This window comes from Streptomyces sp. NPDC031445, assembly GCF_055581365.1.
This window is the reverse complement of sequence record NZ_JBVIJO010000003.1, coordinates 395,929-453,599: the sequence shown is the minus strand read 5'-3', so window position 1 is coordinate 453,599 and position 57,671 is coordinate 395,929. Positions and strand designations below refer to the sequence as shown.

Annotated in this window: 42 protein-coding genes, 1 tRNA gene and 4 pseudogenes (2 of these 47 only partly in view); 19 read left to right on the top strand and 28 right to left on the bottom strand. The window is 72.1% G+C overall.

What is annotated here, in order from left to right; genetic code table 11:
- Positions 1-571: the 5' portion of a DUF2786 domain-containing protein gene (locus ACZ5DC_RS12295; protein ID WP_468651944.1), read on the bottom strand. It extends 539 nt beyond the left edge of the window; 571 of the gene's 1,110 nt are visible here — the first part of the coding sequence; its start codon is at positions 569-571; the stop codon falls past the left edge of the window.
- A 160-nt stretch (positions 572-731) separates the two neighbouring features.
- On the opposite strand from ACZ5DC_RS12295, the gene ACZ5DC_RS12290 reads away from it, so the two are divergent.
- The gene (locus tag ACZ5DC_RS12290) at positions 732-1,508 is read left to right on the top strand and encodes a Clp protease N-terminal domain-containing protein (protein ID WP_468651942.1); all 777 of its coding nucleotides are present in this window, start codon (positions 732-734) and stop codon (positions 1,506-1,508) included.
- 55 nt (positions 1,509-1,563) lie between these two features.
- Positions 1,564-3,252, top strand: coding sequence for a bifunctional 3'-5' exonuclease/DNA polymerase (locus ACZ5DC_RS12285; protein WP_468651940.1), 1,689 nt, complete (start codon positions 1,564-1,566; stop codon positions 3,250-3,252).
- A gap of 41 nt (positions 3,253-3,293) precedes the next feature.
- Here ACZ5DC_RS12285 and ACZ5DC_RS12280 read toward each other — a convergent pair whose 3' ends face one another.
- Both ACZ5DC_RS12280 and ACZ5DC_RS12275 read right to left on the bottom strand, forming a co-directional pair.
- Positions 3,294-6,965, bottom strand: coding sequence for an AfsR/SARP family transcriptional regulator (locus ACZ5DC_RS12280; RefSeq protein ID WP_468651938.1), 3,672 nt, complete (start codon positions 6,963-6,965; stop codon positions 3,294-3,296).
- Positions 6,966-7,479: 514 nt separating this feature from the next.
- Positions 7,480-8,373, bottom strand: coding sequence for a glycosyltransferase family 2 protein (locus tag ACZ5DC_RS12275; protein WP_468651936.1), 894 nt, complete (start codon positions 8,371-8,373; stop codon positions 7,480-7,482).
- A gap of 812 nt (positions 8,374-9,185) precedes the next feature.
- On the opposite strand from ACZ5DC_RS12275, the gene ACZ5DC_RS12270 reads away from it, so the two are divergent.
- Complete coding sequence (locus ACZ5DC_RS12270) at positions 9,186-10,919, top strand: AIPR family protein (protein WP_468651934.1); 1,734 nt, start codon at positions 9,186-9,188, stop codon at positions 10,917-10,919.
- Positions 10,920-10,955: 36 nt separating this feature from the next.
- Here ACZ5DC_RS12270 and ACZ5DC_RS12265 read toward each other — a convergent pair whose 3' ends face one another.
- Both ACZ5DC_RS12265 and ACZ5DC_RS12260 read right to left on the bottom strand, forming a co-directional pair.
- Positions 10,956-11,621 (bottom strand): YdcF family protein, encoded by a 666-nt coding sequence (locus tag ACZ5DC_RS12265; protein ID WP_468651932.1) that lies wholly within the window; start codon positions 11,619-11,621, stop codon positions 10,956-10,958.
- A complete protein-coding gene (locus ACZ5DC_RS12260) occupies positions 11,618-12,421 on the bottom strand; it encodes a GntR family transcriptional regulator (RefSeq protein ID WP_468651930.1) in 804 nt (267 codons plus the stop codon). The genes ACZ5DC_RS12265 and ACZ5DC_RS12260 overlap by 4 nt, the downstream gene beginning before the upstream one ends.
- A gap of 505 nt (positions 12,422-12,926) precedes the next feature.
- Between ACZ5DC_RS12260 and ACZ5DC_RS12255 the strand changes: the two genes are divergently transcribed.
- The 7 genes and pseudogenes from ACZ5DC_RS12255 to ACZ5DC_RS12225 all read left to right on the top strand — a co-directional run.
- Positions 12,927-13,085, top strand: coding sequence for a hypothetical protein (locus ACZ5DC_RS12255; protein WP_468651928.1), 159 nt, complete (start codon positions 12,927-12,929; stop codon positions 13,083-13,085).
- A gap of 98 nt (positions 13,086-13,183) precedes the next feature.
- Entirely contained in the window at positions 13,184-13,453 is a 270-nt protein-coding gene (locus tag ACZ5DC_RS12250; protein WP_468651926.1) for a DUF6284 family protein, read from the top strand.
- Positions 13,450-13,899: a Pycsar system effector family protein gene (locus tag ACZ5DC_RS12245; RefSeq protein WP_468651924.1), complete on the top strand. Its 450-nt coding sequence runs from the start codon at positions 13,450-13,452 to the stop codon at positions 13,897-13,899. The genes ACZ5DC_RS12250 and ACZ5DC_RS12245 overlap by 4 nt, the downstream gene beginning before the upstream one ends.
- A pseudogene (locus tag ACZ5DC_RS12240) lies at positions 13,896-14,570 on the top strand (hypothetical protein); the annotation flags it as partial. The gene ACZ5DC_RS12245 and the pseudogene ACZ5DC_RS12240, both read left to right, overlap by 4 nt.
- 422 nt (positions 14,571-14,992) lie before the next feature.
- Positions 14,993-15,339: pseudogene (locus ACZ5DC_RS12235) on the top strand (RRQRL motif-containing zinc-binding protein).
- A 1-nt stretch (position 15,340) separates the two neighbouring features.
- A pseudogene (locus ACZ5DC_RS12230) lies at positions 15,341-15,657 on the top strand (hypothetical protein).
- A 16-nt stretch (positions 15,658-15,673) separates the two neighbouring features.
- A pseudogene (locus ACZ5DC_RS12225) lies at positions 15,674-16,537 on the top strand (tyrosine-type recombinase/integrase); the annotation flags it as partial.
- 44 nt (positions 16,538-16,581) lie between these two features.
- Here the strand turns inward: ACZ5DC_RS12225 and ACZ5DC_RS12220 are convergent.
- The 11 genes from ACZ5DC_RS12220 to bldG all read right to left on the bottom strand — a co-directional run bounded on the left by ACZ5DC_RS12220 (position 16,582) and on the right by bldG (position 33,711).
- Positions 16,582-16,658: transfer RNA gene (locus tag ACZ5DC_RS12220), tRNA-Thr, on the bottom strand.
- A 108-nt stretch (positions 16,659-16,766) separates the two neighbouring features.
- Positions 16,767-18,380: an alpha/beta hydrolase gene (locus ACZ5DC_RS12215; protein WP_468651922.1), complete on the bottom strand. Its 1,614-nt coding sequence runs from the start codon at positions 18,378-18,380 to the stop codon at positions 16,767-16,769.
- Positions 18,381-18,655: 275 nt separating this feature from the next.
- Positions 18,656-19,861, bottom strand: a complete 1,206-nt coding sequence (locus ACZ5DC_RS12210) for a DNA polymerase III subunit delta' (RefSeq protein ID WP_468651920.1) — start codon at positions 19,859-19,861, stop codon at positions 18,656-18,658.
- 261 nt (positions 19,862-20,122) lie between these two features.
- The gene (gene tmk, locus ACZ5DC_RS12205) at positions 20,123-23,470 is read right to left on the bottom strand and encodes a dTMP kinase (RefSeq protein ID WP_468651918.1); all 3,348 of its coding nucleotides are present in this window, start codon (positions 23,468-23,470) and stop codon (positions 20,123-20,125) included.
- Positions 23,471-23,636: 166 nt separating this feature from the next.
- A complete protein-coding gene (topA, locus tag ACZ5DC_RS12200) occupies positions 23,637-26,468 on the bottom strand; it encodes a type I DNA topoisomerase (protein ID WP_468651916.1) in 2,832 nt (943 codons plus the stop codon).
- A 257-nt stretch (positions 26,469-26,725) separates the two neighbouring features.
- Complete coding sequence (locus tag ACZ5DC_RS12195; RefSeq protein WP_468651914.1) at positions 26,726-26,923, bottom strand: hypothetical protein; 198 nt, start codon at positions 26,921-26,923, stop codon at positions 26,726-26,728.
- Between the two features lie 400 nt (positions 26,924-27,323).
- The gene (locus ACZ5DC_RS12190) at positions 27,324-28,844 is read right to left on the bottom strand and encodes a DUF7059 domain-containing protein (RefSeq protein WP_468651912.1); all 1,521 of its coding nucleotides are present in this window, start codon (positions 28,842-28,844) and stop codon (positions 27,324-27,326) included.
- 252 nt (positions 28,845-29,096) lie between these two features.
- A complete protein-coding gene (locus ACZ5DC_RS12185) occupies positions 29,097-29,726 on the bottom strand; it encodes a small secreted protein (protein WP_468651910.1) in 630 nt (209 codons plus the stop codon).
- Between the two features lie 216 nt (positions 29,727-29,942).
- Positions 29,943-32,345, bottom strand: a complete 2,403-nt coding sequence (locus tag ACZ5DC_RS12180; protein WP_468651908.1) for a sodium-translocating pyrophosphatase — start codon at positions 32,343-32,345, stop codon at positions 29,943-29,945.
- 401 nt (positions 32,346-32,746) lie between these two features.
- Entirely contained in the window at positions 32,747-33,181 is a 435-nt protein-coding gene (locus ACZ5DC_RS12175) for an ATP-binding protein (protein ID WP_468651906.1), read from the bottom strand.
- 188 nt (positions 33,182-33,369) lie between these two features.
- Positions 33,370-33,711, bottom strand: a complete 342-nt coding sequence (bldG, locus tag ACZ5DC_RS12170) for an anti-sigma factor antagonist BldG (protein WP_014674042.1) — start codon at positions 33,709-33,711, stop codon at positions 33,370-33,372.
- A gap of 80 nt (positions 33,712-33,791) precedes the next feature.
- Here bldG and ACZ5DC_RS12165 point away from each other — a divergent pair, with 80 nt between their 5' ends.
- Positions 33,792-36,278, top strand: coding sequence for a DEAD/DEAH box helicase (locus ACZ5DC_RS12165; protein WP_468651903.1), 2,487 nt, complete (start codon positions 33,792-33,794; stop codon positions 36,276-36,278).
- Here the strand turns inward: ACZ5DC_RS12165 and ACZ5DC_RS12160 are convergent.
- The 7 genes from ACZ5DC_RS12160 to ssd all read right to left on the bottom strand — a co-directional run bounded on the left by ACZ5DC_RS12160 (position 36,211) and on the right by ssd (position 41,654).
- Positions 36,211-36,792 carry an Rv3654c family TadE-like protein gene (locus ACZ5DC_RS12160; RefSeq protein ID WP_468651901.1) on the bottom strand — a complete coding sequence of 194 codons (582 nt, stop codon included), beginning with the start codon at positions 36,790-36,792 and terminating at the stop codon, positions 36,211-36,213. The genes ACZ5DC_RS12165 and ACZ5DC_RS12160 overlap by 68 nt on opposite strands.
- Positions 36,789-37,127 (bottom strand): TadE family type IV pilus minor pilin, encoded by a 339-nt coding sequence (locus ACZ5DC_RS12155; protein WP_468651899.1) that lies wholly within the window; start codon positions 37,125-37,127, stop codon positions 36,789-36,791. The genes ACZ5DC_RS12160 and ACZ5DC_RS12155 overlap by 4 nt, the downstream gene beginning before the upstream one ends.
- Positions 37,128-37,149: 22 nt before the next feature.
- Positions 37,150-37,350: a DUF4244 domain-containing protein gene (locus ACZ5DC_RS12150; RefSeq protein ID WP_078611786.1), complete on the bottom strand. Its 201-nt coding sequence runs from the start codon at positions 37,348-37,350 to the stop codon at positions 37,150-37,152.
- 107 nt (positions 37,351-37,457) lie between these two features.
- Positions 37,458-38,240, bottom strand: a complete 783-nt coding sequence (locus ACZ5DC_RS12145; RefSeq protein WP_468651896.1) for a type II secretion system F family protein — start codon at positions 38,238-38,240, stop codon at positions 37,458-37,460.
- Between the two features lie 101 nt (positions 38,241-38,341).
- Positions 38,342-39,202, bottom strand: coding sequence for a type II secretion system F family protein (locus ACZ5DC_RS12140; protein WP_468652075.1), 861 nt, complete (start codon positions 39,200-39,202; stop codon positions 38,342-38,344).
- Between the two features lie 158 nt (positions 39,203-39,360).
- Entirely contained in the window at positions 39,361-40,551 is a 1,191-nt protein-coding gene (locus ACZ5DC_RS12135) for a TadA family conjugal transfer-associated ATPase (protein WP_468651894.1), read from the bottom strand.
- The gene (gene ssd, locus ACZ5DC_RS12130) at positions 40,548-41,654 is read right to left on the bottom strand and encodes a septum site-determining protein Ssd (RefSeq protein WP_468651892.1); all 1,107 of its coding nucleotides are present in this window, start codon (positions 41,652-41,654) and stop codon (positions 40,548-40,550) included. The genes ACZ5DC_RS12135 and ssd overlap by 4 nt, the downstream gene beginning before the upstream one ends.
- A gap of 592 nt (positions 41,655-42,246) precedes the next feature.
- On the opposite strand from ssd, the gene ACZ5DC_RS12125 reads away from it, so the two are divergent.
- Positions 42,247-43,077: an HAD family hydrolase gene (locus tag ACZ5DC_RS12125; protein WP_468651890.1), complete on the top strand. Its 831-nt coding sequence runs from the start codon at positions 42,247-42,249 to the stop codon at positions 43,075-43,077.
- A 327-nt stretch (positions 43,078-43,404) separates the two neighbouring features.
- Here ACZ5DC_RS12125 and ACZ5DC_RS12120 read toward each other — a convergent pair whose 3' ends face one another.
- Complete coding sequence (locus ACZ5DC_RS12120) at positions 43,405-44,229, bottom strand: Fic family protein (RefSeq protein WP_468651888.1); 825 nt, start codon at positions 44,227-44,229, stop codon at positions 43,405-43,407.
- Positions 44,230-44,330: 101 nt separating this feature from the next.
- On the opposite strand from ACZ5DC_RS12120, the gene ACZ5DC_RS12115 reads away from it, so the two are divergent.
- A complete protein-coding gene (locus ACZ5DC_RS12115; RefSeq protein ID WP_468651886.1) occupies positions 44,331-45,311 on the top strand; it encodes an ATP-binding protein in 981 nt (326 codons plus the stop codon).
- A 3-nt stretch (positions 45,312-45,314) separates the two neighbouring features.
- Here the strand turns inward: ACZ5DC_RS12115 and ACZ5DC_RS12110 are convergent, their stop codons facing one another.
- A complete protein-coding gene (locus tag ACZ5DC_RS12110; protein WP_468651884.1) occupies positions 45,315-46,580 on the bottom strand; it encodes a polysaccharide deacetylase family protein in 1,266 nt (421 codons plus the stop codon).
- Between the two features lie 338 nt (positions 46,581-46,918).
- On the opposite strand from ACZ5DC_RS12110, the gene ACZ5DC_RS12105 reads away from it, so the two are divergent.
- From ACZ5DC_RS12105 to ACZ5DC_RS12080, 6 genes are all read left to right on the top strand, one after another.
- Complete coding sequence (locus ACZ5DC_RS12105; RefSeq protein WP_468651882.1) at positions 46,919-49,264, top strand: bifunctional SulP family inorganic anion transporter/carbonic anhydrase; 2,346 nt, start codon at positions 46,919-46,921, stop codon at positions 49,262-49,264.
- 91 nt (positions 49,265-49,355) lie between these two features.
- Positions 49,356-51,311, top strand: a complete 1,956-nt coding sequence (gene acs / locus ACZ5DC_RS12100) for an acetate--CoA ligase (RefSeq protein WP_468651880.1) — start codon at positions 49,356-49,358, stop codon at positions 51,309-51,311.
- A gap of 228 nt (positions 51,312-51,539) precedes the next feature.
- Complete coding sequence (gene nhaA / locus ACZ5DC_RS12095) at positions 51,540-52,976, top strand: Na+/H+ antiporter NhaA (protein WP_468651878.1); 1,437 nt, start codon at positions 51,540-51,542, stop codon at positions 52,974-52,976.
- A 66-nt stretch (positions 52,977-53,042) separates the two neighbouring features.
- Positions 53,043-53,531, top strand: a complete 489-nt coding sequence (locus tag ACZ5DC_RS12090) for a phage holin family protein (RefSeq protein ID WP_171154160.1) — start codon at positions 53,043-53,045, stop codon at positions 53,529-53,531.
- A complete protein-coding gene (locus ACZ5DC_RS12085; protein ID WP_468651876.1) occupies positions 53,528-54,451 on the top strand; it encodes an alpha/beta fold hydrolase in 924 nt (307 codons plus the stop codon). Before ACZ5DC_RS12090 ends, ACZ5DC_RS12085 begins: the two co-directional genes overlap by 4 nt.
- A gap of 162 nt (positions 54,452-54,613) precedes the next feature.
- Positions 54,614-54,793, top strand: a complete 180-nt coding sequence (locus tag ACZ5DC_RS12080) for a hypothetical protein (RefSeq protein ID WP_078629584.1) — start codon at positions 54,614-54,616, stop codon at positions 54,791-54,793.
- Between the two features lie 15 nt (positions 54,794-54,808).
- Here ACZ5DC_RS12080 and ACZ5DC_RS12075 read toward each other — a convergent pair whose 3' ends face one another.
- The 3 genes in view from ACZ5DC_RS12075 to nth are tightly spaced (at most 54 nt apart) and all read right to left on the bottom strand, a layout consistent with a single transcriptional unit that may run on beyond the window.
- Positions 54,809-56,008, bottom strand: a complete 1,200-nt coding sequence (locus ACZ5DC_RS12075) for a MarP family serine protease (protein ID WP_468651874.1) — start codon at positions 56,006-56,008, stop codon at positions 54,809-54,811.
- 13 nt (positions 56,009-56,021) lie between these two features.
- Entirely contained in the window at positions 56,022-56,717 is a 696-nt protein-coding gene (locus ACZ5DC_RS12070; RefSeq protein ID WP_468651872.1) for an NUDIX hydrolase, read from the bottom strand.
- 54 nt (positions 56,718-56,771) lie between these two features.
- A protein-coding gene (gene nth, locus ACZ5DC_RS12065; RefSeq protein ID WP_468651870.1) for an endonuclease III crosses the window boundary here: on the bottom strand, positions 56,772-57,671 show its 3' portion. Its footprint extends 180 nt past the window's final position; 900 of the gene's 1,080 nt are visible here — the last part of the coding sequence; the start codon falls outside the window, past its right edge — the gene reads right to left on this strand; it ends in the stop codon at positions 56,772-56,774.

Sequence of the window (57,671 nt, the reverse complement as noted above, 5' to 3'; positions counted from 1 at the left end):
GCGCCTCGTCGACGCTGTACCGGGCCATCAGCTCCTGCGCCTTGGCGCTGAGCGCCTCGGCCTCCTCCGGATAGCCGGTGGCCTCGGCCTTGGCGAGCAGCGCGCGGATGCGGGTGAGCATGCGGGAGGCGCCCGGACCGGGGGTGCGCCGGGGCTCCTCGTCCAGGGGCTCCAGGGCGGGCAGGCGCAGCAGCAGGCGGTACAGCTCCAGGACCGCCGTGGCGTGCGAGAAGCGGTCGGCAGCGCGCTCGGGGTCGGCGGGCAGCGCCGCGAGCTGGTCGGCCCAGCGGCGCCCGCGCGGGCGGTCCCGCCCGGCCTGCGCCCGGATCAGTGCGGCGGCCGGCCGGACGTGCGCGTCTCCCAGCTCGCGCCGCACCAGCCGTACGACGTCGGCGGGCTGCCAGCCGCGCTGCCAGGCCCCGGCCACGAAGTCCTCGCCGCGCCGCGCCAGTTCGGCGTCGGCGCCCGGGTCGGCGGCGAGCAGGGAGGCGCCCGTGTCGAGGCCGGTGTCGGTGTCGTCGTAGAGGGCGGCCCGGAAGGCCCGTTCGACGGTGCTGGCGGTGCTGGTCACGCTGTCGATCGTGCCATGCCCCGCCGACAGCACACGATCGTTGTCCACAGCCTGTGGATAACGAGTCCGGTGGATGGAGAGCAAGGAGGACCGGGAGGGGTGGCAGAGGAGTGTCAACCATCGGTTGACACCCACGAGAGCGCAACCTACGGTTGACACTATGGCGACCAACCCGAACATCACGGCATCCGTACGCCTCGACGACCTCATCGAGGCGATCAAGAAGGTTCACAGCGAACCCCTCGACCAGCTCCAGGACGCGGTGATCGCCGCCGATCACCTCGGTGACGTGGCCGACCACCTGATCGGGCACTTCGTCGACCAGGCCCGCCGCTCGGGCGCCTCCTGGACCGACATCGGGCGCAGCATGGGCGTGACCCGGCAGGCGGCGCAGAAGCGGTTCGTGCCCAAGGAGTCCGCCGACCTCGACCCCAGCCAGGGCTTCAGCCGCTACACCCCACGCGCGCGGAACGTGGTCATGGCCGCCCACAACGAGGCGGTGGCCGCCCGCAACGCCGAGGGCCGCCCCGAGCACCTGCTCCTCGGGCTCCTGGCCGAGCCGGAGGGCCTGGCCGCGAAGGCGATCACCGCGCAGGGCGTCCCGCTGGACGCCGTACGCCAGGCCGCGACCGCCGCGCTCCCGCCCGCCGCGGACGACGCGCCCGACCTCGTCCCCTACGGCCCCGAGGCCAAGAAGGCCCTGGAACTCACCTTCCGCGAGGCCCTGCGGCTCGGCCACAACTACATCGGCACCGAGCACCTCCTGCTCGCCCTGCTGGAGCACGAGAACGGCCGGGGGGTCCTCAGCGACCTCGGCATCACCAAGGCGGCCACCGAGGAGTACGTCGACAAGGTGCTTTCGCTGCTGCTGGAGCAGAAGGAGGCAGCCGCGGCAGCGGAGCCGGCGACCGGGTCCCCGGCACCCGGCCAGGACTGAAGCCGGCCGGAGCAGGCCGGGGCCGTTGTCAGACCCCCCTGCCACACTCGCAGACATGACCGACCGGTGGGCGCTCGCACCGGCCGAGGACGGAGGCGTGGACGTCGCCCCCCTCGGCCCGGACGGGCTGCCCGCCGGACCGGTGCGGCGGGAGAGCGATCTCGCCGCGGCGGTGCGGAGCCGCCCGGAGGTGACGCGCTGGGTGTGGCGGTCCACCCCCGAGGTCTACCCGCGACTGCTCGCCACGGGGGTGCGAGTGGAGCGGTGCTACGACATCGAGGACGCCGAGACCCTCCTGCTCGGCCACGAGGGGCGGTACGGCGAGCCGCGCTCGGCCGCCGCCGCCCTGGCCCGCCTCCGCGGCGGCCCCGTCCCGCCCGATCCACCGCAGCGGGCGGCCGATCCGAGCGCCCAGTCCCCGCTCTTCGAATCCGTCGGCAGCCACCTGCCCCTGCCGGACCTGCTCGAGGTCTACGCCGACCAGATGCGACGGCACGAGCAGACCGCCCACCCCGGCCGCATGCGGCTGCTGACCGCCGCCGAGTCGGCCGGGACGCTGGTCGCCGCCGAGATGAACCACGCGGGCCTGCCCTGGAGTGCCGAGGTCCACCGCGCGCTGCTGCGCGACCTGCTCGGCGAGCGGTACGCGGGCGGCGGCGAGCCGCGCCGCCTCGCCGAGCTGGCCGACGAGGTCTCCGCCGCCTTCGGCCGCCGGGTGCGGCCCGATCTGCCCGCCGACGTGATCAAGGCCTTCGCGCAGGCCGGGATCAAGGTGAAGTCCACCCGCCGCTGGGAGATCCAGTCCGTCGACCACCCGGCCGTCGAACCCCTGCTGGAGTACAAGAAGCTGTACCGCATCTGGGTGGCCCACGGCTGGTCCTGGCTCCAGGACTGGGTGCGCGACGGCCGTTTCCGCCCCGAGTTCCTGGCCGGCGGCACGGTCACCGGGCGCTGGGTGACCAACGGCGGGGGCGCGCTGCAGATCCCCAAGGTGATCCGCCGGGCCGTCGTCGCCGACCCCGGCTGGCGGCTGGTGGTGGCCGACGCCGACCAGATGGAGCCGCGCGTGCTCGCCGCGATCTCCCGTGACCCCGGCCTGATGGAGGTGGCCGGCCGCGAGAGCGACCTCTACCAGTCCGTCTCCGACCGCGCCTTCTCCGGCGACCGGGACCAGGCCAAGCTCGCCGTGCTCGGCGCGATCTACGGCCAGACCTCCGGGGACGGCCTGAAGAACCTCGCCGCGCTCCGCCGCCGCTTCCCCAAGGCCGTCGCCCACGTCGACGAGGCGGCCCGCGCGGGCGAGGAGGGCCGGCTGGTGCGCACCTGGCTGGGCCGCACCTGTCCCCCGGCCGTCCGGGCGGGCGAGGACACGGCGGAGGAGGCGGGCATCCCCGTGGGCGAGGAGGAACCGGAGGGCCAGACCGGCTGGGGCCCCGGTTACGCGTCGACCGACTCCCGCGCGCGGGGCCGCTTCGCACGGAACTTCGTCGTCCAGGGCAGCGCCGCCGACTGGGCCCTGCTGCTGCTCGCCGCGCTGCGCCGGGCCTGCGCCGGGCTGAAGGCCGAGCTGGTCTTCTTCCAGCACGACGAGGTGATCGTGCACTGCCCCGCCGAGGAGGCCGACGCCGTCGTCCAGGCCGTCCGCGAGTCCGCCGCCCTCGCCGGCCGGCTGACCTTCGGCGACACACCGGTGCGGTTCCCGTTCACGACGGCGGTGGTGGAGTGCTACGCCGACGCCAAGTAAGGGGCCGCGTGACGCCTGCCGGGCCAGGGTGTCGCGGCGGCTCATCCCGCGGCCGGGCCGCCGCTCAGCAGCTCCCGCAGCTCCGCCAGGACCGCCTGCTCATCGGTGCCGTCCAGTGCCTCGTGGGCCGCGCACCAGGCGTCGTACGCCTCTGCCGGTCGCCCCTGCTCGCGCAGCAGGAAGCCGTGCTGGTGCAGGGCCAGCCCGCCCATGTACCGGTCGGCGCGGGCGTCGGCCCGGCGCAGCAGCTCGGCGCACTCGTCCGCCGCCCGCTGGGCCTGCCCCAGCCGCCGCAGCGCGCGGACCAGGCCGAGCCGGGTCTGGGACTCGCCGTGCCAGTCGCCGTGACCGCCGAGGATGCGCAGGCTCTCCTCGAAGTGCCGGGCGGCGGCAGCCGGTTCGCCGAGCGTCAGATGGGCGTAGCCGATGTTGCAGTGCGCCGAGTGCTGCACGATGACGGCGCCGATCTCGTCCCCGATGGCCAGCGAACGCCGGTGCTGTTCGATGGCGGCGCGCGGGTCGGTGTGTTCGTAGAGGTTGCCCAGGTGGCTGCGGGTGACGGCCTCGCCGTAGGGGTCGTTCAGCAGCCGCGAGTAGGCGAGGCTCCGCCGCAGCGCCTCCCCCGACTCCCGGAACCGCCCCAGTCCCTCCAGCAGCAGCCCGCGGTTGTTCAGGCAGCGCCGGATCCGGGAGGCCGTGCCCAGCCGCTCCCAGATCGCCAGGGCCTGGTCGGTCAGGGCGAGGGCGTCGTTCTGCCGGCCGGTCAGGAAGTGCAGGCCCGCGAGGTCGCCCAGCGCGTACGCCTCGGCCTCCGGGTCCCGCAGCCGCCGCGCGGCGCCCAGTGCGGCCCGCCCCAGCACCTCCATCTCGGCGACCCGGCCGCTGCGCTGCACATAGGGGAAGAGGAGCCGTACGAGCGAGGAGAGATGGGCGGCCGTGCGCGGATCGTCGGTGTCCGCGTTGCGTGCCACCAGGGTGACGACGTTCTCCAGCTCCAGCTCGCCCCAGGCGAAGGCCTCCTCGGCCGACTCGAAGGCCGCCAGGGTCGCCACGTCCGCCGCGTGCCCTGTCGGCTGCGCGGAGGTCGGCCGCCGCCGGTCGTCCTGATCGAGCCCCGGCTCCACGACCGCCGACAGCACCCGCTCGGCCATGGCGGCGTACCAGCGCAGGGCGACCAGATCGGGGGCGACGGGGGTGGGGTCGGGGACTGTGGGGGTCGGTGGGTGGCCGAGTGCGCGATCGGGGGTGGCGTAGGCGGAGTCCTGGCCCGGTGAGGGGTCAGGGGCGGCGAGGTCGGCCACCCCGGTGGCGCCATCGGCGTCGGCGGACCCGGCGGTGCCGTCGGCGTCGGGGGTGGCGTTGCCGGCGGGGCCGGGGTTCTCCGGCAAGGACTCGTCCGCGGCGGGGCGGGGCGCGGCGTCGGCCAGTTCGCGGGCGAAGTCGCGGACCAGGTCGTGGGGCGCGTAGCGGCCGTACGCCGTTTCCTCCAGGAGGGCGACGTCGACCAGCCGGTCCAGGGCGGCCTCGGCGCGGCGCTCGTCCGTGCCGGTGAGCCGTGCGATCAGCGGGGCTCCGTAGGTGGGCAGGTCGAGCGCGCCGATGTGGCGCAGGGTGACGGCCGCGTCCCGGTCGGCCTCGCGCTCGGCGGCGGCGAGCGCGTCGTGGGCGACGGCCAGGGAGCGGCGGACGCTCAGGTCGTCGTACTCCAGGTGTCGCAACCGCCCGCCGGTCTCGGCGAGTTGGCCGGCCAGGACGTCCGGGGTCAGGGCGCGGCGGGCCGCGAGCCGGGCGGCGACCACGCGCAGCGCCAGCGGGAGCCCGCCGGTCAGCTCGACCAGCGCGTGCCCGGCGTCCAGTCCCGTGCGCCCGCTCACCGCGCGCAACAGGGCCGCGCTGTCCTCGCCGGTCAGCGGGGAGAGCGGGAAGCGACGGGCGCCGTCGAGCGCGGCGAGCGGGGAGCGGCTGGTGACGATCACCGCGCAGTCGGGCCCGGCCGGCAGCAGGGGCCGAACCTGGGCCGCGTTCGCCGCGTCGTCCAGCACCAGCAGGATCCGCGCGGGCGCGAGCAGTGAGCGGAGCAACGCGGCGGCCGCATCCGGGTGTTCCGGGATATGCCGGGGCTCGGTGCCGAGGTCGCGCAGCAGCGCGGAGAGCGCCTGCGTGGCGGCGAGCGGGGTCATGCCGGGGGTGGCGCCGTGCAGGTTGACGTAGAGCTGACCGTCGGTGAAACGTTCCCTCAACTCATGGGCCACGTGCAGGGCCAGCGCGCTCTTGCCCACCCCGGCCATACCGCTGACCACCGCGACGGCGGGGGCCGGAGCGGACGGCTCGGTCAGCGTGCGGCGCAGCTCGCGGCGCACGTCGGCACGGCCGGTGAAGTGGGCCGGCGGGGCGGGCAGCTGGGCCGGACGGGGGGTCTGCCGGGCGGCGGGTCCGTCGGCTTCCCGTGCGGACGCGGAGGCCGTGGGGGGCGCGGAGGGTGACGCGGGGGCTGCTTGGGGCACGGCACGGCCCACGGAGCCGCCGGCGGTGCCGGGGCCGGGCCCGGTACCCGTGCCGCTGGGGGTACCGGTACCGGTGCGGTCGCCCTCGCCGCCGTGAGCGTCGTCGCCGTCGCCGTCGCTGTCGTCGGCGCCGTCGTCGGCGCCCTCGTCAGCGGTCGAGTCGCCCGACCGGCACGGCCGTCCACTCCCCCCGGCCCGCAGCGAGGAGTCGCCGCACTCCGAGCCGCGCCGACGCTCCGCACCGCTCCCCCGCAGCACCTCGACATGCGCCTCGCGGACCGCCGGGCCGGGTTCGATGCCGAGTTCCTCGACCAGGCGGGCACGCAGATCACGGTGGACGGCGAGGGCCTCGGCCTGGCGGCCGGTGCGGTGCAGGGCGAGCATCAGCTGACGGTGGTACGCCTCGCGCAGCGGATGTTCGGCGACCAGCGCCGTCAGCTCGGGCACGAGCGCGGTCAAACGGGCTCCGCCGAGGCGGAGTTCGGCGTCGTAGCGCAGCTCCAGCAGGAGCAGTCGCGCCTCGCTCAGGCGCTGCACGAGGGCGTAGCCGCCGATGTCGGCGGGGAGCCCGCTGAGGGGCGTGCCGCGCCACAGCGCGAGCGCGGAGGCGCAGGCGCGTACGACGCCCGGCCAGTCGCGCCCGGCGTGCGCGGCGCGCGCCTCGGCGACCCGGGCGTCGAAGACGTGCACGTCCAGTTCGCCGTGATCCACCCGCAGCACATAACCCGGCGGTACGGCCCTGAGCCGCTCGGGGTCGTCGAGGAGCCGGCGCAACCGGGTGACGTGGTTGTGCAGGGAGGCCCGCGCGGAGACGGGCGGCGCGCCGCCCCACAGCGCGTCCTTCAGTGCCTCGACCGACACGACCCGGCCCGGTTCCAGCAGCAGCGCGGCGAGCAGGGCACGGACCTTGGGGCTGCCGATGGCCCGGACGCCGTGGTCGGTGGCGTCGTGGCCGGTCTTCCCGGCGGGACGGCGGGGGGTGAGGGGGCCGGAGGATTCGGACGCGGCACCGGAGGAATCAGATCCGGCACCGGGAGATTCGGGTCCGGTGCCGGAGAATCCGGTTCCGGTGCCGGAGGTTCCCGAAGACGTGCCGGGGGTTTCCGGAGGGGCGGCGGCGTAAGAGCTGTCGTACGACATCCCGTACCGCGGACGGTCGTAGAGGACCGGCGGTCCCAGCAGTCCGAAGCGCAGCTCGCACCGCCGCATCACGCCGCTCCACTGCCTTCCCGCGCGGTCGGCCCGACCGCGCTCCGCCGCGGGTGGGTACCCGCCGTCGCCTGGCGGAATTCCGCCCTGTCCACAGCGGTTTCCCGCCACCCTCCGCCCGTGGGCCGACCGTCGGACGACCCACCGGCCCCCCGCCGGTCCGGCAGCCCGAAACCGCCCAGCCGAAGGGGCAGTTCCCGCTGCCACCGGAGAACTTCCGGCCAACCGCTCCACACGGTCCGCTGACGAGCCGTTGGCCACATGTTAGCGATCCGTTGGCGCATCCTGATGTGATCATTCCATCGGATTCGGCCCGACGGCGCGCGCGTAGCACGCGTAACTCGGGGGAGTGTCGCCGCAGGCTGGGTCCGGGGACGACAAGGGCCCCGGCCGGCGGAGGTGAACGACCGGGGCCCCGTCCCGTTTCCCGCCCCGGACTTCGGGGCTTCCTCGGCTCCGGCCTGTCCTGGGCTCCCGGGCTTCCTGGGCTCCGGCGCTTCCTGGGCTCCCGGGCTCAGATCACCGGCGGGCGTCCCAGCCGGGTGAGTCTCCACACCGTCCGCCAGCGCATCGGCCGCCGCTCGCCGGCCTGCTCCCGCAGTCCCTCCGCGAACCCGCCGAACCACGCCTTGAGCCCCGCCGGGGAACGGGTGCGGGCGAGGGTGAGGAGCGTCCACACCCCGAGGTGCACCGGGACGAGCGGCAACGGCAGCCGGCGCCGGACGAGCCAGACGCGGTTGCGGGCGTTGACCCGGTAGTAGATGGCGTGCCGGGCCGGTGAGGTCCTGGGGTGCTGGAGGAGCAGTTCGGGGGCGTACAGGATCTTCCAGCCGGCGTCGGCGGCCCGCCAGGCGAGGTCGGTCTCCTCGTGCGCGAAGAAGAACTCGGCGGGCCAGTCGCCGGTCTCGGCCAGCATGGCCATGCGCAGGGCGTGTCCGCCGCCGAGGAAACCGGTGACGTAGCCGCCGCGCAGCGGATCGGACCTGCCGATCCTCGGCACGTGCCGCTGCTGGGTCTCGCCGCGCTCGTCGGCGATGCGGAAGCCGACGATGCCGAGGCGCGGATCGGCGGCGTACAGGTCACGCACCCGGCGCAGCACGTCGGGGTCGACGAGCAGTCCGTCGTCGTCCAGTTCCACGACGACGTCGACGTCCCCGAACTCCCGCAGCCGGGCGAGGGCGACGTTCCGGCCGCCCGGGCAGCCGAGGTTCTCCTCGACGTCGATGGTGGTGACCTCGCCGGGCAGCGAGAGCCTGCGGGCGAACTCGGGCAGCCGGCAGCCGTTGCCGACGATCACGATGCGGGCGGGGGCGAGGTCCTGCTTGGCCACGGACTCCAGCAGGGCGTCGACCTCGGCGGGCCGGTTGCCCATGGTCACCACGGCGACGGCGATCCTCGGCTCCACCACGTCCCTCACCCCGTCCGGCCGACGGCGGCACCGCGTCCCGAGCGCGCGCTGCCCGCCATTCACCAAGATGTTGCCTCAGGTCCCCGGGTTCACCGGACACCGATTCACTTTGCCGCGTCTTTGATCCGGTTCAGCCGGGATGCGTCCGGATTCGCCAACGCCCCCCTGGCCGCCCACCTGCGCCCCGGCGCCGCCCCGCGCTCCCCCACGGACAACAGAAAAGGCCAGGTCATGAACGACATGACCTGGCCTCTCACCGAGCCGCTTTCGGGATTCGAACCCGAGACCTACGCATTACGAGTTGTCCGATCTTGGTCCAGGCGGGTCCATAGTCATCCGTAGAGCCGTCTACGTCCCTGTTCAGAAGGGGCCCTGCCCACGGACGGACCCGTGTGGACTGCGGTGGATCGGGCGGCAAATGAGACCCCGAGTGAGACCGCAGTGCGCCATCCTGACCGGTGACCTTCGCCTTACAAGTTCACTCCGCCGCCCCACGAGACTCGCCTCCACCGCACCGCCTGCACCAGCCCGGTGCACGACGGGGCGCGGAGATCCAGCGAAGTGCACGCCTGTTGCTGAGTTGTCCGATCTTGGTCCAGGGGTGTCCCTGGGCGTCTGCGTGGAGGCGTCATCACAGCGTTCGTGCACGTCCGCGAGCAGCAGGTGGCGCCACGAGGGAAGCACGCCACACGATGCTCCTCGCTGGCACAGACCGTGCAGCGTCGGCTGTCGCGAAACCGCCTGGCTCCGTCGCCATGCAGCGGTACGATCCCTGCGTCAGCTATTGCACTTATGTGTGCGTGGGGGGACCGATGGACCGCGTAACTAAAGCCTATCTGGACGCATTCCGCAGCGAACAGTCCATCGAGAAAAAGAGCGAATCAGATGCCTTCGAGTTGTTCGCCGACTACTGCGTAATCTCAGACTCGTATGACGACGAATTCAATGTCACCGACGTACACACCGGTGGGGGCGATGATCTAGGGATCGACGGCATTGGCGTAATCGTAAACGGAAGCCTAATCAGCTCCGGCGAGGACATGGACGGCTTGCTGAAAATCAACGGCTCACTCGATGTCTCTTTCTGCTTTATTCAGGCGAAGACAACGAGCGGCTTCTCTGGCGAGCAGATTATGAACTTCTTCGACGGAGTGGACGAATTCTTCTCAGAGAATCCATCACTGCCAATGAATGATTCAGTAACTCTGTCTCGCGACTTGATGCAGAGAATCTACGATAACAGCCTTAGGTTCCGCCGCGCGAAACCGCAATGCCGGCTCAGCTACGTAACGACAGGCCAGTGGACTTCTGACAAATACCTTGAGGCGAAGATTGCGAAGCGAGTGGCCAGGCTTAAGGCCACTGGATTGTTCTCAGAAGTCGCGTTCAGCCCTATGGGCGCCGACGAGGTTCACGCCAGTTACCTGCGCAGCAAGAACAGTGTTACCACAGAGTTCTCTTTTCCTAGCAAAGTCCTTCTCCCTGACATTGCAGGTGTTGCAGAGTCCTATCTGGGGGTAATCTCTGCCCCAGAATTTGTCAAGATTCTTTCGGATGGTACAGGAAATATTAGGAAATCTCTATTCAATGACAATGTGCGAGATTTCCAGGAGTATGACAACTCCGTAAACACCGACATCCAGCGCACGCTGGCAGACGAAGCCGCAAAGGGACGTTTCGTCGTACTCAACAACGGCGTCACCATCGTTGCGCGCGAACTAACCACCACCCGTGACAAAGTAGCCATTACCGACTACCAGATCGTGAATGGGTGTCAAACGAGTCACGTTCTCTTCGATCACCAAGAGCACTTGACTGATCAAGTACAAGTTCCGCTGAAAATCGTAGCGACACAGGATGAAGATGTCGTTAATTCGATCGTGACCGCAACGAACCGTCAAACCCAAGTAACCAACGAGGACCTCTACGCTCTCGGCACATTCGCCAAGAAACTGGAAAGCTTCCTGAGTTCGTACAACAACGAGCAGCGGTTGTACTACGAACGGCGTTCGAAGCAGTACAATTCCGTGTCGGGCATCAAGAAAGTCCGCATCATCACGAAGTCGCAGCAGATCCGATCTTTCGCCGCCATGTTCTTGGATGAGCCTCACCGCTCAATCAGTTACTATGCCGACCTACAAACACAAGTCGGAAGTCGCATCTTTAACGACAGTCACAAGCTCGACCCGTACTACGTATCGGCGTACGCCCACTTTAAGCTGGAATTCCTATTCCGGAACGGCCCTGTCCCGGTGAAATATAAGCCAGCGCGTTATCACCTATTGATGGCGCTGCGCTACATTGCGGGCGGAGCGGAAATGCCAGCACTAGGAGCGAATAAGATCGAAAAGTACTGTGCGGATATTTGTGAAGTGCTGTGGGATAACTCACGAGCCACAGATGCGTTCATGCACGCCGCCGACGCGGTGGAACGAGTTTTGCATGGTGCGCCACTCGCCCTTGACATCGCGAAAACCCGATCTTTCACCGACTCGCTCAAGCAGCAACTTGGCGCACACGGCAGCCAATCTCCAACTCGGTCCTGATTAGAGGACAACTGATCTTGTGTTGCCAGTGGCAATCTAGTGGTGGCCGGCTCCCTCAGGCATCAAGCGACTTATAAAGCCTGCATCACGCAGTCGCTCAAATGCTGCTAGCACTTCGTCTGGGATTTTTTGGTAAATGATGAATCCTTTTCGCGGGTAGACCATTAGTCGCTGTTGGGCACCCACCAGCATGTCGATGACCAGCCTGGCATCTTGGATTGAGTCGACGTACTCCGTCAGGGTCATTGGTGCGGATGCACTCACCCATTGGACTTCGGACCAGTTCTTGCGGGCCGTTGCGTAGGCTCGACGTTGCTCGTACGGCTTGCTGACCAGGAGGACGGACGAAACGGGAACGTGGCGCTCTTCGAGCAGCGCGCGTGAGAAGCGGATGTTCTCACCCGTGTTCCGCGCGTTCGGCTCGACAAGGATCACGTGCTCCGGGACCCCCAGCTCGATCGCGCGCTCGCGGTAGTGCTCGGCTTCGCCGCGCGGCATCCGCTCGCGCGTCGTCCGGCTCGTCGCTCCGGTGAAGACGATGAGTGGCGCCATGCCGCGATGGTAGAGATCCACCGCGGCATCGGCTACTCCCAGGTCATGGCTGCCGAGGCCAATGACGACGGAGCATGGGCGTGGCTCATGGCCCATTTGCTGGAAGTCCCATAGCCGTTGGGCGTCCGCCCACGTCTGAGCCGAGATCACTTACTCTCACCCTTTGCCTTCGCTGAGTCGGGCACCTTGAAGTCATACGACCACGCAAACCGCGTCGCCGCGTGCACCCCGATGGCGAACTCGACCACGGTGCCGTCCTCCGTGTACGTGGTGCGGTGCAGCTCCACCACCCACTCGCCCGGGGAAAGCTGGAGTAGCTGCGTCTCTTCCGTTGTGGGGACTCGGGCGAATAGTTCCTCCCGCATATGGTCAATCTCGTATCCGGCATCGTAGAGAACCCGGAAGCCGCCACCTCGCCCGGCGGGCCCCGGAGTGGGGTCAACGATGCGCGTCCCCTCGACGTGCTCTGGCCGGTAATAGCTGGTCAGAGTGTGGGCAGGCTGCGCGCCTTCTTTCACGAGACGCGCCCGCGCGTACACCTCGGCTCCCTCGGGCAGACCGTGCGCGGCAGCCACGGCTGCCGGCGCCTTGATGCGGCTGACCGACTGCGTTTGCTCGTTCCGGTTGTACGTTCGGCCGGACGCCACCCGGTCCGCGATGAAGGCGACTTCATCACCATCCCGCCACTTGGCCTTGTCATACCGCGCGATGCCCAATCGCTTGAGCGGCGCCTTCTGCCGGACAACGGTGCCGTGCCAACGGGTCATCGTGACCAGGCCCTCGGCTTCCAGGGCTTTATAGGCACGATGCACGGTCTCCTTGGACCCCTCGCCCGCCTCTACGAGATCGCGGATCTGCGGAAGCTGCTTACCGGGGGCAACGTCGCCGTTCCTGATCTGCTCGGCGAACCGGTCGGCCAGTTCCCGCCACTTTGGCGCTTTCGGTGCCACGCGGAACTCCTCTCCACAGATCGCAGTGAAGCACACAGTCCTAGGACAGCGGTGCATGCTCTTCTCAGGTCGCTCGCAGTCCTAGGACAGCGAGCAAGGGAGGGCCCCTCTTTCGGTCTTCCAGCGCCTTGTCGGTTCGGGATCGCTCGTGCAGTTGGGTCCCTGAGCTGGTCGTTTCTTGAGAACTGCATAGGTGGGCCCCGTCTCCCCGAGTCGAAAAGACGGACTGCGCGGCACACGGCCGCGCTCCCCCTGTCCCTGTGATCTGCGGGAGGTCGGTGTGAACCGACGACATACCTGGGCGCCCCGGTCCGCGGACCGGCCGGCGGCGCCCTATCCCTTCTGGTCCGCTTCCTGGTTCGCGGCGCTTCGCGCTGCGGCCGGCTGCCTCTCCCGCCCGACCGGGCCCGCCGTGAGCGGGGGCCGAACGGGCGGGAGCGTGGGGAGCCGGAGCCGCCCTTTGGGCGCCCGGGCCCGTCCACTCACGACACCCCAGGGGGTTCGGATGTTCGGCAAGAAGCAGGAGTCGAAGGCGCCGGATCTGACCAGCGCGGGCGCCTTCGCCAAGGGCCAGAAGATCTACGACCGCATGGAGCGCGGCGAGTGCAAGGACGTCACGTCCGAGCTCCACGCCACGTTCGGCACGAAGCCCAAGAGGGGCTGACCACACCCGCCCACTCACAGAACGGCGCGCGCCCCCGGAGTTGCAGCTCCGGGGGCGCTGTTCGGGGCCGCTTCGTCTTCGAGGGAGTACACGACCCAATGAGTCACATCGTCACTGTTCAGGACGCTGTTACCGCGTTCGCCGACTGGATCGAGCCGACCAACGCGGAGCTGGACGCCATCGAGGAGGAGATGCCGCTGATCCTGGCGGACGTCGACCTGCTCGACGCGCAGATCACCACCCTGGACCGCATCCCGAGCGAGCTGGACGCCCGCCGGATCCGCCGGGCCCGCCGCCGGGTCCTGGCGGCGCGGGCGGCGCTGGCGAACCGCACCGCCACGGCGAGCCTGCCCGGGGGTGCCGCATGAGCGCCACGACCGGACAGCCCCTGACCGCCGCGCACGCCGAGGTGAAGGCGGAGATCTCGCGCACGGACAGCAAGACCTCCCTGCTGCTCGCCTTCGTCGGCGCCGTGCTGGCCGGTGGGTGGAGCGTCGGCCACGGCCTCCACCTCACCGCTCCCGCCCGCCTGGTCGGCAGCGCCGGTATGGCGCTGCTGCTGGTGGCGGCCGGGATGCTGCTCTGGTCGGTCCGCCCCCACCTCGGAAGCCGGCACGGCTTCCCGCTGTGGGCCACCCTCACCCCCGACCAGATCAACGACGCCCTCTCCCAGGACCTCGCCGCCGACATCGCGGGGTTGTCCCGGCTCGCGGTCGCCAAGTTCGCTGGCCTGCGCCGTGCGGTCGACCTCACCCTTGCCGGCGGCGCCCTGCTCGTCCTGGCCGCCCTGCTCGCGTTCAGGGGTGCGGCATGAAGGCCAAGACGGTGCTGCCCGCTGTCGCGATGACGGCCGTCTCGATGGTCCTCACGCTGGCCGTGGTCGTGATGTGGCTCGGTGCCGCGATGCCGTGGCCGGTGGCCCTGGTCGTCGGTCTCGGGATCGACGGAGGATGGCTGGCCACCCTCGCCTACGAGCGGCGCCTCGCCGCGCAGGGTGACCACAGCCGGACCGTGACAGCGGTCGGCTGGTTCTTCGGGATGATCGCGACCGGTGTCCTGATCACCCATGCCCTGACCGCCGAGGTTGCGGTCGGTGCGTGGCTGGCCGTGGCATGGCTGCCGATCGCCGCGACGGCGCTGTGGCTGGTCCACGGGCTGTGGGAGCGCACCGCGCTCACCGCGACAGCGCTCGATCAGATCCAGTCGATCCAGCAGGAAGCGCGGGACGAAGCGGCCGTGGCCCGTGCCCGGTTGCGGGCCGGAGCGGTGACCGAGGAGACCCGGCTCACCGCCGTGACCACAGCCGGTGCCCGCGTCGCCCGCGTCCAGGCCAAGACCGCCGGCCACCTCGCCGGGGCGTGGTCGGAGCTGGAAGGGGCCCGGCAGGGCGACGGCACGGGGCAGGCACTCGCGAGCGTCGCCACCGGGTGGGAACTGCCCGCCTGGAACACCGCACCAACCACCGACGCGAATGCGGAGGAATCGACCGGGAACGGTCGAGAACGGTCTATCGCTGACCAGCCGGAATCGACCCCGGCCACCATCACGCTGACCCGGCTTGTGGTGCCCGATCCGGTGCCGATCGATCTGGGCAAGCAGGCCACCCCGGGCAAGCCGATCCCGGCGGTCGTTCCGGTCCTTCGGCCGGTGCCGATCGAGGCGGCCCCCGCCCGCACCAGTGCGGCGGAGTCGCCCCGGCCGCGCCGGGTGACCGGCCGGGTCCCAGCGGCTGCGAAAACGCCCCGTACCCGCCGGACACCTGAGGAACTGCTGGACCAGGCTCGGAAGGCGACGGCCGGACTGGACGCCGGGCAGATCACGGCCGAGGGCATCCGCCGGGAACTGCGCACCTCGCCGGCCAACGCCCGCATGCTGCGTGACGCGCTGCTCGCCGAGCGGGCCGCGTGATGGCCGCGCTGCCGGTGTTCCGGTGGCGCCTGGCCCCGGACGGATAGCCACCCGCCGACAGCTCCGCGCCCGCGGGCTGCGGCCGGGTGGCCAGCCGGTGGCCGCCCAGTTGGAGCGTCCGCGCCGCCGACGCGGGCCGCTGGTCGCCTACCTCTACCGCGTCGACCTGGCCAAGCCCGTCCGGCCGATGACCCCGGCCCGGCGGGCCGCCCTGGACCGGGCCAACCGCGCGCGCCGGATCTGCCCCGCCTGCCGCCGTGACGCGGGCTACGTCATCCCCGCCTCGCTCGGCATGTGCACCCCCTGCGCCTTCCCCGAACCCTCCCAAGCTCTGAGGAGTGCCTGACATGGGCAAGCCCGACACCTGTCGCCTGGACAAGGCGATCCGCGAGGCCGAGCGGATGCTGGAGGCCGTCCGTAACCAGGAGATGTGGCCGCTGAACGGGCGCGAGCGCCGCGCCGTGCTCGGCGCGGTCACCTCCGGCGCCTACAACCTGCACCGCGGCAACGGCACGCCCGCGCCGACCGCCGGTTGGACACCACCTGGCAGAGCGCCGAGACCCGCCTCGTCGCCGAAATCACCGCGTTGCAGGTCGAGCGTCAGCGGATCGTGAACGAGGCCGCCGCCGAGAATGCCTCCTTGAAGTCGTCGGGGTGGTGGTGACCATGGCTGTCCCCGAGACGAGAACCCGTTCACCACCGAGGAAGCCAAGGCGTTCCTGGAAGCCGCGGCAACGCGGCCCACGTTCATGCGCTGGTGCGTCGGCGTCGGCATGGGCTTCCGGCAGGGCGAGACGCTGGGCCTGCGGTGGCCGTACGTCGATCTGGAGAACGAACTGTTCCACCCACAGTGGCAGCTCCAGCGGCTCACCTGGCGCCATGGCTGCAAGGACCCGCACGCGTGCGGTGGCCGGCTCCACCGGTTCGAGCCGTGCCCGCCGGACTGCTCGACACATAAGGGCTACAAGCGCGGGTGCCCGAAGCCGTGCCCGAAGCGCTGCACGCGGCACGCGAGCACCTGTCCGGAGCGAAAGGGCGGCGGGCTCGTCTTCACCCGGCCCAAGACCAAGAAGAGCAGGAACCCCGTGCCGATTCCGCCCCCGTTCATCCCCTACCTGATCGTGCACAAGGAGCAGCAGGAGGCGATGAGGGCGGCGGCCGGCGACTCCTGGCAGGAGTGCGGCGCCGTCTTCACCCGGCCGGACGGACGCCCCATCGACCCGCGCGCCGACTGGGAGGAGTTCAAGGAACTGCTGGAGGAGGCCGGGATCGATGACCGCCGCCTGTACGACGGAAGCCGTCACACCGCCGGCACGATCCTGAACGAGCTGGGGGTGGACATGCCGACCATCATGGAGATCCTTCGCCACACCCAGATCAGCCAGACCCGGCGGTACGTCAAGGGCCGCTCGCACCTCTCCAAGGACGCGACGCGCCGCATGGGCGACACCTTCATGCCCCGCCTGGAAGCGGCAACTGAGACCAAAACTGAGACCGCCGACAGTCGCGCGGCCCGCGCGCGGCGCAGACGCCGCCTCCGCTGAACGAGAAAACCCCAGGTCAGCGAACACATGACCTGGGGTTTCCGTGGAGCCGCTTTCGGGATTCGAACCCGAGACCTACGCATTACGAGTGCGTTGCTCTGGCCATCTGAGCTAAAGCGGCGGGCTGCCCGCACCATGGTGCGATCGGCAACGTCGGTAAGTCTACACAGTTTCCGAGGGTGCTTCGCACCCACTCCGGAGGGGGTGGGTGCGGGGTGAGCGGCAGGGGCTATGAGCAGCGCTTTCCGGCGGCCGGCGGGGTGCCGCGCAGGAGGTAGGTGTCGATCGCCGTGTCGATGCAGGCGCTGCCCCGGCCGTACGCCGTGTGGCCGTCGCCGTCGTAGGTCAGCAGGCGGGACGAGGAGAGCTGGCGGGCCAGGGAACGGGCCCAGCGGTAGGGGGTGGCCGGGTCGCGGACCGTGCCGACCACCACGATCGGCGCCGCCCCCTTCGCCTCGATGCGGTGCGGCTCGCCCGTCGCCCGCACCGGCCAGTACGCGCAGTTCAGCGAGGCCCAGGCCAGCCCCGCGCCGAAGACCGGGGACGCCTTCTCGAACGCGGGCAGCGCCTTCTCGACGTCCTCGGGACCGGAGAAGGCCGGCGGCAGGTCCAGGCAGTTCACTGCGGCGTTGGCCATCATCAGATTGCTGTAGTGGCCGTTCGCGTCCCGCTCGTAGTAGCTGTCGGCGAGGGCCAGCAGGCCGGCGCCGTCGTTCTCCTTCATCGCCGAGGTCAGCGCCTCGCGCAGTTGCTCCCAGGACCCCTCGTCGTACATCGACGCGATCACCCCGGTCGTGGCCAGGGACTCCCCCAGCTTGCGGCCGTCCGCGTCGCCCGCCGGGACGGGGTGGCCGTCCAGCTTGCGGAAGAACGCGTTCAGGTTGGCGCCGACCCGCGCCGGCGTCGTGCCCTTCCCGCCGAGCGGGCAGTCGGAGTGCCGTACGCAGTCCTTCGCGAACGCCTGGAACGCCGTCTCGAAGCCCGCCGTCTGGTCCAGGTTCAGCCTGCGCGCGTCCAGGGTGGGGTCCATCGCGCCGTCCAGGACCATCCGGCCGACCCGCCGGGGGAACAGTCCGGCGTACGTCGCGCCGAGGAACGTGCCGTACGACGCCCCGACGTAGTTGAGCCTCCGGTCCCCGAGCGCCGCCCGCAGGATGTCCATGTCCCGTGCCGCCTCGACGGTGGAGACGTGCCGCAGCAGCCGGGCCGAGCGGGCCCCGCAGCTCTCCGCGAACTTCCGGTCCGCCGCGACCAGCGCGTCCCGTTCCCGCTGGTCGTCGGGGGTCAGGTCGGTCCGCGTGTACGCGTCCATCTGCCGCCCGTCGAGGCATTGGACGGGCTCGCTGCGGGCGACGCCCCGCGGGTCCACCGCGACCATGTCGTAGCGGGCCCGGACCTGGGCCGGGTAGCCGATGCCCGCGTACTGCTGGAGGTACCCGACCGCCGAGCCGCCCGGTCCGCCCGGGTTGACCAGCAGGGAGCCGAGCCGCCCGGCCTTGCCGGTGGCCCTCTTGCGGGCCACCGCGAGCCGGACGGAGCCCGCGTCGGGCCTGGCGTAGTCCAGCGGGGCCTTCATCGTCGCGCACTGGAATCCGGGCACACCGCAGTCGCGCCAGCTCAACCGCTGGCCGTAGTACGGCGTCAGCGCCGACGGCGTCGCATGCGGCAGCGCGGCCAGCGCCGCCTGCACCGTCCCGCCCGCGGAGGATGCGGTCGAGCTCCCGGAGGAGCAGGCGGACACGAGCAGTGCGGCGGCCGTCAGGAGGGTGGCCGTGAGGCGGGCCGTCGTCCGGGCGCGGGTGCCCCGGGTCCGGCGGGTGCGGGGGGATGGCCTGGTGTGCATCCGGCGAGCCTAACCATGTGCGACGGGATGCGTGCGGTGCGTGTCGATTGTGGCTCGTACGAGGGACACGCGGGCTCCTCCCCCGTCAGCCGGTCGCCCTGCCGGGCCGGGCCGGGCCCTGCACGGTCGCCCTCCCTGGGCCGGCCCCCCTCTGGTTCCCCCGCTGGGCCAGTCGCCCTGACGGCCTGAGCCCTGCCCCGCCGGGTCGCCCTCACGGACAGGTCGCCCCGACGGCCCCGGCCCTGCCCGCCGGGCGCCCTCGGGGACGGGGCCCCTCATCCCGCGCGCAGCGCCATCGTCATCGCCTCCACCGCCAGCAGCGGAGCCACATTGCGGTCCAGGGCCTCGCGGCACGCCGCGATCGCCTCGATGCGGCGGAGGGTGGACTCCGGGGTTCCGGCCCGGGCCAGCCGCTCCAGGGCGTCCTCCGCGTCGGCGTTGGCGAGCGCCACGCGCGTACCGAGTTGCAGGGCGAGGACGTCGCGGTAGAACGCGGTGAGATCGCCGAGCGCGACGTCCAGGCTGTCGCGCTGCGTACGGGTTCTGCGGCGCTTCTGCATGTCCTCCAGGTCCTTCATCACCCCCGCCGTGCCGCGCGGCATGCGACCGCCCTGCGCCGCGCCGAGCGCCGCCTTCAGCTCCTCGGTCTCCTTGCCGTCCATCTCCTCGGCGAGCTGTCTGGCGTCCTCGGCGGCCGCGTCGACCAGCTCCTGGGCGGCCCTCAGACAGGCGCCGACCTCGTCCAGCCGCAGCGGGAGCTTCAGCACGGCGGCCCGGCGCTCGCGGGCCGCCGGGTCGGTGGCCAGGCGGCGGGCCCGGTCCACGTGCCCCTGGGTGGCGCGGGCGGCGGACACGGCCAGCTCGGGTTCGATGCCGTCGCGCCGCATGAGCATGCCGGCGACCGCCTCGACGGACGGCGTGCGCAGGTTCAGGTGGCGGCAACGGGAGCGGATGGTCGGCAGGACGTCCTCGACGGAGGGCGCGCACAGCAGCCAGACCGTACGCGGGGCGGGCTCCTCCACCGCCTTGAGCACCGCGTTGGCCGACTTCTCGTTCAGCCGCTCGGCGTCCTCGACCAGGATGATCTGCCAGCGGCCGTTCGCCGGGGAGGTGAACGACTTGCGGACCGTGTCCCGCATGTCCTTGACCAGGATCTCGGAGCCGACCGCGGCGACCGTCGTGACATCCGCGTGGGTGCCGAGCAGCGCGGTGTGGCAGCCGTCGCAGAAGCCGCAGCCGGGGGCGCCGCCGAGCGCGCGGTCGGGGCTCACGCACTGCAGGGCGGCGGCGAAGGCCCTGGCCGCCTGGTTCCGGCCCGCGCCGGGCGGGCCGGTGAAGAGCCAGGCGTGCGTCATCTTCGACGTCTCGGGCAGCGGCTGGTCCGCCGCGGCGGCCGTGACGAGGGCGTCGGCGTCCCGCGCGGCGGCGTCCAGCACCGCGCTCACCTGCTCCTGCCCGACGAGGTCGTCCCACACGGTCATGGGTCACGCCGCCCTTCCGTCACACTCCGCGTTCCGGCATCCATTGTGCGGGTGGGCACTGACAACGGGGGCGGACGGAGGTCGCGGAGGCGGAGGCCGTGGCACCGGTGGGCCGCGCCTCCGGAGACGGGGCGCCGCACCTGCCCGGCCGGTACCGGTACCAGCCGGCACCGGTACCAGCGCCCGGAGACCGGCTCACACCAGCGCCCGCGGACCAACCCTTACCGGCGCCCCGGGACCCGGCCCTCACCGGCGCCCGGCTCAACCGCGGCGCCCGCGGCCGCGGCCCTTGCGGCCCTGTTCCTCGCCGTCGCCCTGGTCCGCGTACTGCCCCTCGTCGTAGGAACCCAGCAGTTCGTCGGCCAGTGTGGGCAGGTCGTCCAGCGGGGTCTCCTCGGCCCAGTCGGGGCGCGGTCGGCGGCGGGGCGTGCCGTCGGCGCCGAGCTGCGGCATCTCGCGCGTGCGCGGCTCGGAGCCGTCGGGGCCCGCGGCGGACCGCTCGTCCCGGAAGAAACCGGGCGGCACCCGGTCCGACGGGGCGTCGTCCCGTACGGGCGGCAGCACCGCGGTGTCGTCCACCGCGCCCGGAGCCACCGCCGGCAGCTCGGCCGTCTCCTCCGCCGCAGCCGACGGCACCCGCGGCAGCACCGCGGTCTCGTCGGCCGGTCCGGTGGCCGCCGGCGGTTGCGGCAGCTCTGCGGTCACCTCGGAGTCGGAGTGGCCTCCCCAGCCTTCACGGGAGTCGCGGAGGTCGCGCGCGTCACGGAAGTCGCGGGCGTCACGATCCTCGCGCACCGGGCGCAGCACCGTCGTTTCCTCGTCCGTGCCCCGCGTGTCCGTGCCTCGCGCGTCCGTCCCGCGCGCGGCCGCTTCCGCCGGCACCACCGGTGTGGGCACCGTGGTCGCGTCCGGGACCACCCGCGGTGCCGCCGGCGGAGGCGTGCTGGGCCTGCGGGCCGCCGCGTCGGCCGCCGCCGCGGCCTCGGCGGCCTGCCGGCGGGCCTCCTCGGCCCGCAGCAGCGCCTCCTCGGCCTTGCGCTGGGCCTCCAGACGCCGGGCCTCCTCCTCGGCGCGCAGCCGTGCCTGCCGGGCCTCCTCCTCGGCACGCCGGCGGGCCTCCTCCTCGGCCTGCTTGCGGCGCCGCTCCTCCTCGGCCTGGCGGCGGGCCTCCTCCTCGGCGCGCGCCTTCTCCTCGGCGAGCAGCCGCTGCCGCTCCTCCTCCGCGCGCCGGCGGGCCTCCTCGGCCCGCTGCCGGGCCTCCTCCGCCTGGCGTTCGGCCTTGCGCCGCTGCGCCTCCTCCAGCTCGCGCCGCTTGCGCTCCTCCTCCTCGGCGCGCAACTTGGCCAGCTGCTCCTGGCGCTCGCGCTCCAGGCGCTCCTCCTCGGCCTTGCGGGCGGCCTCTTCCTCGGCCTTGCGGCGGGCCTCCTCCTCGGCCTTCCTGCGGGCCTCCTCCTGGGCCTTGATCTCGGCCTCGGACAGCGGCAGCACGACATCCAGCCGGTGCCGGATCACGGTGGTGACGGCCTCGGGCTCCTGTCCGGCGTCCACGACCAGGTAGCGCCCGGGGTCGGAGGCGGCCAGCGTGAGGAAACCGGCCCGCACGCGCGCGTGGAACTCCGCGGGCTCCGACTCCAGCCGGTCCGGTGCCTCGGTGAACCGCTCGCGGGCGGTCTCCGGGGAGACGTCAAGCAGCACGGTCAGGTGCGGGACGAGTCCGTTGGTGGCCCAGCGGTTGATGCGGGCGATCTCGGTCGGGGACAGGTCGCGGCCGGCGCCCTGGTAGGCGACGGAGGAGTCGATGTAGCGGTCGGTGATCACCACCGCGCCCCGCTCCAGGGCGGGTCGTACGACGGTGTCGACGTGCTCGGCGCGGTCGGCGGCGTACAGCAGCGCCTCCGCGCGGTGGGACAGGCCCGCCGACGACACGTCCAGCAGGATCGAGCGCAGCCGCTTGCCCACCGGGGTGGCGCCGGGCTCGCGGGTGAGCACCACCTCGTGACCCTTGGCGCGGATCCACTCGGCGAGCGCCTCGGCCTGGGTGGACTTGCCCGCGCCGTCGCCGCCCTCGAGGGCGATGAAGAAGCCGTTGGCCGCCGGGGCGGTGTCCGGGTCGTCGCCGCCCAGCAGGGCGTCCCTGAGGTCCTGCCGCAGCGGCACGCCGGAGCGGTCGTCGACCTTGGCGAGCACCAGCGCGGCCACCGGCAGCAGCAGCGCGCCGACCAGCATGAGGGTGAAGGCCGCACCGCCGTGCGCGAAGACGAACCTGCCGTTCTCCAGCCGGTGCGGGCCGATCAGGGCCGCGATCAGGGGCGCGATCAGGGCACCGAGCGCTATGAAGACGCGGACCATGGCGTGCAGGTGCTCGGTGGTGCGCGCCCGGCGGGAGTCCTCGGTCTCCTGGTCGAGCAGGGTGTGCCCGGTGTTGGCGGCCACGCCCGCGCCGACGCCGGCGAGCGTGACGATCAGCAGGACCGTGGTGACGTCCGGGACCAGCCCGGCGGCCAGCAGCGCGATGCCCGTGACGGCGATGGCCAGGGCCAGCAGACGGCGGCGGGAGAGCGAGGGCAGCAGCGTGGGGGCGGTGCGGATGCCGAGGGCGACACCGCCGGTCAGGCCCAGCACCAGCAGGCCGTACAGCACGGGGCCGCCGCCCAGGTCCTTGGCGTGCAGCACGCACACCGAGACGGCCGCCGCGATGGCGCCGGCGACCCCGGCACAGGCCGGGACGAGCAGCGGGATGGCGCCCGTACGGCCCTTGTCGACGCCCGTGCCGGTGCGCGGGCGGCGCAGCCCCTCCAGCGGGGACCGCGCGCGGGGGGTGCGCGTGACAGGCAGCTCCAGGTAGGTCAGCACGGCCAGCGAGGCCGCGAACAGGCCCGCCGCCACGTACGACGCGAGGGCCGCCTGGTGCTGGTCGAACCAGGCCACGCCGGTGCCCAGCAGGTTGTTCAGCAGAGCGGCGACGACCAGGGCGGCGGCGGCCAGCGGCACCGCCAGGAAGGTCGTCCGCAGCGACAGGCGGCGCAGGGCGTCCAGGTGGTCCGGCAGCGGCCGTACCGTCGCGCCCTCCGGCGGCGGGGCCGGCAGCAGGGCCGGAGCGGCGCTCTCCCGGCAGACGGTCCACAGCCGCTCGGCGACGCCGGTGACGAAGGCGGTGACGAGCAGGACGGCCGGCGCGTTGTCCGGCGTCCAGTCGATCCACAGGGGGGCGACGATCAGCAGCGCCGCGCGCAGGCCGTCGGCGCCGACCATGGTCCAGCGGCGGTCGAGCGGGCCCTCCGGGGCGATGAGGGAGGCCAGCGGGCCGAGGAGGACGGCCCCGAAGAGCAGCGCGGCGACGACGCGCGCGGCGAACACCGTCGCCACCGCGAACGCCACGCCTCGGTAGCCGCCGCCGAAGGCCCCCTCGGCGATCGCCGACTGGAGGACCAGGAGGACGAGAACGAGGAGGGACAGGATGTCGCCGACACCGCTCACCAGCTGCGCGCTCCACAGGCGCCTCAGCTGCGGTCGGCGCAGCAGGGAGCGGACGGCGCGCTCGCGGGAGTCCGCGACCAGGGCGTCGTCCGGTGCTGTGGGGTGGGCCGTCGGCTGCTCGGCTCGCGTCATGCGTTCAGCCTATCCGCAGCCGCTGACACCACACCTCGCGTGTCCGGTCATGCGCACGCCCCGGCACCGGGGGGGTGCCGGGGCGTCCGTCGTGCGCACCGGGGGGAGACCGCCGGTCGCGACGGCGTGTCAGTGACGCGACGTCACGTCGGTGACCCGCCGCGTGTCAGTCCTCCGCGCCGGAAGCCGTCGCCCTGGACGCCGTCGCCTTCTTGGCGGTGGTCTTCTTGGCGGTCGTCTTCTTCGCCGCGGCCGTGGTCTTCTTCGCGGCCGTCTTCTTGGCGGCGGTCTTCTTCGCCGGGGCGGTCTTCTTGGCCGCCGCCTTCTTCGCGGTCTTCTTGGCGGGCGCCTTCGCGCGCTTCTCGGCGAGCAGCTCGAAACCACGCTCAGGAGTGATCGCCTCGACGCTGTCGCCGGAGCGCAGCGTCGCGTTGGTCTCGCCGTCGGTGACGTACGGACCGAAGCGGCCGTCCTTGACCACGACCGGCTTCCCGGAGACCGGGTCCTCGCCCAGCTCCTTCAGCGGCGGCTTGGCGGCCGCCCGGCCCCGCTGCTTCGGCTGGGCGTAGATCGCCTGCGCCTCCTCCAGCGTGATCGTGAAGAGCTGGTCCTCGGACTGGAGCGAGCGCGAGTCCGTGCCCTTCTTCAGGTACGGCCCGTAGCGGCCGTTCTGCGCGGTGATCTCCTGGCCGTCCGCGTCGGTGCCGACGACACGCGGCAGCGACATCAGCCTCAGCGCGTCGTCCAGCGTCACCGTGTCGAGCGACATGGACTTGAACAGCGAGGCCGTGCGCGGCTTGACCGCGTTCTTGCCGGTCTTCGGGGTGCCCTCGGGGAGCACCTCGGTGACGTACGGGCCGTAGCGGCCGGCCTTGGCCACGATCGTGTGGCCGGTGGCCGGGTCGGTGCCCAGCTCGAAGTCGCCGCTGGGCTTGGCCAGCAGCTCCTCCGCCAGCTCGACGGTCAGCTCGTCCGGTGCCAGGTCGTCCGGGATGTCGGCGCGCTGGTGCTGCTCGGTGTCCTTCTCGCCGCGCTCGATGTACGGGCCGTAACGGCCGACGCGGAGCACGATGTCGTTGCCGACCGGGAACGACGACACCTCGCGCGCGTCGATCGCGCCCAGGTCGGTCACCAGCTCCTTGAGGCCGCCGAGGTGGTCGCCGTCGCCGTTGCCGGCGTCGGCCGCGCCGCCCGTGGCCGTCCCCTCGCCGAAGTAGAAGCGCTTCAGCCACGGCACGGCCTTGGCCTCGCCCGCCGCGATGCGGTCGAGGTCGTCCTCCATCCGCGCGGTGAAGTCGTAGTCGACGAGCCGTCCGAAGTGCTTCTCCAGGAGGTTCACCACGGCGAACGACAGGAACGACGGCACCAGGGCCGTGCCCTTCTTGAAGACGTAGCCGCGGTCCAGGATCGTGCCGATGATCGACGCGTACGTCGACGGACGGCCGATCTCCCGCTCTTCCAGCTCCTTGACCAGGGAGGCCTCGGTGTAGCGGGCCGGGGGCTTGGTGGCGTGGCCGTCGACCGTGATCTCCTCGGCGGACAGCGCGTCGCCTTCGGCGACCTGCGGCAGCCGGCGCTCGCGGTCGTCCAGCTCGGCGTTCGGGTCGTCGGCACCCTCGACGTAGGCCTTCAGGAAGCCGTGGAAGGTGATCGTCTTGCCGGAGGCGCTGAACTCGACGTTCCGGCCGTCGGCGGCGGTGCCGCCGATCTTCACGGTGACGCTGTTGCCGGTCGCGTCCTTCATCTGGGAGGCGACCGTCCGCTTCCAGATCAGCTCGTACAGCTTGAACTGGTCGCCGGTCAGGCCGGTCTCCGCGGGCGTGCGGAAACGATCACCCGACGGGCGGATCGCCTCGTGCGCCTCCTGGGCGTTCTTGACCTTGGCGGCGTAGGTGCGCGGCTGCGGCGGCAGGTAGTCGGCGCCGTACAGCTGCGTGACCTGGGCGCGGGCGGCGGAGACCGCCGTGTCGCTCAGCGTCGTGGAGTCCGTACGCATGTACGTGATGTAGCCGTTCTCGTACAGCTTCTGGGCGATCTGCATGGTCGCCTTCGCGCCGAAGCCCAGCTTGCGGCTGGCCTCCTGCTGCAGCGTCGTCGTACGGAACGGGGCGTACGGCGAGCGGCGGTACGGCTTGGACTCGACGGACCGCACGGAGAAGCGGGTGTTCTCCAGGGCGGCGGCGAGGGCGCGGGCGGTCGCCTCGTCGAGGTGAAGGGTGTTCTCGCTCCTGAGCTGCCCCAGGGAGTCGAAGTCGCGGCCCTGCGCGACCCGCCGGCCGTCGACGGTCTGCAGGCGGGCGACCAGCGACGACGGGTCCGACGGATCCCCCGCGCGGCCGGTCGCGAAGGTGCCCGTCAGGTCCCAGTACTCGGCAGAACGAAAAGCGATGCGCTCGCGTTCCCGCTCCACGACGAGCCGTGTGGCGACGGACTGCACGCGGCCGGCCGACAGCCGGGGCATGACCTTCTTCCACAGCACCGGGGAGACCTCGTAGCCGTAGAGGCGGTCGAGGATGCGGCGGGTCTCCTGGGCGTCGACCAGCTTCTGGTTGAGCTGGCGCGGGTTGGCGACGGCCGCGCGGATCGCGTCCTTGGTGATCTCGTGGAACACCATGCGCTTGACCGGGATCTTCGGCTTCAGGACCTCCTGGAGGTGCCAGGCGATCGCCTCGCCCTCCCGGTCCTCGTCCGTCGCGAGGAACAGCTCGTCGGAGTCCTTCAGCAGGTCCTTGAGCTTCTTGACCTGGGCCTTCTTGTCAGCATTGATGACATAGATCGGCTGGAAGTCATGGTCGACGTCCACACCGAGGCGCCGGACCTCGCCGGTGTACTTCTCGGGCACCTCGGCGGCGCCGTTGGGAAGGTCGCGGATGTGCCCGACGCTCGCTTCGACGACGTATCCGGGGCCGAGGTAGCCCTTGATCGTCTTCGCCTTGGCAGGCGACTCGACGATGACGAGTCGGCGGCCGCCCTGTGCGGTCTCGCTGGTCGGGGACAACTTCGCTCTTCTCTCCGGTCGACGCTGGGTCCTCCCCAGGCCTTGTTCCCGGGGTCGCGGCGTACTGCTGGCACGTGTGACGCTGCGGAGTGTGACGCTACATCCCGCCCCCGTGTCAAACGGGAAAAGCCCACAACGGCCACTCGAACGGTAACCCGACTACCGCCATTCCTGCCGCCCGGACTGCCCGGTCACCCTCGCGATCATGTCCGGAGCGTGACGCTCCCCTTACCCGCCGGACAGGGCGGCGACCCGTCTCAGAGCCGGGTCAGGCAGTACACGGCGAGGCTCAGCGCGAGCGTTCCGGCCAGGCTCGCGACGGCGGTGGATGCGACCCGACTCACACCGAGGGCCACCGGTTCCCGGCGCCGCAGACGGGTGCCGGTCCACACCAGCAGACCGGCCCCGAACAGGGCGAACACCACTCCCGCGAAGATCGCCGGTCCGCTCTCCATCGCCCGAGCGCCCCTTCCCTGCCGTCGGCTGTGCCCAGCGCCGGGAGGGTGGCACGCCCGGGAGGCGGGCGGGCGACATCGTGGTGAACGGAAGACCTGCGATCATTCGAACCCTCGCTCGAATGAGGGGACCGCAGATCCGGTGCGGATATTTTTCCGGCCGTTTTCGGAAAGCGGCTCGGAGCCGCCCCCGGCCGGCAACCCCGCCGGGCCCGTGCCCCGGGCATACGACGATGGGCGCGCCGCGATCGGAAGATGATCGGACCGTGCCTACGACGGCACCGGCACCCGGCGTACGGCACCTGACCGGCACCGCTCCTCGCCCGGCCTCTCACCGGGCGCCCCACCGGACGCCTCTGCACCGCCCAGGGCAGGGCGCTCGCGGCCCGCCCGCGCCCGCTCAGCCCGCCGGCTCCAGGAAGCCCTGCTCCACGAGCAGCCGGATCTGCGCGGGCGTACGGTCGCGGAGCACCACCGGGTCCTCGCCGACGAGCTGGGCGATGGCGTCCAGGATGCGGCCCGCGCTCAGCGTGCCGTCGCACACCCCCGCGAACCCGGCACCGACCGTGTCCACCTTCGTCGCCCGGCGCATCCCGCGGTGCTGGCGCAGCACCACGTGCTCCGGGTCCTCGGCGCCGGGCAGCCCGACCTGCTCCTGGACCACCTCCGGGACGAGCTTGAAGTGACTGTCCAGCAGCGCCGCGTCGTCGTGCTCACGGAGGTAGTCGAGCCGCTCGAAGTGCGCCCGGATCGTCTCCCCGAGCGGTTGTTCGACCGGATGCGGCCACTCCTCCACGGTGACGACGGGCTCGGCGGATCCTGTCCTGCGCAGGGTGATCCAGCCGAAGCCGACCGCCCTGACCTTGCGCGCCTCGAACTCGTCGAGCCAGGCGTCGTAGCGCGCCTGGTACTCCGCCGGGTCCCCGCGGTGGTCACCGGCGTCCCTCAGCCACAGCTCGGCGTACTGCGTGACGTCCTGCACCTCGCGCTGCACGATCCAGGCATCGCACCCGCGCGGCACCCACGACCTGAGTCTGTCCTGCCAGTCCTCCCCCGCCACGTGCTGCCAGTTCGCGAGGAACTGCGCGAACCCGCCCTCGTTCAGCCGTTCCCCCGCTCCCTGAACGAGCGAGCGGCACAGATCGTCCCCGCCCATGCCGCCGTCCCGGTACGTCAGCCGGGCGCGCGGGGAGATCACGAACGGCGGGTTGGAGACGATCAGGTCGAACGTCTCGTCGTCCCGTACCGGTTCGAACAGCGAGCCCTCGCGCAGGTCGGCCGCGGGCGCCCCGGAGAGCGCCAGCGTGAGCGCCGTGATGTGCAGCGCGCGCGGGTTGAGGTCGGTCGCCGTCACGCGCGTGGCGTGCTGTGCGGCGTGCAGCGCCTGGATCCCGGACCCGGTGCCGAGGTCCAGCGCGGCGGCGACGGGGGTGCGGACGGTGATGCCGGCGAGGGTCGTCGAGGCGCCGCCGACGCCCAGGACGACGCCCTCGTCGCGCTGTCCGATGCCGCCGGCCCCGCCGACCGCGCAGCCGAGGTCGGAGACGATGAACCAGTCCTCGCCCCCGGGGCCGCCGTACGGCCGTACGTCCACGCTCGCGGCCACCTCGTCCCCGCCCACGCGCCGGAGCCAGCCGGCCTCCACCGCCTCCTCGACCGGCAGCACGGCCGCCACGCGCGCGTGGGGCACCGGTTGCTGGAGCAGGAACAGCCGCACGAGCGTCTCCAGCGGCGTGTCGCCACGGGTGGCCCGGAGAGCGGGCACGGTCTCGCTGCGGGCCAGCGCCGCGTACGCGGGCGCGCCGAGCAGGTCGAGCAGCCCGTCGGCGGTGAAGGAGGCGGCCAGCAGGGCGTCCCTCAGGCGCGCGGCGATGTCGGGCCGGTCGGAAACGGGCAGGGGAGCGGGTCGGGAGTCAGTCACGCCCCCATTGTGGCCCGCGACGCCCGCGCGGGGCCGACCGGCGGCGGCTGCGCGGGCCGGCTCGTGGGAGCCGCGTGGACCCACGCGGGAACGGCTGCGCGGGCCCATGCGTCAGCTGGCTGCCGCCGACGCCAGCCGGTTGCGGCCGACGTCGGAGGACCGTCCCCGACCTGCGCCAAGAACCCTCCGGCGGCAGCCGGCCACTCACCGGTGTCCGCCGCGCACCGCGGCCGTGAGCCGGCCGCCCCGGCGTCAGCCGGCCGTCGTCGACGCCGTCGGCTGTGCGGAGCCGGACGCGGCGACCTTGCAGCTGGGCTGCTCGGCCATCGCCTCCTTGACGTCACCGCTCTCCAGCCGCTTCAGCGCCTGCGTGCCGCTGTCGCTCTGCTTGCCGACCTCCTTGGTCTGCAGGGCGACCTCCTTCAGGCCCTTGGCGAACTTGCCCTGGTCCTTGGTGTTGAGCCCGTCGACCTTCTTCTTCAGGTCGGCGTACGACGTGGAGAGGCCGGCGAGGTTCTTGGCCGCGTCCTGCTGGAGCTTGGCGCCGCCGTCGATGCCGGGGGGCGCTCCGGCGCTGTCGAGGGCGTCGGCGAGCGCCTTGTAGCCCTCGGCCATGTCCTGGAAGGCGGCCGCGTACGTCTTCTGGGCGTCCTTGGGCGGGAGGTTGGTGTCCGTGGCGATGGCCGCGATGGAAGCGTTGGCCGACCTGATCTTCGCGTCCTGCGCGGGCACCGCGTCGCAGACCGTCTTGGCCCAGGACACCAGCTTGGGGTCGGGCCCCTTGTCACCGCCGTCGCTGCACCCGGACACCGCCACCATCAGTACCGCACCGCCGGACAGTGCGGCCGCGAGCTTCTTGTTCACCGGATTGGTCCCTTCCATGGCTCTCGGCCCCCGGAATCTACACGGCGGACGCACTGACTCCCCTCACCGGGGGAGGCATAAGTCGGGTTTTGTGATCTTTCGCGCCATGGGAGAGAAGGCTCACGGCGTGGGCGAGCCCACAGACGACGGGTGGGCGGGCGGCGTCAGTACACGCCGCCCGCCCACCCGTTCGAGCAGGGCCTTGCTGTCCCGGCCCGGTCCAGAGCCGCCGGTCTACGAAACCACCGCGGCGTCCGGCGGGTTGGCGACCCGCCCGGCGCTGTCGTCGTCCCCGACGGCGATCCCGCGCCGCTTGGAGATGTAGACGGAAACGACGATCACCAGCAGCGCGAGGACGGCGATCCCGATCCGCACGCCGAGGTTCTTGTCGTCGCCGTAGGAGAACTTGATCACTGCCGGTGCGATGAGCAGCGAGACCAGGTTCATGACCTTCAGCAGCGGGTTGATCGCGGGTCCGGCGGTGTCCTTGAACGGGTCGCCGACCGTGTCCCCGATCACCGTGGCCGCGTGGGCCTCGCTGCCCTTGCCGCCGTGGTTGCCGTCCTCGACGAGCTTCTTGGCGTTGTCCCAGGCGCCGCCGGAGTTGGCGAGGAACACCGCCATCAGCGTGCCCGCGCCGATCGCGCCGGCGAGGTAGGAGCCGAGCGCGCCGACCCCGAGCGTGAACCCGATGAAGATCGGCGCCATGACGGCGAGCAGACCGGGCGTGGCCAGCTCCCGCAGGGCGTCCTTGGTGCAGATGTCGACGACCTTGCCGTACTCGGGCTTCTCGCTGAAGTCCATGATCCCGGGCTTCTCGCGGAACTGCCGCCGCACCTCGAACACCACCGAACCCGCCGAACGCGACACCGCGTTGATGGCCAGTCCGGAGAAGAGGAAGACGACCGCGGCGCCCGCGATGAGGCCGACGAGGTTGTTGGGCTGCGAGATGTCCAGGGACAGGCTGAGCGGCGACCCCGGCCCGGTGAGCTTCGCGCCGACGTCCTGCACGTTGGTGGTGATCGCGTCGCGGTACGACCCGAACAGCGCCGACGCGGCGAGGACGGCGGTGGCGATGGCGATGCCCTTGGTGATGGCCTTGGTGGTGTTGCCGACCGCGTCCAGGTTGGTGAGCACCTGCGCGCCCGCCCCCTCGACGTCGCCGGACATCTCGGCGATGCCCTGCGCGTTGTCGGAGACCGGCCCGAAGGTGTCCATGGCGACGATCACGCCGACCGTGGTGAGCAGGCCCGTGCCGGCCAGTGCGACCGCGAACAGCGCCAGCATGATCGACGTACCGCCGAGCAGGAACGCGCCGTACACCCCGAGCCCGATGAGCAGCGCGGTGTAGACGGCGGACTCCAGGCCCACCGAGATGCCGGAGAGGACGACGGTGGCCGGACCGGTGAGGGAGGTCTTGCCGATGTCCCGCACCGGACGGCGGGTGGTCTCGGTGAAGTAGCCGGTCAGCTGCTGGATGACGGCGGCGAGCAGGATGCCGATGGCCACCGCGACCAGCGCGAGGATGCGCGGATCGCCGTCCTTGCCCTTGATCGCCGCGTCGGTGACGCCGTCGAGGGCGGAGTACGTCGACGGCAGGTAGACGAAGACGGCGATCGCGACCAGCGCCAGCGAGATCACCGCGGAGATGAAGAAGCCGCGGTTGATCGCGGACATGCCACTGCGGTCGGCCCGGCGGGGGGCGACGGCGAAGATGCCGATCATCGCCGTGATCACCCCGATGGCGGGCACCAGCAGCGGGAACGCCAGCCCCGAGTCGCCGAAGGCGGCCTTGCCGAGGATCAGCGCGGCCACCAGGGTCACGGCGTACGACTCGAACAGGTCGGCCGCCATGCCCGCGCAGTCGCCGACGTTGTCGCCCACGTTGTCGGCGATGGTCGCGGCATTGCGCGGGTCGTCCTCCGGGATGCCCTGTTCGACCTTGCCGACCAGGTCGGCGCCGACGTCGGCGGCCTTGGTGAAGATGCCGCCGCCCACCCGCATGAACATCGCGATCAGGGCGGCGCCGAGGCCGAAGCCCTCCAGCACCTTCGGCGCGTCGGCCGCGTACACCAGCACCACACAGGAGGCGCCCAGCAGGCCGAGCCCCACCGTGAACATGCCGACGACACCGCCCGTGCGAAATGCGATCTTCATCGCCTTGTGGGAGACGGTGGTGAGATCCTTTTCCGGCTCGCCTTGCGCCGGGGTCGCTTCCCGGGCCGCCGCGGCGACCCGCACATTGCTGCGTACGGCGAGCCACATGCCGATATAGCCGGTGGCCGCGGAGAACGCCGCTCCGATCAGGAAGAACACCGAGCGACCGGCCCGCTGATTCCAGTCGTCCGCGGGCAGCAGCATGAGCAGGAAGAAGACCACGACGGCGAATACGCCGAGCGTGCGCAACTGCCGGGCGAGATACGCCTTGGCGCCTTCCTGGACCGCCTCGGCGATCTTCTGCATGCTGTCGGTGCCCTCGCCGGCCGCCAGCACCTGGCGGACCAGGATCCCCGCGACCACCAGCGCGGCCAGGGCGACCGCCGCGATGACGGCCACGAGGATCCGGTTGTCGTCGGTCAGGACCGCGGCCGCGAGGGACGTGGGGTGACCCGACTGAGGAATGAAAAGCCCCGCCATTCGTCCTCCTTGACGCTTGGGCTGAGCTCAAGATGTGGACGGATTGTAGGTACCGCCGTGTGATCTAAACAGGTGACGGTGACGGTAAACGGAATTGGCCTGCGTGTACATACAGCGGACCAGAACGATGTAATGCCCCAAAGCCATTGTCGGCCACCTGAGCACTTGATCAAATTACCACCGTTTTGATCGTGAATTCGTTCACGAATTCCATAGTGCCAGGAAAACACGGCAGGGGCCCTGCTCGGCAGGGCCCCTGTGCGCTTGTCGGATGGTTGTGGCGGCTACGGCCAGTCGGGTGAGACGGGTCAGGTGAGACGGGTCGGCCGACCAGGCGGGTGCGATCCGGCGCCCGGCATCGGGCCGGCGGGATCAGGCGAGCGGGTCGGGCGGGCGGGGGATCAGGCGAGCGCGGCGGCCGGCGGCGCGGTCGGCCAGGTCATGCGGATCAGGCCCCCGTTCTGCCCGGTGCTGACCTCCACGTCGTCGACGAGACCGCTGATGACCGCGAGGCCCATCTCGTCCTCTTCGACCTCCGCCTCGGCCTCCTGCCCGGCGCCGGGCGCGTCGCCGCCCGGGGCGGCGTGCGGCGCCTCGTCGCCGACCTCGATGGAGAACTGTTTCTCCTCTTCGATCAGCGCCACCTTCACCGGTGCCGTGACGCCGCTGTTCTGGTGGAGTCCGACAGCGCGGGAGCAGGCCTCGCCCACGGCGAGCCGCACCTCGTCCAGGACGGCCTCGTCCACTCCGGCCCTGCGCGCCACCGCTGCCGCCACCAGCCGGGCGGTCCTGACGTGCTCGGGCAGCGCGCTGAAGCGGAGTTCGACGGTGGCCATGCATCCCCCTCGCGACTACGGGCGTGCGGTCGGGGGCGGGGCCGCCGAGCGCCCACACCCCCCGGTGTACATACATCTGTGTGTCCCGGGCCGCCGCGCCGGCAGCTGCCCAGGACGGGACCGGCCGGCGACCGGGCCCCGGCAGGAGCCCGGTGCCGGCGAGCGGTCCGGGATCGGTCAGTCGCCGATCAGTCGGTGGCCGCCACCGCTTCCTCGACCGTGGTGTGAATCGGGAACACCTTGGTGAGGCCGGTGATGCGGAAGATCTTCAGAATGCGCTCCTGGTTGCAGACCAGACGCAGCGAGCCCTCGTGGGCACGAACCCTCTTCAGGCCGCCGACCAGCACGCCGAGCCCGGTGGAGTCGAGGAAGTCCACGCCTTCCATGTCGACGACGAGGTGGAAATTCCCGTCGTTCACCAGCTCGACCAGCTGCTCGCGCAGCTTGGGCGCGGTATATACGTCGATTTCGCCACCGACCTCGACGACCGTGCGATCGCCGACGGTACGGGTCGACAGGGACAGGTCCACGGATCCTCCAGCACCTTGCTATCGAGCGGTCGCCCCTTGGGCACCTCGCTTGCGGCCCCCGGGACGTTTCGCCAGCCGCGATGGCATTCAATCACTTACCGGCAGGCGTGCACGACGCCTTGGCTCCATTGTCCGTCACGCCAGTGACACACTCGGTGCCGATGGCCAAGAATCACCGATCCGATCGAACCCAGGCCCGCCCGGCCTCCCGCCCGTCTCCGGGCACGGTCCTGGACCGGCTCGCCTCCGGGCCGAGCCGGGCTGCGCGCATCACTCATACGGAGCACTTGCCCCCGCGTGCGGGCCGCCATGCCGTCTGGCCTGACCGGATTCGGCCCGAGGTGATCGCGGCCGTCCAGGAGTGCGGCATCGAGCATCCCTGGGCGCACCAGGCGCTGGCCGCCGAGCACGCCCTGGACGGCGACTCGGTGGTCGTCGCCACCGGCACCGCCTCCGGCAAGTCCCTCGCCTACCTCGTGCCCGTCCTGTCCACCCTCCTGGACGGCGCGGAGGCCCCGAACGGCCGTGGTGCCACCGCTCTGTACCTGTCCCCCACCAAGGCGCTCGCGGCGGACCAGTGCCGGTCGGTGAAGGAACTTTCACAACCCCTCGGCACCGCGGTACGGCCTGCCGTGTACGACGGCGACACCCCGTTCGAGGAACGGGAGTGGATCCGCCAGTACGCCAACTACGTCCTCACCAACCCGGACATGCTGCACCGCGGGATACTCCCCTCCCACCCGCGCTGGTCCTCCTTCCTGAAGTCGCTCAGGTACGTCGTCATCGACGAGTGCCACACCTACCGGGGCGTCTTCGGCTCGCACGTCGCCCAGGTGCTGCGCCGGCTGCGCCGCCTGTGCGCCCGCTACGGCTCCTCCCCCGTGTTCCTGCTGGCCTCGGCGACCGCCGCCGAGCCCGCGGTCGCCGCCCGGCGGCTGACCGGCCTGCCGGTCGTCGAGGTCGCCGACGACGCCTCCCCGCGCGGGGAGCTGGTGTTCGCCCTCTGGGAGCCGCCGCTCACCGAACTGCGGGGCGAGAGAGGCGCACCCGTTCGGCGTACCGCCACCGCCGAGACCGCCGACCTGCTCACCGACCTCACCGTGCAGGGCGTGCGCTCGGTCGCCTTCGTGCGCTCCCGGCGCGGCGCCGAGCTGATCTCGGTGATCGCCCAGGAAAGGCTCGCCGAGGTCGACCGCTCCCTGGCCCGGCGTGTCGCGGCCTACCGCGGCGGCTACCTCCCCGAGGAGCGCCGCGCCCTGGAACGCGCCCTGCACTCCGGGGAACTCCTCGGCCTCGCCGCCACGACCGCCCTGGAGCTGGGCGTGGACGTCTCCGGCCTGGACGCCGTGGTGATCTCCGGCTACCCGGGCACCCGTGCCTCCCTGTGGCAGCAGGCCGGCCGCGCGGGCCGCTCCGGCCAGGGCGCCCTGGCGGTCCTCGTCGCCCGCGACGACCCGCTGGACACCTTCCTCGTCCACCACCCCGAGGCCCTGTTCGACCAGCCGGTGGAATCGACGGTCCTCGATCCCGACAACCCCTACGTCCTCGCCCCGCACCTGTGCGCCGCCGCCGCGGAGCTGCCGCTGACCGAGGAGGACCTGGACCTCTTCGGCCCGGCCTGCGCGGACGTGCTGCCGCAGCTGGAGGCCGCCAAGCTGCTGCGCCGGCGCACCAAGGCCTGGCACTGGACCCGCCGGGAGCGGGCCGCCGACCTCACCGACATCCGCGGTGCCGGCGGCCGTCCGGTGCAGGTCGTCGAGGCCACCACGGGCCGTCTGCTCGGCACGGTCGACGCGAGCGCCGCGCACTCCACGGTCCACGAAGGCGCCGTCCACCTGCACCAGGGCCGCACCTACCTGGTGCGTTCCCTGGACCTGGAGGACTCCGTCGCCCTGGTCGAGCAGGCGGACCCGCCGTACTCGACGGTCGCCCGCGACACCACGTCCATCTCCATCCTGGAGACGGACACCGAGATCCCGTGGGGCGCCGGCCGCCTGTGCTACGGCTCGGTGGAGGTCACCAACCAGGTGGTCTCCTACCTGCGCCGACGCCTCATCACCGGCGAAGTGCTGGGCGAGACGAAACTCGACCTCCCTCCTCGTACGCTGCGCACACGCGCGGTGTGGTGGACGGTCACCGAGGACCAGCTGGACGAGGCCCGGATCACCCCGGAGATCCTCGGCGGCTCCCTGCACGCCGCCGAACACGCCTCCATCGGCATGCTGCCCCTCTTCGCGACCTGCGACCGCTGGGACATCGGCGGCGTGTCCGTGCCCCTGCACCCCGACACCCTCCTGCCCACGGTCTTCGTCTACGACGGCCACCCCGGCGGCGCCGGATTCGCCGAGCGCGCCTTCCACACCGCCCGCGCCTGGCTCACCGCCACCCGCGAGGCCATCGCCTCCTGCGAGTGCGAGGCCGGCTGCCCGTCCTGCATCCAGTCCCCCAAGTGCGGCAACGGCAACGACCCCCTGCACAAGAGGGGCGCGGTACGCCTGCTCACGGCGCTGCTGCGGGGGGCGCCGGAGGAGGCGGGTGCGGGTGCGGCGGAACCGGGGGGAGAGTAGGCGAAGGGGCCATCTGGGCGCCGGAAACCGAGGACCCGTCCGGCACCCCGGGCGGCACCGGGCCCGCCGGTCCCGCTCTCGCCCTGACCTCCGCCGTGAACGGCCCCCTTCCCGCGGCCGCCGTCACCTCGGACGTGTCGCCCACGATCGCGCACCGCACCAGCCGTACTCCCTGGGCCGCCGCCAGCCGCCCGGCCCGCGCGCAGGCCGTCGGGCCGCCCTCGGCCCAGTGGTCCGCCGCCGCGAGCGCGGCCAGGTCGGCGCCACCGGCCGCCCGGTGCCGTACGACGACGGCCTGCCCGAGAGCCAGCACGGCGCCGAACACCACGCACAGCACGGCGATCGCCCCCAGGCTCCAGACGGTGGCCGATCCGCGGTCGGAGCCGGACAGCCGATCCGGCTGAGCGGGCCCACCGCACCGCGCCTCCCGTCGTCCGCAGGACCGCGCCTCCTGCCGTCCGTCGGTGCGCTCGGTACGCACTCGTCCGTCGGTCGGCTCACGCCGGCGTCTCATGGCCCCGCCTCCCTCGGTCCCACCGTGTCCTCGGCGAGGGCCACGGCCTCCTCCCGGACCTCGAACGGCAGACCGCTCAGCACCGGCGGCCTGGCCGCCACCACCACCCGGACATGGTCGCCCTCCCGGGCGACGGTCACCCGCGCTCCCCTAGGCGCCGCGTCCCTGGTCACCGTCACCACCGCCTCGGCCGGATCCTGCCGGGCGGCGGCCCGGGCGCCCGCGCGGGCCGCGTCCACGCACTCGATCTGCGCCGCCACCACGAGCAGCCCCCAGACCAGCGCCATCGTGAACGCCACCAGCACGGACAGCACCACGGCCGCCTCCGCGGTCACGAACCCACCGTCCCCACCGCGCTCACATCCGCGCACTGAGGGCCTTCTTCACGATGGCCTGCAGCTCCGCCTGGACCTGGCCGCTGGTGACGACCTTGTAGAGCAGCAACGCGAACCCGACGGCCGCGATGATCCCCATGGCGTACTCGGACGTCACCATTCCGCCGTCCTGACGGCAGGCTCCGCGCACCCGGACCGCCGCTTTCCTGATCTTCTCGAACATTTCGACCCCCGTGGGATTCCTGGTCTTGTCACTCGTTGTCGTCTGTCGCCGTGCGTCACGCTCGCCCGACGTCTGCGTGCAGGTCCGCTCTCATCGCGCTCGTCGCCTCACCTCCCTCCCATCACCCCGCCCGCCAGCCCGATCACGACCGGCAGCACACCGACCGCGATGAACGCGGGCAGGAAGCACAGGCCGACCGGCGCGGAGATCAGTACGCCCGCCCGGCGTGCCCGGGCCGTCGCCGCCCGCGCCCACTCCGCACGCGCGTCCGACGCGAGCCGGGCGACCGGGCCGGCCGCGGGCAACCCGGACTCGTCGGCCCGCTCCAGCAGCCGCGCGAGCGCACCGGCACCGGGCAGCGCCGCCAAGCTCCGCCAGGCGTCCGCCGGTTCGCCACCGAGCCGGACCTCCGCCGCGCCCCGCGCCAGGGCCTGCCCGACGGGTCCGCCAAGGGCCTCCCCCACCGCCTGCGCGGCGATCACCGGGCCGGCACCGGCCGCGATACAGGCGGCCAGCAGATCGGCGGCGAGCGGAAGCTGGCGCGCGGCCCCGGCCGTATCGACCGCCTCCTGCCGCCCCGCCGCCGCCTGACGACCCCGCCACCGCCACAGCACCGCGCCCACACCCAGCCCCAGCGCCACACCGGTGATCCCGCCGACCAGCACCCACACACCGCACGCCGCACCGGCCGTCGACACCCACCGCCGCCGAAAGATGTCCGAAATCGTCAGCCGACCTGTCCGCTCAGGCACGTCGAAGCCCAGCAGCTCGGCCACTCGGCGCCGCGCCCGGCGCCGCCGCCGCGCCAGTTCCAGCCACCGGACACCCCAGCTGAGGACCAGTGCAACGACCACCGCCGTCCCCAGCCTGTGGATGGCTTCCCCACTCACCCCGCACGCCCCTTTCCCGCCATTCGGCCACTCGGCCCTTCGGCAATCACTCACCCGGCCACCCGGCCACCCGCACGGTCGCCAAACACGCACGGCGCACCTCACACGGCCTCCGCTCCCCGCACGATCCGCATCGCCCACCACAGCCCGGCCGTCTCGAACACCGCGCCTGCCGCCAGGCAGCCGAGGCCCGCGCCGCTGTGCAGCAGCACCCGCAGGGGATCGGCGCCCATGGCCGTGCCCAGGAGCAGCCCGAGGGCGGGCAGTGCGGCGAGCAACACCGCGGTGGCCCGGGCGCCCGCCAACTGGGCGCTCACGTCGGATCGCTGGTCCCGCTCCGCGCGCAGGGCCGCGTCCAGCCGGTCCAGGCCGGTGGCGAGCCCGGCGCCCTGGTCCACCGCCACCCGCCAGCACGCGGCGAGCCCGAGCAGGCCCTCCGCCCCCGGCTGCCGAGCCGCCACGGCGAGCGCGCCGGGCACGTCCCCGCCGAACCGTGCCGCGGCCACCACGGCGGCCTGTGCCTCGCCCAGCCCTCCGGAGTCCCGCGCGGCCCGCAAGAGCGCCTCCCCCGGCTGCCGTCCCGCCCGCACCTCCCCGGCGAGCCCACCGCACAGGTCGATCACCGCGTCGGCCCGCCGCTCCCGGGTACGCCGGGCCTGCCGGGCCTGCCTCGTCCGGCGCACCACGGGGACACCGGCGGCCCCCGCGACCACCGGGATCACCGAGGCGCCCAGCAGGGCGATCCCCAGACCCGCGACCAGCACCCACCACTCGGCGCCCCATCGGCCGCGCCGCCGCCGCAGTTCCGCGCGGAACTCCTCCCAGACCGGCGGTCCCGTCGTCACCACCCCGGCGTCGGCCAGCAGCAGCCGCGCCCGCCGCATCCCGTAGTGCCGCCCGCCCAGCAGCCACACCAGCGCGCCGAGACAGACCAGAGCGGCCCCCATGGACGTCTCACCCATCACTTCCGTCACCCCTCTCCTCACCGTCGGCCTGGACCCACCCGCCGAACCTCGCTGATCCGCCACCGGCCACCACACGCACCGAGCCGCCGAGCCTCACCGGCCGACCACCGCTGGTCCGCCGAACGAGCCGGCCTGCCGCGACCCCGCGCCGCCGCTCACCCACCCTCCAGCTCCCCCGCGTCCCCCACGAGTTGCCGCAACCGCCCCCACCCCCGCTCCCGTACGAACGCCCGCTCGCCCCAGCGCAGGGCCGGTACCGTCCGGACCAGCCCCGTGGTGTCCCGCTCCAGCACGTGCACCTCGGCGATCCGGCGCCGCCCGGACCGGTCCCGTACGAGGTGCACGACCACGGAGAGGGCAGCCGCCAACTGGCTGTGAAGGGCGGCACGGTCCAGCCCGGCGGCCGTGGCCAGCGCCTCCAGCCGGGCCGGCACATCCGCCGCCGCATTGGCGTGGACCGTGCAACAGCCGCCCTCGTGCCCGGTGTTGAGGGCCGCGAGCAGATGCACCACCTCGGGGCCGCGTACCTCGCCGACGACCAGCCGGTCCGGCCGCATCCGCAGCGCCTGCCGTACCAGGTCCTCCAGGGTGACCAGGCCGGCGCCCTCCTGGTTGGCGGGCCGGGTCTCCAGCCGGACGACGTGCGGGTGGTCCGGCCTCAGCTCGGCCGAGTCCTCGGCGAGCACGATCCGCTCGCCGGGTCCGACGAGCCCGAGCAGGGCGCTGAGCAGGGTCGTCTTGCCGGATCCGGTGCCGCCGCTGACGAGGAAGGACAGCCGGGCCTCGAGCAGCGCCCGCAGGATCCGGTCACCACCCGGTGGCACGGTGCCGGCCGCGACGAGCTCGCCGAGGGTGAAGGCCCGCGGCCGTACCACCCGCAGGGCGAGGCAGGTGCAGCCGACGGCGACCGGGGGAAGCACCGCGTGCAGCCGGGTGCCGTCCGGCAGCCGGGCGTCCGCCCAGGGCCGGGCGTCGTCCAGCCGGCGTCCGGCCACGGCGGCCAGCCGCTGCGCGAGACGCCGTACGGCCGCCGCGTCGGGGAAGGTCACCGGGGTCAGCTCCAGGCCGCCGCCGCGGTCGACCCAGACCCGGTCCGGGGCGGAGACCAGGACGTCGGTGACGTCCGGGTCGGCGAGCAGGGGTTCCAGGGGGCCGGTGCCGACGAGTTCGGACCGCAGATGCGCGGCCGCGCCGAGGACTTCCGCGTCGCCGAGCACCCGGCCCTGTTCGCGCAGGGCCTGGGCCACACGCGCGGGGGTGGGTTCGGCGCCGCTCTCGGCGAGCCGGCGGCGGACGCCGTCGAGCAGGGCCGCGCCGTCGGCCCGGTCGAGTCCGGGCAGCGTCATCGGACACCTCCCGTCTCGACCAGCGCCCGCTCCCAGAAGTGCGCGCAGAAACGGGCGAGCGGTCCGCGCCCGGTGGCGCCCGGCGGTTTCGCGCCGCCCCGCGGGCGCTGCAACGCCGGTTCGACGGGCACCTCGCCCGCCAGGGGCAGGCCGAGCAGCCGGGCCACCTCCTGGTCGTCGAGGCCGGGCGCGTACGGCCCGCGGACCGCGACCCGCAGGTCCCGCACGACCATGCCGACGGCGGAGGCGACGCGGCCGGCGGCGGCGACGGCCCGCAGCTCGGCCGGGACGACGAGCAGGGCCATGTCGAGCTGGGCGAGGGCCTCCGCGACCCCGTCGTCGAGGCGCCGGGGCAGGTCGACGACGACCGTGCCGCCGCGCCGCCGGGCGGCTGCCAGCACCGCGCGGACCGCGGGGGGCGGGACAGCGACGCAGTCGCCGCGGTCCCAGCTGAGCACGCGCAGGGAGTGCAGCTCGGGCAGCGACTCCTCCAGGGCGCCGCCGCCGACCCGGCCCCGGGAGGCGGCGAAGGCGGGCCAGCGCAGCCCTTCGGCGCTCTCGCCGCCGAGGAGTACGTCGAGTCCGCCGCCCAGCGGATCGGCGTCCACGAGGAGGGTGCGCAGTCCCTCGCGCGCGGAGGTGACGGCGAGCGCGCAGGCGAGCGTGGACGCGCCGGCCCCGCCGCGACCGCCGATCACCCCGACGGTGAGGGCCGGGCGGCCGATGCCCTCGGCCACATCGGCGATGCGGTCGACCAGCCACGGTTCGCCGTCGGGGAGCATCAGGACGTGGTCGGCGCCGATCTGGACGGCTCGTTTCCACACCCCCGGGTCGTCCTGGTCGCGGCCCACCAGCACTACCCCCGGCCGGCGCGCCACGCCGCGCATCCGGTGGGCGGCGTCGTCGCCGACGAGCACCAGCGGGGCGACCGCCCAGCCGTCACCGGATTCCGGTACGCCGTGGTGGACCTCGGGTGTGGCGCCCGCCGCCGCGCACAGGCGCAGCAGATCGTCCAGGAGGACGGCGTCCTCGGTGACGATGAGCGGCCGTCCGGGCCGCTCCGCGGGGCCGGGCGGCGGGTCGTGGGTGACGGTTCCGGTCACGGGTGTTCCCCCTTCGCTGGGCGGGCCGCGCAGCCCCTGCGACCACGCGATTCCCGAAGATGTGAAGAACCGGCAAGCGGCCTCCATATGAACGGCCGATAGGAACCGGCCATACGCGCTCCGGCAATGGGACCCGGCCATGAACTCGCCTCGGCCGGAGTGCGCTGGAATCACGGTGCAGTGATCCGCGAAATAATGTGGATCTTGGTCGATAACTGTGGACAACCCAGGCCCTGTGAATAACTCGGTCACCCATACCGGTGACCCCCGTGCCGGCGCGTGTGCGATATCCACAGCGCAGTCTGGCGATTACCGCCGGTAACCGATCATGGGCATGGCGACGGCGCGGTCACGGCGGCGGACTGCCGGCCGTACGGCCGCGTGGGGGAAGGAGCGGAGGGAGAAAACCCATCCGGACATGCGACGACCCCCGCCGGGGGGGAGAGCGGGGGTCGTCCCCACGGCCGACTCGGGGGGGGAGGAGTCGGACCGGGTTAGCACGGTCGCGAACGATCCGTGACTTCCATGGTGTACCCGAGAGCCCTCTCAGGCAAACCCACGCGCCCCACCTTACGCCGAATGGTGGGCCCCTATGCTCGGGGACGTGGAAAACCACTCCTTGCCCCGCGCAGCGGCCTTCTTTGACCTGGACAAGACGGTCATTGCGAAGTCCAGCACCCTCACCTTCAGCAAGTCCTTCTACCAAGGCGGGCTGATCAACCGCAGGGCCGCGCTGCGTACCGCATATGCCCAGTTCGTCTTCCTGGCCGGCGGTCTGGACCACGACCAGATGGAGCGCATGCGCGAGTATCTCTCCGCGCTGTGCCGCGGCTGGAACGTCCAGCAGGTGCGGGAGATCGTCGCCGAGACACTGCACGAGCTGATCGACCCGATCATCTACGACGAGGCCGCCTCGCTCATCGAGGAGCACCACGCGGCCGGCCGGGACGTGGTGATCGTGTCCACCTCGGGCGCCGAGGTGGTCGAGCCGGTCGGGGAACTGCTGGGCGCGGACCGGGTGGTGGCCACCCGGATGGTCGTCGGCGAGGACGGCTGTTTCACGGGAGAGGTGGAGTACTACGCCTACGGCCCGACGAAGGCCGAGGCCATCAGGGAGCTGGCCGCGTCCGAGGGCTACGACCTCGACCGCTGCTACGCCTACAGCGACTCGGCGACCGACCTGCCGATGCTCCAGGCCGTCGGGCACCCGCACGCGGTGAACCCGGACCGCGCACTGCGCCGCCAGGCATGCGCGCGCGGTTGGCCGATCCTGGAGTTCCGGCACCCGGTCCGCCTGAAGAAACGGCTGCCCGCCTTCTCCGTGCCGGCCCGCCCGACGCTGGTCGCCGCGGCGGCCATAGGCGCGGCAGCGGCGACCGCCGGCCTCGTCTGGTACACGAACCGGCGCCGTGGCACCGCCTGAACCGGCGCCCGTTTCACCCTGTTTGAACCTGAAAGTAAAGAAGTGCAGGCTGGGGTTCCGCTTCTTCCCGGCGCGCGGTACAAAGAACGTAGGCCCGCGAGACCAGAGGACATCCGCGAGGATCCCCTACCACTACGCATTGGCCCCACGGACCCAGCATGAACACCGGGCACCCACGCGACGTCGACCCGTCGATTACGGGCCAGCCGCACCAGGTGACGGGCAAGGATCCCGACCTGATGGGCGACATATCGAGGACGCCTGGTAACCCGGTGATCATGCCAGCGGCGGTACGAGCACTCGTACCGCCGCAACCTTTTCGTCTTCTCAGGCCGCGCCGCGCTGGAGCGCCTCGCACACCGCCGTCGACTCGCGTACGCCCAGCTCCACCGCCCGGCCGCAGTGGGCGATCCAGGCCGCCATGCCCTCGGGGGTGCCGGAGACGTACCCGTCCAGAGCGGCCAGGTAGGAGGCGCGCCCCAGTTCGGCGTGGCCCACCTCGGCCGGGCAGACCGCCTTCGGGTCCAGTCCGCTGCCGATCAGCACGATCCGCTCGGCCGCGCGCGCGACCAGGCCGTTGTGGGAGGTGAAGGGGCGCAGCGCGAGCAGCTCGCCGTGCACCACGGCGGCGGTGACCAGCGCGGGCGCGGAGGTCCCGGCGATGATCAGGTCGGCCAGCCCCTCCAGCCGGCCCGAGACCTCCCCGGCGTCCGGCAGCGGCAGCTCGACCAGCGGCTCGTCGACCGGCTCGCCGGCCAGCCGCGGCCTGCCGACCTGGTCCTCACCGCTCGCCGCGGCCACCAGGTGCAGCCGGGCCAGCACCCGCAGGGGTGACTGGCGCCAGATGGACAGCAGCTGCCCCGCCTCCGCGGTGAGCCGCAGGGCCGCGCCCATGACGCGGGCCTCGGCGTCGACGCCGAAGTCGGTGCGCCGGCGCACCTCCTCCAGGGCCCAGTCCGCGCCGGACAGCGCCGCCGAGCCCCGGGCGCCGCGCAGGGCCGCCTCGGAGGTGATCTCGTTGCTGCGACGTCGCATGATCCGGTGGCCGTAGACCCGGTCCACGGCCTTGCGCACGGACTCAACGGACTCGGCCACACCGGGCAGCGAGCCCAGGGCCGCGAGCGGATCGGCGGTCGCGCCTGTCGTACTCATGAGTACGACACTACGCACCCCGTCGGCCCGCCCCACGAAGGAGTGGTCTTCTTCACTGCCGCGTGACACGCACAGCTATGACCCGACTACCCTTGGTGAACATGAAAATTGCTTTCGTCGGGAAGGGCGGCAGCGGCAAGACCACGCTCTCCTCCCTCTTCATCCGCCATCTCGTCGCCTCCGGCGCCCCGGTGGTCGCCATCGACGCGGACATCAACCAGCACCTCGGCCCCGCGCTCGGCCTCGGCGAGGAGGAGGCCGCGGCGCTGCCCGCCATGGGCGGACAGCTCTCGCTGATCAAGGACTACCTGCGCGGCGCCAACCCGCGCATCGCCTCGGCCGCGACGATGATCAAGACGACCCCGCCCGGCGAGGGCTCGCGGCTGGTCGGGGTGCGCGAGCCCAACCCGGTCTACGACGCCTGCGCGCGCCCGGTGGAACTCGACGGCGGCGCCGCCCGTTTGATGGTCACGGGCCCCTTCACGGACGCCGACCTGGGGGTCGCCTGCTACCACTCCAAGACGGCAGCGGTGGAGCTGTTCCTGAACCACCTCGTCGACGGCCCCGGCGAGTACGTCGTGGTCGACATGACGGCCGGTTCGGACTCCTTCGCCTCCGGCATGTTCACCCGCTTCGACATGACGTTCCTCGTCGCCGAGCCGACCCGGAAGGGGGTCTCCGTCTACCGCCAGTACAAGGAGTACGCCCGCGACTTCGGCGTGGCCCTCAAGGTCGTCGGCAACAAGATCCAGGACCCGGACGACCTCGACTTCCTGCGCGAGGAGGTCGGGGACGACCTGCTCGTGACGGTCGGGCGCTCGGACTGGGTGCGCGCCATGGAGAAGGGCCGCCCGCCCCGGTTCGCCCTCCTGGAGGAGGCCAACGCCCGCGCCCTCGACCTGCTCAAGGTCACCGTCGACGCCACCTACGAGCAGCGCGACTGGGAGCGCTACACCCGCCAGATGGTGCACTTCCACCTGAAGAACGCCGAGTCCTGGGGCAACGAGCGCACCGGGGTCGACCTGGCGGCGCAGGTCGACCCCCACTTCGTGCTCGGCGAGAGCGTGGCGGCGCCGGCCTGACGTCTACGGCTCCTGCGCCGGCGCCCCGGGCACGCCCTTGGGCGCGGGGGCCGGGCGGCCGGACAGGAAGGACGCCCAGCCCTGCCGTGGGGCCTCGCCCACCTTCAGGGTGCGCAGCTTCGCCAGGGTCCCCGGGTCCTGGGCGTCCAGCCAGTCGGCCAGCTGGTGGAAGGAGACACAGCGCACCTCGGGCTTGGTGCACACCGCCTTGACCACGTCCTCCACGGCGCGCATGTAGGTGCCGCCGTTCCAGGACTCGAAGTGGTTGCCGATGATCAGGGGCGCGCGGTTGCCGTCGTAGGCGCGGTAGAAACCCTGGATGAGTCCGTCGCGCATCTGGCCGCCCCAGTAGTCGAACTTGTCGGGGTCGCCCTGGGTCTTGGTGCCGGACTGGTTGACCATGAAGTTGTAGTCCATGGTCAGCTGCTCATAGCTGTGGCCGGGGAAGGGCACCAGCTGCATCGACAGGTCCCACAGGCCCTCCTTCTTCTTGGGCCAGAGCTGGTTGTCGACTCCGCTGGAGTCGTAGCGGAAACCCAGCTGGCGGGCGGCCTTGACGAAGTTCTTCCGGCCTTCCAGGCAAGGGGTGCGGGCGCCGATCAGCTCCTTGTCGTAGTCGAAGGGCAGCGGGGCCGTCCGCTTCATGCCCGTGTTGGTCCGCCATGACTTCACGAAGTTCTTGGCCTGGGCGATCTCACTCTTCCACTCCTCCACCGACCAGGTGCCGACCCCGCCCTCGGGCCCGCAGAAGTGGCCGTTGAAGTGGGTGCCGATCTCGTTGCCCTCCAGCCAGGCCAGCCGTACCTGCTTGAGGGTGTCGGTGATGCCCTGCTCGTCGTTGAAGCCGATGTCGGAGCGGCCCGGCGAGTGCTGCGGGGGCTTGTACAGCTCGCGCTTCTCCTCCGGCAGGAGGTACACACCGCTGAGGAAGTACGTCATGGTCGCGTTGTTCTCCTTGGCGACCTCACGGAAGTGCGAGAACAGCTTCTGGCTGTCCTCGCCCGCGCCGTCCCAGGAGAACACCACGAACTGCGGGGGCTTCTGACCGGGGCTCAGCCGCTCGGGCCGGGGCAGGTGCGGCTGGGATCCGGTGTAGGCGGTGGAACCGTCGCCGATCAGCCGGAGCACGCTGCCGGGCGCCGGCGCACCCTGCACCGGGCCGGGCGCCCCTTCCTTGGCGCCGCTGGGACCGGTCGCGCAACCGGCGAGCGACGCCGCACAGGCCGCGGCGACCATGGCGCCGACGGCGATCCTCTGGGTGGCGGCCATGTTCCGCCCACCTTCTTCCTTCTTCCAGGCACACGCTGACGAGGGCCGTTTTCGAGTGATGCGCCGGGTTCGCACCGGCAGCGCCGCCAAGGTCGCACGCGACCGGGAAGGAATTAGTACGACAAGCCGATCACATGCCTACTTCACTCAAGCGGGCGATCCTTCACCCCATTTGCCCGAAAAGGCTATGCTTTGGCTTTACTCTGCATTACGGTTCTTTTACCGAGCGTTGATCCATCCCGCCGCTGCACGCCGTGACCCACGGCCGCGACCGAGCCCGCCCATCGCCGCGGCTCCCACCCAGTCCGCGACCGCGCCGCCCCGGAGGAGACGGGAACATGTCCGCCTGCGCACCCCCTCACACCCAGCAGCCCCACCCCCCGCACGACCCCGCACCGGCCCGCCGCCGCTTCCCGATCGCGGGCGCCGATCTGTCCGCGGCCGTCGCGGTCTTCCTGATCGCCCTGCCGCTCTCCCTCGGCATCGCCCTGGCCACCGGCGCCCCGCTCCAGGCCGGACTCGTCGCGGCCGCGGTCGGCGGGATCGTCGTCGGCCGGCTGGGCGGCTGCCCCCTCCAGGTCAGCGGGCCCGCCGCCGGACTCACCGTGGTCACCGCCGACCTGATCCACCGTTACGGCTGGCGGGCCACCTGCGGCATCACCGTGCTCGCGGGCCTCGCCCAACTAGGTCTCGGCTGCCTGCGGGTGGCGCGCGGCGCGCTCGCGGTCAGCCCGGCCGTGGTGCACGGCATGCTGGCCGGCATCGGCATCACCATCGCCGTCGCCCAGCTGCACATCGTCCTCGGCGGCAACCCGGACAGCTCCGTCCTCGCCAACGTGCGGCAGCTCCCAGCCCAGTTGGCCGGTCTGCACCCGGCCGCCGTGTCGATGAGCGCGCTGACCCTGGCCCTGCTGCTGGCGTGGCCCCGCCTGCCCGGCCGCGCCGGCCGGCTGCTGCGCAGGGTGCCGGCCGCCCTCGTCGCCGTCACCGGAGCCGCCGCGACCGCCGCCCTCACGGGACTGCGCCTCCCCCGGGTCGAGCTGCCGTCCTGGCACAGCCACGCCCTGGCCGGACTGCCCGAGGGCCCCGTGCTCGGCCTGGTGGCCGCGGTGCTCACCACCACCCTGGTGTGCAGCGTGCAGTCGCTGCTCGGCGCGGTGGCCGTGGACAAGCTGGTCGCCGCCCGCACCGGACCGCAGTCCCGCATCGGCCGCTCCGACCTGGACCGGGAGCTGCTCGGCCAAGGCACCGCCAACATCGTCTCCGGGGCTCTCGGCGGACTGCCGATCGCGGGCGTGGCGGTGCGCAGTACCGCGAATGTGAAATCAGGTGCCGTCAGCCGGAACTCCACGATGACGCACGGCGTTCTCGTAGTAGTCGCCGCGCTGCTGATGGTCCCGGTCCTGGAGGAGATCCCGCTCGCCTCCCTCGCCGCCCTGGTGATGGCCGTCGGCATCCAGATGGTGTCCCTGCACCACATCCGCACGGTGACGCGCCACCGCGAAGTGCCGGTCTACGCCGCGACCACGCTCGGCGTGGTGGTCCTCGGCGTCCTCCAGGGCGTGTTCCTCGGAGTCGCCGTGGCGGTCGCCGTCGCCCTGCACCGCCTCGCCCGCACCCGCATCACCCACCACGAGAAGGAAGGGGTCCATCACGTACGCGTCCGGGGTCAGCTGACCTTCCTCGCGGTGCCCCGGCTCAGCAGAACCCTGCACCTCGTGCCCCAGGGCGCCCGTGCCGTCGTGGAGTTGGACGGTTCGTTCATGGACCACGCGGCGTACGAGTCGCTGCAGGACTGGCGCAGCTCCCACACCGCGCGGGGAGGCACGGCCGAGCTGTCGGGCCGGCGCGACGGAATCCGGACCGCCGAGCAGGCCCCGGCCACCGAGTGCCGGTGCCGCCCCTGGACCCCCTGGCGCAACCACCAGGCCTGCTTCGTCACGGCCGCCGCCCCGGCGGGCCAGGGGCCCGGCCGGGAACTGGCCCGTGGCATCAGCTCGTTCCAGCGGAACACCGCGCCGCTGGTGCGGGAGGAGCTGGCGCGGCTCGCCCGGGAGGGCCAGCGGCCCTCCCAGCTCTTCCTGACCTGCGCCGATTCCCGGCTCGTCACGTCGATGATCACCGCCAGCGGTCCCGGCGACCTGTTCGTCGTCCGCAACGTCGGCAACCTGGTGCCGCCGCCCGGCGAGGAGCACGGCGACGACTCGGTGGCCGCCGCCATCGAGTACGCGGTCGACGTGCTCGGAGTGCGCTCCATCACGGTGTGCGGGCACTCCGGGTGCGGGGCGATGCAGGCACTGCTGGCCTCGGGGGCCGGCCAGGGGGACGGCACCCCGCTCCAGCGGTGGCTGCGGCACGGGCTGCCGAGCCTGGCGCGGACGGCCGGTGACCGCCCCGGGCGGCCCCGGCTGGCCGGGCGGGAGCCCGCGGACGCGGTGGAGCTGCTGTGCCTGACCAACGTGATCCAGCAACTGGCGCATCTGAGGGCGCACGGACCGGTGGCCCGGGCGCTGGCCGAGGGGGCACTGGAGCTGCACGGCATGTACTTCCACGTGGGCGAGGCACAGGCGTACCTGCTCGCCGATAGGGGGGAGGAAGCGGTGTTCGAGGACGTCACGGGAGGCATCGCAGGAGGTGAGGGGGCACGCGAAGCGGCGCGGGCCACGAGCGGCCGACAGGTCTAAACCAATTTTCCGGTCGACCCTTGTCATCGGACTCCCGGTCTGATGAGCTGTGGCCTGGGACACAACGGACACCCTTCGAAAGGGAGATGTCGTGAGCAACGAGAGCCTGGCCAACCTGCTCAAGGAAGAACGCAGGTTCGCGCCGCCCGCCGACCTGGCAGCGCACGCCAATGTCACCGCGGAGGCGTATGAACAGGCCAAGGCTGACAGGCTCGGCTTCTGGGCCGAGCAGGCCCGCCGCCTGACCTGGGCCAAGGAACCGACCGAGACGCTGGACTGGTCGAACCCGCCGTTCGCGAAGTGGTTCAAGGACGGCGAGCTGAACGTCGCCTACAACTGTGTGGACCGGCATGTGGAGGCCGGGCACGGGGACCGCGTCGCCATCCACTTCGAGGGTGAGCCCGGCGACAGCCGTGCGATCACCTACGCGGAGCTGAAGGACGAGGTCTCCAGGGCCGCGAACGCCCTGCTGGAGCTGGGCGTGCGCAAGGGCGACCGCGTCGCCATCTACATGCCGATGATCCCGGAGACCGCGATCGCGATGCTGGCCTCGGCCCGGATCGGCGCCGCGCACTCGGTCGTCTTCGGCGGTTTCTCGGCGGACGCGCTCGCGACCCGGATCAAGGACGCGGACGCCAAGGTGATCATCACCGCCGACGGCGGCTACCGGCGCGGCAAGCCGTCCGCGCTCAAGCCCGCCGTGGACGAGGCGGTCGGCAAGGTGGACAACGTCGAGCACGTCCTCGTGGTCCGCCGCACCGGCCAGGAGGTGGCCTGGACCGAGGGCCGGGACCTGTGGTGGGACGACGTCGTCGCCCGCCAGCCGGCCGAGCACACCCCGGAGGCGTTCGACGCGGAGCACCCGCTGTTCATCCTCTACACCTCCGGCACGACGGGGAAGCCGAAGGGCATCCTGCACACCTCCGGCGGCTACCTCACCCAGGCGGCCTACACCCACTGGGCGGTCTTCGACCTGAAGCCGGAGACGGACGTGTACTGGTGCACGGCCGACGTCGGCTGGGTGACCGGCCACTCGTACATCGTCTACGGCCCGCTGGCCAACGGCGCGACGCAGGTGATGTACGAGGGCACGCCGGACACCCCGCACCAGGGCCGCTTCTGGGAGATCGTGCAGAAGTACAAGGTCACGATCCTCTACACGGCGCCGACCGCGATCCGGACGTTCATGAAGTGGGGCGACGACATCCCCGCCAAGTTCGACCTGTCCTCCCTGCGGGTCCTCGGCTCGGTGGGCGAGCCCATCAACCCCGAGGCCTGGGTGTGGTACCGCAAGCACATCGGCGCCGACAGGACGCCGGTCGTGGACACCTGGTGGCAGACCGAGACCGGCGCCATGATGATCTCGCCGCTGCCCGGGGTCACCGAGGCCAAGCCCGGTTCGGCACAGCGTCCGCTGCCCGGCATCAGCGCGACCGTCGTCGACGACGAGGCGAACGAGGTGCCCGACGGCGGCGGCGGCTACCTGGTGCTGACCGAGCCGTGGCCGTCGATGCTGCGCACCATCTGGGGCGACGACCAGCGGTTCATCGACACCTACTGGTCGCGCTTCGAGGGCAAGTACTTCGCCGGTGACGGCGCGAAGAAGGACGACGACGGCGACATCTGGCTGCTGGGCCGGGTGGACGACGTGATGCTCGTCTCCGGGCACAACATCTCCACCACCGAGGTGGAGTCGGCTCTCGTCTCACACCCGTCGGTCGCCGAGGCCGCCGTCGTGGGCGCCGCGGACGAGACCACCGGCCAGGCCATCGTCGCCTTCGTCATCCTGCGCGGCACGGCCTCGGAGAACGAGGCGCTCCTCGGGGAGCTGCGCGACCACGTCGGCGCCACGCTCGGCCCGATCGCCAAGCCCAAGCGGGTCCTGCCGGTGGCGGAGCTGCCGAAGACCCGCTCCGGCAAGATCATGCGCCGTCTGCTGCGGGACGTCGCCGAGAACCGCCAGCTCGGTGACGTGACCACGCTGACGGACTCCACCGTCATGGACCTCATCCAGGCCAAGCTGCCCGCGTCGCCCAGCGAGGACTGAGCGGACCAGGTCCGAGCGGTACGGGAGGAGTGAGCGGCACCCCGAGGGGCACCCGGGCGGCGAACGCGCCGGGTGCCCCTCGGGCGTCCACGGTGAAGATCAGCGGATCACCTGGCCCGGGCATACGGCACTATGGATACGGTCAGCAAAGCGCCGCGCGGAGCGGCACTCCAGGTGCGCCGGGAAGTCTGGTCGGCATGTGAGTTCGCCTGCCCCGGAGGTCCCCCCGTGACCGCGCCCCCCACCCGCCCCCGCACCGCCTCCCGCAAGGTCCTCGGCCGGCTGTCGCTGCCCGAGCGCTCCTTCGTCGCGGACGCGCTGCGCACCGAGACCGTCGGCGGTGTGCTGCTGCTCCTCGCCGCCGTGGCCGCGCTGGTCTGGGCGAACGTCCCCGGCATCCGCCACGGCTACCAGACGGTCGGCGACTTCCACGTCGGCCCCGGAGCCCTCGGCCTGCACCTCTCCGTCGCCCACTGGGCCGCCGACGGCCTGCTCGCCGTGTTCTTCTTCGTCGCCGGCATCGAGCTCAAGCGCGAGCTGGTCGCCGGTGACCTGCGCGACTCCCGGGCGGCCGTGCTGCCCGTGGTGGCGGCGCTGTGCGGGATGGCCGTACCGGCGCTCGTCTACACCCTCACCAACGTCTTCGGGCACGGCTCGACGCAAGGCTGGGCGGTGCCCACCGCCACCGACATCGCCTTCGCGCTCGCCGTCCTCGCGGTCATCGGCACCTCACTGCCCAGCGCCCTGCGCGCCTTCCTGCTCACCCTCGCGGTGGTCGACGACCTCTTCGCCATCCTGATCATCGCGGTCTTCTTCACCGACCGGCTGGACTTCGCCGCCCTCGGCGGGGCCGCCGCCGGCCTCGCGCTCTTCTGGCTGCTGCTGCGCAAGGGCGTACGCGGCTGGTACGTGTACGTGCCGCTCGGAGTCGTCGTCTGGGCGCTGATGTACAACAGCGGCGTGCACGCCACCATCGCCGGCGTGGCGATGGGCCTGATGCTGCGCTGCACCACCCGCGAGGGTGAGGAGGGCTCACCGGCCGAGCGCGTCGAGCATCTGGTGCGCCCCCTGTCCGCCGGGCTCGCCGTACCGCTGTTCGCGCTGTTCAGCGCCGGTGTGTCGATATCCGGCCGGGCGCTCGGGGACGTGTTCACGCGGCCCGAGACGCTCGGCGTGGTGCTCGGCCTGGTCGTGGGCAAGACGGTCGGCATCTTCGGCGGCACCTGGCTGACCGTCCGCTTCACCCGCGCGCGGCTCAGCGAGGGCCTGGCGTGGGCCGACGTCTTCGCGGTGGCGACGCTCGCCGGGATCGGGTTCACGGTCTCGCTGCTCATCGGCGAGCTGGCCTTCGAGGGCGACGCCGTACTGACCGACGAGGTGAAGGCGGCCGTCCTCACCGGGTCGCTGATCGCGGCGTCGTGCGCGACGGTGCTGCTGAAGCTGCGCAACGCCAAGTACCGCGGGATGTGCGAGGAGGAGGAGCGCGACGAGGACCTCGACGGCATCCCGGACGTCTACGAGCAGGACGACCCGGCGTACCACCTCCGGATGGCCGAGATCCACGAGCGCAAGGCCGCCGAACACCGCCGGCTGGCCGCCGAAGCGCGCCACGGGCTTCAGGAAGTGCCGGGCGGGGCAGGCGAGGAGGACGGCCGTCCGGCATGATCTGACGAGACGGTACAAATCAAGACGGTACGCAAGACCCACGAGAGACCTCTGAGGGAGAACGCGATGAGCGCACCCGACGGCAGCCCGGTCGGCGCCGAACGCAGCATCGGCCAGCTGTTCGCCTCGGCGACGACCGAATTGTCGGCGCTGGTGCACGACGAGATCGCGCTGGCCAAGGCACAGCTCAAGCAGGACGTGAAGCGCGGCGCGGTCAGCGGCGGCGCCTTCTCGATGGCGGGCGCGGTCCTGGTGTTCTCCCTGCCGATGCTCAACTTCGCCCTGGCCTACGGCATCCGCACCTGGAGCCACTGGAACCTGGCGATCTGCTTCGTGCTCTCCTTCGCGGCCAACGTGCTGGTCGCCGGCCTCCTCGCGCTCATCGGCACGGTGTTCGCGAAGAAGGCCAAGAAGGGCCAGGGCCCGCAGAAGGTGGCGGCCTCGATGAAGCAGTCGGCGGGCGTCCTGCAGAACGCCAAGCCGCACCCGCGTCCGGAGCTGCCCGAGGACCGGGCTCCCGCGGCCATCGAGGCTGTGGCACGCTCGTCGTCATGACGGACCCCGCCGCTCCCTCGGCCGTACGGATCGAAGGTCCCTGGAGCCACAGGGACGTCGCCGCGAACGGCGCGCGCTTCCACATCGCCGAACTCGGCGACGGCCCGCTGGTCCTGCTCCTGCACGGCTTCCCGCAGTTCTGGTGGACGTGGCGGCACCAGCTGACCGCGCTCGCGGAGGCGGGCTACCGGGCGGTGGCGATGGACCTGCGGGGCGTCGGCGGCAGCGACCGCACGCCCCGCGGTTACGACCCCGCCAACCTCGCGCTGGACGTCACGGGGGTCATCCGGTCCCTCGGCGAGCCGGACGCCGCGCTCGTCGGCCACGACCTCGGCGGCTACCTGGCGTGGACGGCGGCGGTCATGCGGCCCAAGCTCGTACGGCGTCTGGCGGTGGCGTCCATGCCGCATCCGCGGCGCTGGCGCGCGGCGATGCTGCGGGACGCCCGGCAGACGGCCGCCAACTCCTACATCTGGGGTTTCCAGCGGCCCTGGATCCCCGAGCGCCAACTGACCGCCGACGGGGGCGCGCTGGCGGGCCGGCTGATCCGAGACTGGTCCGGGCCGCGGCCGCCGGAGGACGCGGCCGTGGAGACGTACCGGCGGGCCATGTGCATCCCGTCCACCGCGCACTGCGCGATCGAGCCGTACCGCTGGCTGGTGCGTTCGCTGGCCCGGCCGGACGGCGTTCAGTTCTACCGCCGGATGAAGCGGCCCGTACGGGTGCCGACGCTGCACCTGCACGGCTCGCTGGACCCGGTCACCCGGACGCGCAGCGCGGCCGGTTCGGGCGAGTACGTCGAAGCGCCGTACCGCTGGCGGCTGTTCGACGGGCTCGGGCACTTCCCGCACGAGGAGGACCCGGCGGCGTTCTCCACCGAACTGATCAACTGGCTCAAGGATCCCGAGCCCGACCGATGAGGCGTCAGGCGTCCGGCCGGTGACCGTGCGGTGAAGGTTCGATGCGTGGAGTATCCGATTTCCTGAACAGTTGTCCCCCGAACGGCCACATGCCCGCCGCATAGGCCAATTGGGGGGCGCACACGCGGTTATCGACCTTGGGGCGGGGGCACACGTCGGGGTATGGGCTGGACGCACGACTACAGTGACGCACCCCGCAACCGCCGCTCGGCCACGGGCCTGAGCACGCCTCAGCGAGGCACCCCGCAACTCGCGGAAGCGGACCTGCGGGTGGGAATCCCGCGCATCCTGCGCCGCCGGGCACGCTGGGTCTCGGTGCGCCTGCGTCACCCGCGGGGCTGAACGCGCCGCGTCGCCCTACAGGGCGCAGCTGTCCGTGCCCACCTGCTCGTTCGCCGTACGCCCCCGCTCGACGTCGGCCCGGATCTCGTCCGCCGTCAGGGCGTAGCCGGTGTCCGCGTCGTCGAGGGACTTGGCGAACACCACGCCGTACACCTTGCCGTCCGGGGTGAGCAGGGGGCCGCCGGAGTTGCCCTGGCGGACGGTGGCGTAGAGGGAGTAGACGTCGCGGCGGACCGTACCGCGGTGGTAGATGTCGGGGCCGTTGGCCGTGATGCGCCCGCGCACGCGCGCGGCGCGCACGTCGTACGAGCCGTTCTCCGGGAAGCCCGCGACGATCGCGCCGTCGCCCCAGGTCGCGTCCCGCGAGGTGAACCGCAGGGCGGTCGCCCTGAGGTCCGGTACGTCGAGTACCGCGATGTCGCGCTTCCAGTCGTACAGGACGACCTTCGCGTCGTACCTGCGACCCTTCCCGCCTATCTGCACGCGCGGCGCGTCGACCCCGCCGACGACGTGCGCGTTGGTCATCACGCGGCGGTCGGCGAAGACGAACCCGCTGCCCTCCAGGACCTTGCCGCAGCTCTGCGCGGTGCCGGTGACCTTGACGATGGAGCGCTGGGCGTGAAAGGCGACCGGGCTGCTCTCCAGGGCCGGGTCGGGCGGCTGCACGTCCTTGATCGGCTCGTTGGCGAACGGGCTGAAGACCTGCGGGAAGCCGTTCTGCGCGAGCACGGAGGAGAAGTCCGCGAACCAGGTGTCGGCCTGGGCGGGCAGCGCGCGGGAGACCCCGAGGAGCACCTTGGAGCCGCGCACCTCCCTGCCGAGCGTCGGCAGCGTCGTGCCGGCCAGGGCCGAGCCGATCAGCCAGGCGACCAGGAGCATCGCGACGACGTTGACGAGGGCGCCGCCGGTGGCGTCCAGGGCGCGCGCCGGGGACCAGGTGATGTGCCGGCGCAGCTTGTTGCCCAGGTGGGTGGTCAGCGCCTGGCCCACGGAGGCGCAGACGATCACGACGACCACGGCGACGACGGCGGCGGTGGTGCCGACCTCCGCCTTGCCGGTCACGGCGTCCCAGATGACGGGCAGCGTGTACACGGCGACCAGGCCGCCGCCCAGAAACCCGATCACCGACAGGATGCCGACGACGAAGCCCTGGCGGTAGCCCACCACCGCGAACCACACGGCCGCGACCAGCAGCAGGATGTCCAGCACGTTCACGGGGATCACCCTGTCATGCGTGCCAGTCGAGCGGGACCTGCTTGCCGCGGTCCCAGGGGCGCTCCCAGCCCGCGAAGTGCAGCAGGCGGTCGATCACGCCGGCCGTGAAGCCCCACACCAGGGCCGATTCGACCAGGAATGCCGGGCCGCTGTGGCCACGGGGGTGGACGGCGGTGGCGCGGTGGGCGGGGTCCGTGAGATCCGCCACGGGGACGGTGAAGACCCGCGCGGTCTCGTTCGGGTCGACGACGCCGACCGGGCTGGGCTCGCGCCACCAGCCCAGCACGGGGCTGACGACGAAGCCGCTGACCGGGATGTACAGCCTCGGCAGCACGCCGAAGAGCTGCACGCCGGACGGATCGAGGCCGGTCTCCTCCTCGGCCTCGCGCAGCGCGGCCCGCAGCGGCCCGTCGCCCTGCGGATCGCCGTCCTCCGGATCGAGCGCGCCGCCCGGGAACGACGGCTGCCCGGCGTGGGAGCGCAGCGAGCCCGCGCGCTCCATGAGCAGCAGCTCCGGGCCGCGCTCCCCCTCGCCGAACAGGATCAGCACGGCCGACTGCCGCCCCGAGCCGTTCTCCGGCGGCAGGAAGCGGCTCAGCTGGAGCGGCTGGATCGTCTCGGCGGCGCGCACCACGGGCTCCAGCCAGTCCGGCAGCCCTTCCCTGCTGAGCGTCACCCGATCGCCCTGTGCCTCACTGGCCCACGTCATCGCCACCCCCGTCGCTCCGTCCTCTCCAACGCCGAAGGCCCCGGGATCGTTCCGTCACGCGGCCCCCAGCGGCGGCGCCGGCCGGCCGCCCGCGTCGAGGTAGGCCTGCGGGGGCTTGAGCCGCTGCCCCGGGAAGCCGCCCTTCTCGTACTTCAGCAGCTTCTTCGCCTTCTCCGGGTCGGTCTCGCCCTCGCCGTAGGCCGGGCAGAGCGGGGCGATCGGGCAGGCGCCGCAGGCGGGCTTGCGGGCGTGGCAGATACGGCGGCCGTGCCAGATCACGTGGTGGGAGAGGTCGGTCCAGTCGCTCTTCGGGAAGAGCGCGCCGACGGCGGCCTCGATCTTGTCGGGGTCGGTCTCGTCGGTCCACCGCCAGCGCCGGACCAGCCGCTGGAAGTGGGTGTCCACGGTGATCCCGGGACGGCCGAAGGCGTTGCCGAGGACGACGAAGGCGGTCTTGCGGCCCACGCCGGGCAGGGTGACCAGCTCCTCCAGCTTGCCGGGCACCTCGCCGCCGAAGGTCTCGACGAGCGCCTTGGAGAGCCCTATGACCGACTTTGTCTTGGCGCGGAAGAAGCCGCAGGGGCGCAGGATCTCCTCGACCTCCTCCGGGTTGGCGGCGGCGAGGTCCTCGGGGGTGGGGTACTTGGCGAACAGCGCCGGGGTGGTCTGGTTGACGCGCAGGTCGGTGGTCTGCGCCGACAGCACGGTGGCGACCAGCAGCTGGAAGGGGTTCTCGAAGTCCAGTTCCGGGTGGGCGTAGGGGTACACCTCGGCCAGCTCGCGGTCGATCCGGCGGGCGCGGCGGACCAGGGCGGTGGGGGACTCGTCGGACGGGGGCGCGACGGCGGTCTTCCTGACGGGGGCGGCCTTCCCGGCGGGCTTGCCGACGGACGCGGCCTCCTTCACGACGGCGGCCTTCTTCAGCGCCGGGGTCTTCTTGCCGGCGGCGGTCTT

What these genes read in the sequence shown, in the direction of transcription:
- ACZ5DC_RS12070 (WP_468651872.1), bottom strand. Translation starts at nt 56,717, where the DNA reads ATGACGTGGGCCAGTGAGGCACAGGGCGATCGGGTGACGCTCAGCAGG.
- ACZ5DC_RS12120 (WP_468651888.1), bottom strand. Translation starts at nt 44,229, where the DNA reads ATGAGTACGACAGGCGCGACCGCCGATCCGCTCGCGGCCCTGGGCTCG.
- ACZ5DC_RS12270 (WP_468651934.1), top strand. Translation starts at nt 9,186, where the DNA reads ATGGACCGCGTAACTAAAGCCTATCTGGACGCATTCCGCAGCGAACAG.
- ACZ5DC_RS12290 (WP_468651942.1), top strand. Translation starts at nt 732, where the DNA reads ATGGCGACCAACCCGAACATCACGGCATCCGTACGCCTCGACGACCTC.
- ACZ5DC_RS12150 (WP_078611786.1), bottom strand. Translation starts at nt 37,350, where the DNA reads ATGTTCGAGAAGATCAGGAAAGCGGCGGTCCGGGTGCGCGGAGCCTGC.
- ACZ5DC_RS12115 (WP_468651886.1), top strand. Translation starts at nt 44,331, where the DNA reads ATGAAAATTGCTTTCGTCGGGAAGGGCGGCAGCGGCAAGACCACGCTC.
- ACZ5DC_RS12105 (WP_468651882.1), top strand. Translation starts at nt 46,919, where the DNA reads ATGTCCGCCTGCGCACCCCCTCACACCCAGCAGCCCCACCCCCCGCAC.
- ACZ5DC_RS12140 (WP_468652075.1), bottom strand. Translation starts at nt 39,202, where the DNA reads ATGGGTGAGACGTCCATGGGGGCCGCTCTGGTCTGTCTCGGCGCGCTG.
- ACZ5DC_RS12245 (WP_468651924.1), top strand. Translation starts at nt 13,450, where the DNA reads ATGAGCGCCACGACCGGACAGCCCCTGACCGCCGCGCACGCCGAGGTG.
- ACZ5DC_RS12285 (WP_468651940.1), top strand. Translation starts at nt 1,564, where the DNA reads ATGACCGACCGGTGGGCGCTCGCACCGGCCGAGGACGGAGGCGTGGAC.
- ACZ5DC_RS12215 (WP_468651922.1), bottom strand. Translation starts at nt 18,380, where the DNA reads ATGCACACCAGGCCATCCCCCCGCACCCGCCGGACCCGGGGCACCCGC.
- ACZ5DC_RS12090 (WP_171154160.1), top strand. Translation starts at nt 53,043, where the DNA reads ATGAGCGCACCCGACGGCAGCCCGGTCGGCGCCGAACGCAGCATCGGC.
- ACZ5DC_RS12210 (WP_468651920.1), bottom strand. Translation starts at nt 19,861, where the DNA reads ATGACCGTGTGGGACGACCTCGTCGGGCAGGAGCAGGTGAGCGCGGTG.
- ACZ5DC_RS12255 (WP_468651928.1), top strand. Translation starts at nt 12,927, where the DNA reads ATGTTCGGCAAGAAGCAGGAGTCGAAGGCGCCGGATCTGACCAGCGCG.
- ACZ5DC_RS12085 (WP_468651876.1), top strand. Translation starts at nt 53,528, where the DNA reads ATGACGGACCCCGCCGCTCCCTCGGCCGTACGGATCGAAGGTCCCTGG.
- ACZ5DC_RS12165 (WP_468651903.1), top strand. Translation starts at nt 33,792, where the DNA reads ATGGCATTCAATCACTTACCGGCAGGCGTGCACGACGCCTTGGCTCCA.
- tmk (WP_468651918.1), bottom strand. Translation starts at nt 23,470, where the DNA reads ATGACGCGAGCCGAGCAGCCGACGGCCCACCCCACAGCACCGGACGAC.
- ACZ5DC_RS12195 (WP_468651914.1), bottom strand. Translation starts at nt 26,923, where the DNA reads ATGGAGAGCGGACCGGCGATCTTCGCGGGAGTGGTGTTCGCCCTGTTC.
- ACZ5DC_RS12180 (WP_468651908.1), bottom strand. Translation starts at nt 32,345, where the DNA reads ATGGCGGGGCTTTTCATTCCTCAGTCGGGTCACCCCACGTCCCTCGCG.
- ACZ5DC_RS12135 (WP_468651894.1), bottom strand. Translation starts at nt 40,551, where the DNA reads ATGACGCTGCCCGGACTCGACCGGGCCGACGGCGCGGCCCTGCTCGAC.
- ACZ5DC_RS12280 (WP_468651938.1), bottom strand. Translation starts at nt 6,965, where the DNA reads ATGCGGCGGTGCGAGCTGCGCTTCGGACTGCTGGGACCGCCGGTCCTC.
- ACZ5DC_RS12175 (WP_468651906.1), bottom strand. Translation starts at nt 33,181, where the DNA reads ATGGCCACCGTCGAACTCCGCTTCAGCGCGCTGCCCGAGCACGTCAGG.
- ACZ5DC_RS12110 (WP_468651884.1), bottom strand. Translation starts at nt 46,580, where the DNA reads ATGGCCGCCACCCAGAGGATCGCCGTCGGCGCCATGGTCGCCGCGGCC.
- ACZ5DC_RS12250 (WP_468651926.1), top strand. Translation starts at nt 13,184, where the DNA reads ATGAGTCACATCGTCACTGTTCAGGACGCTGTTACCGCGTTCGCCGAC.
- ACZ5DC_RS12185 (WP_468651910.1), bottom strand. Translation starts at nt 29,726, where the DNA reads ATGGAAGGGACCAATCCGGTGAACAAGAAGCTCGCGGCCGCACTGTCC.
- ACZ5DC_RS12125 (WP_468651890.1), top strand. Translation starts at nt 42,247, where the DNA reads ATGCTCGGGGACGTGGAAAACCACTCCTTGCCCCGCGCAGCGGCCTTC.
- ACZ5DC_RS12080 (WP_078629584.1), top strand. Translation starts at nt 54,614, where the DNA reads ATGGGCTGGACGCACGACTACAGTGACGCACCCCGCAACCGCCGCTCG.
- ACZ5DC_RS12160 (WP_468651901.1), bottom strand. Translation starts at nt 36,792, where the DNA reads ATGAGACGCCGGCGTGAGCCGACCGACGGACGAGTGCGTACCGAGCGC.